Genomic DNA, 57,671 nt, shown 5'->3' on the forward strand with positions numbered 1-57,671 from the left:
ATTTGTCTTTCAATTCATCGTACGTGCCGAGTGGCTCGAAAAAGTCCGGGATATCTGCGATCGGAACACTGGTCGGGATCATCAGTACATCACCGTAATCCTTGGTGCTCATACGGATCTTCACTTGTCCTTCGTAGTCGGCCAGTGCCTGGAAATTTACTTTCACATCGGGGTATTCCTTGTTGAACTCTGCTGCGTAGTCTTTGAATACGGTATCAACAATATCTGTACGTTGTGTCAGAACAGTTATTTCACCTTTGATATCTGCCGGATCTGTACTGATCTCCTCCCCTGCCTGCGAAGATCCACCTCCGGATGAACATGCAGCAAGTAGCGAAGTGATGAGCAGCATCGTCAGCAGCATCATCCAACCTTTGTTTTTTCTCAATTGTTTCGACCCCTCTCTTAAGTTAATTAAGTTATCGTTAAGGTTACAAAATGAATTCTATTATGGCAACGCTTACCTGTCAATTGAATTATTTATAACTTAACAATAAAAATTGCGATGCATTTCGTTGACATCTGTTTTTCAGAGCACTAATATTGATTAATAAAGTTATCGTTAACTTAACTATATATATTGATTAAACATTTACACGAAACGTAGAGGACAGAAAGAACCTGAAGAAGCGGAGCGTTCGCCTAAAAGCTTTCTGAAAGAAAGCTACATCGGAAGCATACGCTATCACCGGAATTTCACCTTTGAAAAAGGGAATCAAAAAAATCTGGGGATAACAGCGATCGGAAGGTTATTCTGTCATCGGAGTGGCCAGTGTAAATATTCTTTAGTTCAATTTATATATTAAGATTTATGTAACACGTTGAAGGAGCGCTCACTTATGAATACAAAAACAATCGAACTTCAATCTGAGATTAAAGCGCATTGGGAGACGCAGATTTTACCCTTCTGGTCCAACCTAAAAGATACAACCGACGGTGGATTCTACGGCTGGGTTGGCAATGATCTTCAAGTGAATCAACAGGCGCCCAAAGGCGGGATCGCCACAGCACGGCAACTTTGGTCTTTTGCAGCAGCCTATCGGGTAACCGGAAACGAAAGATGGCGCAATCACGCGGAGCACGCCTATCGTTTTCTCGCTGACCATGTGATGGATACCGAATATGGCGGTATGTACTGGATGGTAGATTACACAGGGGAAGCGCTGGACACGAGCAAACATGTGTATACGCAATCATTCGGCGTGTATTCACTCAGTGAGTACTATCGTGCAACTGGGGATACTTCTGCATTGGAACTTGCGAAAACGCTTTTTGCTCTAATCGAGGACAAAGGTCTAGATGCCGAACTACCTGCGTACAAGGAACAATTTGATCGCACATGGAAGGAACAGCCCAATGAAATGCTGAGCGAAAATGGGGTTATGGCGGATTACACAATGAATACGCATATCCATGTGCTGGAGGCCTACACCACGCTCTATCGCGTGTGGCCGGATCAACAAGTGAAGGCGGCGCTGGAACGCCTACTCGGGATTCTGTATGAACGGGTGTATGACCAAGACACCAAGTTTCTCGGGGTATTTTTCAACAAACATTGGGAATCCATCATTGACCTGCGCTCGTTCGGACATGACATTGAAGCCAGCTGGCTGATCGACGAAGCACTGAAAGTTCTGGGGATGGAACAACATCTGGAGTATGCAGCGATGGTAACGGATATCGCCTATAACATCTCCAATGTAGCCGTGAATGCGGATGGTTCCCTGTTAAATGAACAAGAAGGTGAACATATCGATGAGAAGCGAATTTGGTGGGTTCAAGCCGAGGCGATGGTCGGTTTCTATAACGCGTATCAGCGTACAGGTGATCCAATGTTTCTGGAGAGATTGGAGCGCTTGTGGACCTATACAAAAGAAAACATCATTGATCAGCGCGCTGGTGGGGAATGGTACTGGTCGGTTGACGGCAACGGTACACCGGATCAGAGCGAAATTGCCGGACCGTGGAAATGCCCGTATCACAATAGCAGATTCTGTATTGAACTAATCGAGAGGATGGGATCAGAATGATACACCCGAAATACAAGGAGTTACTGGAGAAACAGGAACAGCTGCTTACTCGCCCTAATGAGATCAATTCTTCCTTTTACAACGGCATATATGATCGGTACCAATATCCAGTAATCACTCGCCATCATGTACCGCTGCATTGGAGATTCGATCTGGATGAGACGACAAACCCGCATTTCATGGAACGCCTGGGCATTAACGCTACACTGAACCCAGGAGCCATCTATTTCAATGGCAAATACGTCATGGTCATCCGTACGGAAGGATTGGATCGCAAATCAATCTTTGCGCTCGCCGAGAGCGACAATGGAATTGACGGGTTCCGTTTCACGGGTAAACCATTGGTCTGGGATGATATCGATGCGGATGAAACCAATCAGTATGATATGCGCCTCGTTCAACATGAAGATGGCTGGATCTATGGCATCTATTGCTCGGAACGCAAAGACCCTGAGGCTCCTGCATTTGATACATCCAGCGCAGTTGCACAGGCAGGACTGGTTCGGACACGAGATCTCACAAGCTGGGAACGGTTGCCCAACATCACAACGAATTCCCCTCAACAACGCAATGTCGTATTGCACCCGGAATTCGTGGATGGAAAATATGCCTTCTACACCCGTCCACAGGATGGATTCATCTCAACAGGCAGTGGCGGCGGAATCGCCTTTGGTCTGTGTGAGGATATCTTGAACCCTGTCATTCATGAAGAGACAATTATCGACGAACGGCAATATCATACGGTATATGAGGTCAAAAACGGTCAAGGCCCTGCTCCGCTCAAGACGGATCGTGGCTGGATTCACATTGCTCATGGAGTTCGGAACACCGCAGCAGGCCTGCGTTACGTGTTATACACCTTCGCTACGGATCTGAATGATCCGGCGCGTATTATTGCCAAGCCGGGCGGCCACTTCATTGCTCCTTATGACGATGAGCGGGCAGGCGATGTGTCCAATGTTATTTTCTGCAACGGTGCTGTGGTCAATGAGCAGGAAGAAGTCTTTATCTATTACGCATCCAGTGATACCCGCTGTCATGTGGCAACAACGACGCTGGAAAAACTAGTCGATTATACGTTTAATACACCGGCTGATCCATATCGTTCCCTGGATTGTGCCAGCCAGCGGGGTCAGCTGATTGAACAGAATGAGAAGCTTTTACAGAAACAATTAACGTAACATCGGTAGAGCGTCCTCTCAGGGAAACCTGCAATGTGCTGAAAATTAGCGAAACAACAGCCAGAATGGCTTTATTCCAAGTGGGTAACGATGTATACTGATATGGATTGTTATTATGTGCGGAGAAAACACTCATCATAATGACAGCACATTGTGCCTATACCGGCTTGAAGGAGGCGACCATACTGAAGAACAATATCACCATGCGGGATATCGCCGACAGGCTCGGGGTCAGCAGTGTGACCGTCTCGAAAGCATTGAATGATAAAGATGGCGTGAGTGGCGAATTAAAGGAAAAAATTAAAGTGCTTGCTGTTGAAATGGGCTATCGGTATAATGCTGCTGCCCGTTCGATGAAGGAAGGCTTAACCCATAATATTGGCGTAATTATCCCGGAGCGTTTTACCGGGCCTACGCAGTCGTTCTATGTACGCGTGTTCCAGCGCATCACCAAACATCTGGAGGAACAGGGCTACTACGGCATTCTGCACATTCTGAATGTGGAGGATGAGGAGGAATTAACACTGCCCAAGCTGTACAGCGATAACAAGGTCGATGGTTTCATCGTGCTCGGACAGATCAGCAAAGAGTATATTGAACTGGTGCGATCGATGGAAGTTCCCAAAATGTTTCTCGACTTCTACGATGAACATTCGGACATCGATTCCGTCGTTACTGATAACTTCTACGCTGCCTATGAGCTGACGAACTATCTGGTTCAGCAGGGCCACCGTAACATTGCTTATGTAGGGAACCTGTATTCCACGAGCAGCATCCAGGATCGATTCCTTGGGTACTACAAATCCTTGCTGGAACATCGCTTGCCGATGAATCCGGATCTGGTTCTGAATGATCGGGATGAACGGGGTACGTTTATTGAGATTGATCTGCCGGAACAGCTGCCAACCGCTTTTGTATGCAACTGTGATCAGGTCGCTCATCTGCTCGTTCAGAAACTGACTTCCATGGATATTCAGGTACCTGGCCAATGCTCTGTTGTTGGTTTTGATAATGATATCTATGCCACGCTCTCCGATCCCAAGCTGACAACCGTCGAAGTGGACGTAGAACAGATGGCGCGTACCGCAGTTCAGTCGATGCTCAAAAAGATCGACAACCCAAACCGCAGCTTCGGCCGTGTTCATGTTAAAGGCAATATCATCTATCGTGAATCGGTAAGTGCTGTGTCTGCCTCATCAGATACTATGGATATCTGAATTAAAAAATGAAATCAACGAACACAGATGACTGGCCTTTATCTTACTGGCCAGTCTTTTCTGATGCATTGGAGCTTAACGACGGCGATGATCTGTTGAATCCATCAAAAATGTAGTCGTTCTCCAAATCGAGAGGATGAGGATCAACTCATACACATTGGTTAAAGTACCGGTTTCCACTGGCAGGGAGATTAACTGCCCTACAAACAACAAGGCAGTTCCAACAAACAGCCAAACCCATTTATGTTTGAAAAGAACGACCAGGCTAACAAATAACAGAACAATCCCCACGATGATCACCATCATCGGCGGACCTCCATGACCTTCTGCCATATATCTCAGTACTCCATACTCTTCTATAACCTTGAGATTTTTAACCTCGGATAAAGTAAAACCTACAATCTGGTAGATAACCAAACCTAAAGTTATCAGCCATGCCACCACACTCGTTATACTTCTATTGGCAAACTTGACACCTGAGCTGCGCAAGATATGGTAGCCAACAAGAATAAGGGTAGGGGTAGCAAAGGCATGTAGCCAAAATCGAAGGCTACTGAGGACCATTAACACTTCCCCATCCCCTATCAAATTACCTACAGCAATCATTCCATTGTCATATGCCAAACTGAACGCTACGAATAGCTGAAAACTGGAATACGCGAGCCATTGCTTCCTCTGGGTTAAATCGACGCCCATCCGAACAACAAGTATCAAATAAACAAGCGTAAGTGCGGAATATATCCATACATCCAAGCTGCTTCACCATCCTTATTGGTCAATTCTAATAAATTATATTTACCGGTAAGTAAAATTACAAGGTGAATTTGTATTAATGGCTGTCTATAGAGCTAAATTATATAAAAAGAGCACTCCCGGCTATCGTAGCTGCAGGAGCACTCTTTTCCTTATTTGAAGAACGTAAAAGCAACAGGTTACTTTGATATCAATAACTTGTCTTCAACCAATTGTCCTTGGACCAGGTCAATTTACCGGAACCCGCGCCATTGGAAGCCGTGAGGCGTGCATTCAACGTAGATGGATCATCCGTGGTATAGCTGTAAGGCAGTGACGAGAAGCCGTTCCAGGAGAACGATTTCACCACGGCCGGGATTGGCGCCAACGGGCTACCAGACGTATCACTGCTGCCACGGAATGAGCTTCCATCCAAAGAATACATGGTATCGGTCACTCTGATTTTGCCGGTATAGGTTGGATCTGCCGGATCGGTCTGATTGTTGCGAACAGGATACAGAACGTCCTTGATGACTGATTTCTCGACCAATACGGCTCCGCTCTCTGTGGAGATTGCCCCATTGCCAATGATATCGAACTTATAACCTTTGGACGCAATCGCTGTTGCCATCGCCGTTGTAATTTTGGCTTTAGCGGCACGTGCCCCTGTCGAATCCATCACGATGTTGTATGCATGTGCGTTGCCTCCACGCAGGCGCGGCATCCGATCCTGAATATCTTTGTACAGATTATGGTGCAGCGTCATGGACAGGTTGGCGTTAGCTGATTCCAAGCTGGTCGAACCGACCAGATGTCCTTTCTTTTGTGGTCCGGAGATAGCGATAATATCGGCTTTGCTAAGACCTACAGCACTGCTGCGCAGGTAGTTGTACATGGGATAGGAAGCCTTGTTTGCTTCCAATTCGTTAATCTGCTGGGTGACCCAGCTGTTCGAGCTGCCGTCATCCCCTTTGAAGAGGGACCAAGAGATGGTCACGCCGCTGGTTCCTTTTTTCGAATCGACGAGTCCGTCATAGGCTTTATTAAATGTGCAGTGATCAATCCACACGTTGCTGTTCTCCTCCAGGGTGATGTAATCCCAATCGTTCTTGTCGTAATCACCTTTGGTGGATTCATCCCATTCCCATAACTCATCAAATTCCAGGTTGCGGATGATGACATTTGAGCTTCGTTTCACGCTGATCGCAGCGTGTTTGATCTTGGAACCATTGGCGGAGAAAATCGTGAGTCCATTGAAACCGTCAATCGTGAGCTTGCTGACACCGGTCTGTTTTAATACGGGATGTGTCAGCGCATCATTATGCTTGGCAAAAGGAGAAGTCTGCGCTGCGCTCGGAATTTCATTCCATCCCAGATTCAGATCGTTCATGATCTCAACAACTTTGACACCGGAGTTCTTTTTCAGCGCCAATGCCAGATCGGTCGCATTATACACTTTCTTATACGTGGCTGTGTTTGATTCGCTAATGATGCCGCCGCCCGCATTCCCTTGGGAGAAGCCTGTTAGATTGTAGTCTGCGTTACCTGCTGCCTGCACACTTGCCGGGCCGGACAATAAAGTTAACCCTAACGTTAGAGCCAGAGCTGTGCTGCATAAGCTTCGAAATTTGCTTTTCATCGATTCCATTCCTCCCAATATATGATGATGACATTCGTCCATCGCTGCCATGCCAGGTACGAAGGACATGTTCTCAATGTAAATGTTGAAAGCGATTACAACAATAATCCGTATCTCACATGTGGTTAGGAAAGGCTCGTATGGTAAGGGTTTGTACTGTAAGCAACCTTGAATCGTACAGAGTTAACTTGGAGAGTGAGGTTTCAGGGATACATCGTGGTAACAAGAACTTTCCAGATGGGATGAAATTAAAAAAGCAGGACTGCATCTGCCGCAGACCTGCTCGATTTTACTTTTTAATGGAACGTGTCCAGAAGCCGCCATGGAACTGTTTGGGCTCCACAGTAATGACAAATGCTTTCGGGTCCAGACTGAGAATCGTCTGATAGAGCAGTTTCTGGTTTTTTCGTTTCGCCAGAATCTCCATCACAAGCCGATCCCCGTCACGTCCACTACCCACCCACGCAGTAACACCGTACCCTTTATCCCGCAGGGCATTCGCGACGCTTCCATCCAGCTGATTACAGATTACTTTAACGGTGATATAACCGAGCGCAATCTTTTCTTCAATCCACGCTCCGAGCAGCACACCCAATCCGTAACCTACCGCATATACAATCAGGGCCTCCGGTTGTTTAAGATAGTTTAACACCAGATTCAGACCGAGCACATAGATCACAATCTCACCCATGCTGATCAGTGCAGCGATGTATTTCTGTCCTTTGAGTGTCAGAATCATCCGGAGTGTATAAGCGGATACGTAGACAATCTGGATCAAAAAGATAAATACCAATATTTTAAACAATCACAATCCCTCTTTCCTGGCCTTCACAACGGAATTGGCCCTTTGCTGCATATACTCGACGATTTCGTTTCATCTATGCTTCCTGTATGTTTGCTCTATCTCCATCATTGGACGTTATACCCTCATTCTAAACGGTTGGATGTAAATCCGTAGGCATTTTCTGCTCTCTGGCATGCCGGAACTGCAATTATAGAACCGTTTGTACCGATTATCAACCCGGCGGAGGTCCCAGGGGCGAAAATGGGAGTCTTTGAATATGCTGTATCATCATAAAGCCAAGCACGCTGACACAGGATATCAGGTCAAAACCAGGATGGATGGGTCAAAACAAAAAGGGGGTACCGTCATGCAGCTATGGCAGGAGATGGAGCGGGAAGGCATGGAGGAACTCATTTTTTGCCATGATGCAGATAGTGGATTGAGGGCGGTCATTGCCATTCATAACACGGTCCTTGGACCTGCGCTCGGCGGATGCCGCTACTGGACTTATGCATCCGAGGAAGAAGCTGTTCGGGATGCTGTGAAGCTTGCCAAAGGCATGACGTACAAAAATGCAATCTCTGGACTACCGTATGGTGGCGGGAAAGTGGTCATATGGGATGTACCTTTTGCCAAGAATACAAAACCGGATGAGGATGGTTGCGGATCTCAAAGTGTTGAGCAGGTCGCTGGAGATCTAGGGGTAGAGCAGCAAAAGGGCGCTGCCGCTGAACGGAAAGTCGTCGCCGATGAGGGTGCTGATCGTATAGATAAGAGCCTGGATACGGACGTATCCAAGCGGGCGCAGCGCTTTCGTGCACTGGGTCGTTGTCTGGAGCGGCTGAACGGGCGATACGTGACTGGTCTTGATCTGGGTACCACGGCGACAGACATGGACCAGATCCGACTGGAGACCGCACATGTGACGGACACCACCGGTTCGCTGGGGGCGCAGGATGACTTCACTGCCGAGATGACCGCCTACGGCGTACACATCGGCATTGTGACCTCGCTGCGCCAGCAAGGTATTGCATCTTTGCAGGGCATTCCCGTTGCCGTCCAGGGACTGGGCAAAGTCGGGTATGCCCTGTGCCGTTACCTGCATGCAGCCGGGGCACGGCTCATTGTGGCAGACGTTGTACCGGAGCGTGTACAACGTGCCCTTGTGCAGTTCAGCGGCGCCATCTCGGCCGATCCGGCCCATATCCACGCCGCTGACTGCAAGGTCTTCGCCCCCTGTGCCCTAGGGGGCGTACTGACCCCGGCAACGGTGGAGGAGCTGCGCTGCTCCATCGTTGCCGGGGCGGCCAACAACCAGCTGAGTGAACGACAGCTGGTTGCAGGCCGCATGCAGGCGCGCGGCATCCTGTACGCGCCTGATTATGTGCTCAACGCAGGCGGAATCATCTCCACCGCCTACGAGCTGGAAGGCGCCGGGCCTGACCTGATCCGCCAAAAGGTGGCGGGGATTGCAGGCACGCTGAGCAAGGTATACGCAGAAGCTACGCAATCTGCGATCTCCACAGCCGATGCAGCCGATCGGCTGGCGGAATCCATCCTCCGCTCAGGCCATAAGAAATAGGGCATCCAACCCTGCTACCTATGTATATTCACACCGCCCACACATTCTTCGTCACTCTAATGTTCAAAGCTATAGCATATCTGGAACTCATTATAGCTTCACTGGATTTCGACATTTAGACGTACTGAAAGAGAGCCTCCACTGCTTTACTCCATTCTAACGAATCTGTTACACCCTATTTGCCCCTTTTAGCGCGAACCTAATATCTAACGAATCTTAGGCACGTTATTGTGCCTAGTTTGGTTCTTTTTCAAGCTAAATAGCTACTTTTCCGAAGGATAGCGTTCCTGAGGTTCGTTAGAATTTATATTTCAGATTTTCACCCTGAATAGGTTGTCTCAGGTTCGTTAGCGCTGCGGCGAAGGTTTCCTTGGGGTAGTATCTATGGGGTAAGGATCACCTATCAAAAGAGCTAACCCCGACATCCGTGTCCAGGTTAGCTCTTTTACCCTCTCTTATCGTTTAGCGCTCTTACTCTCTCTTACTCTCTCTTACTCTACTACTCCTTAAACTGCAACCGACCTCTTCTTCGCTGTCTTCTTCTCTCGAAACAGTAGCGTCCACAGCAACACATTCGCCACGATCAATAGCGCACCATAGATCCACACGCCCCCCGACACTGATCGGAAAAAGACATGGACTCCCCATAACATAGCGAGCACAGGGAGGGCGGCGAATACATACCAACCATCACTTTGCTGTGCCATACTGAAGGATTGGGAGAAAGGCGGCTTACGCAGCAACAACTTGCCTGCCAGTGGGACAAGCGCCGTAGCCGTCAACAAAATTATTGTAATATCCGGCAGTATCCGTGATCCAAATGTCCAGGTGAACAAAACGGCATTTGCCAGAAATATAGGCAGGAACATGTTGCATAAGAATGCCTTTAGAGCTCCTTTATATAACGCGCTATCATTCGCCATCGGTGCAGCGCGAAAAGTCCAGAATGCCTTATATTGTCCTGAAAATTTCAGCATGACTACAACCGTTACAACCAGCATCAGCACGATGTAAAAGGTGTATACAAACGAACTTTGTCTAAACTCCGCCCAACTAGAAGATTGCAATTCAGTAAACCAAAATACATAAGGTAAAACAAATGATAAACCAAGCGATGGATACACCTTCAGCTTGAATTCCCGTTCATTACGCATCATGCTGGCTGACAGACGGAAGCAAGCCTGCTCCTCTCTCGAACGACTGACCACCTTGGAGATCAACCGATCCCATCTTCCACGTCTGCGTCCGGAGGACTGACCCGAATGTGCCATTTTTTCCAAATACAATTCAAAGGAAGGCATAAGCTTCACATATACGATCATACTCACCACAGGAACCAAGACTGCAAGTGCTGTGAACGTATAGATCCACACATTCCCGCCCCCTGCAAATAACCATTCATATGCAGCCGCATACCATAACGGAGGCAACAGCAACTGCCACCAAGCCGGGGTAAATACCATACCAAAATCAATAATGCTGAACGAACGAATGACCAGCTGATAACCGATCGCAATCCCCACGGAAAGCAGAATTTGCACCATATTGATCATATCCTTCAGCTTCTCACCATCCAGAAACTTCATCATGAACAGATAGATCAGAGACGTTGTCACCAGAATCAGCATATTGATCAGAATCAGTTCCACAAGGAAGATCAGAAAGAATCCGATCCCATGCGTTACCAACGCAGCAATTAGCGGTATACCGGTTAATGAACCTGTCAGTAATAGCAGGTATACGCCCGCATGGATGGCTCGGGCCATCCCCACCGTTCGCCCATTAACAGGCTTCGTCATAATGATATTACGATCACGAATGTCCAGCAGCACGGAGGAAAAATCTGAGATCATAGACGTCATGATCATAAACATTAAGATGCCAAACACAAGGCCCATCTGAAGCATGAAATGCCCCGTATCCCAGACGATGAAGGGAACCATCATCAGTCCCATTAATCCATACAACCACAGGGATCGAAGAAACTGATTACCTTCCTTGCGCTCCTTTTTCCCTGAATTGTTGGATAAAATGGTAGGTACTCTGCGTTGATCCATCTGGAACTTCACTCGCAAGATCAGGCGCAGTACATCATAATCCGCCCCTGTTTTGGCGATAAGCGGACGAAAGCGATCCAGAATCTTGAGCGTGCGGAAGTCAGAGGATTCCTCCATATCAGTACACCTCCTGCACAATCGATACAAATCGCTCAGCAATGGCTTTATGTTCATTGAAGCCTGTCAATTGATTGAATACTTCCTCCAGCGTGCCTTCCATGGATTGCTGTTGGAGCTGCTTGAACGTACCGTCTGCCACTACGCGTCCTTCAGCAATCAGTACAATTCGACTGCTGATCTTCTCCACCACATCCATGATGTGTGACGAATAGAAGATGGTTGTGCCTTTGGCTGACAATTGTGACAAAATCTCTTTGACCACCATCACACTATTGGCATCCAATCCGCTGAGTGGTTCATCCAGGAACAACAGATCCGGGTCATGCAGCAGCGCAGAGATCAACAGCACTTTCTGACGCATACCTTTGGAAAAAGAGGCAATGCGGGAATGATATGATTTTTCCATTCCAAAACAATCCATCAATAGCTTGGCTTTGTAATCCGCATCCTCATAGGACATACCGTATAACTCTCCCGTAAAAGTCAGATACTCCGCAGGCGTTAATTGTTCGTACAATTCCGCCACCTCCGGAACATAGCCGATTCTGCGTTTATACTCTACATCGCCATCCGCAATATCTTTACCAAAGATTCGCACCGTGCCTACATACCCTTCAACCAGCCCGAGTAAAATCTTAACCGTCGTACTTTTGCCAGCCCCGTTTGGACCAATATATCCAATCATCTCACCGCGATTTACTTCCAGATCGATGCCGTTCAGCACATAACGTCCGTTGTATCTCATACGCAAGCTTTCAATTGATAGCACTTGTTGTTCACTCACTTCGTTATCCAGCTCCTGTCTCTATCTTTTTCTACAATTCTACTAGTTTACCACAGATTGGGATGGTAATGATCGGAAATAGGTCACGATATGAGCCATCAACTGGATATCCCTTTCGAGTAAGAGCATCACGTAACAAGCGCGAACACATCACAAAGCCCCTGTCCCACCTTATGGTAAGAGACAAGGGCTTCCACTTTATGTTGAATCTTATTTTCTAATATCTAAAAGTCTTACTGCACCTTAACAATCTGAAAATGTTGATTCGTGCCGCCATTATCCGTCCACTGGATGGCCGCAGCCCCATCTGCCAGGGATTGACTGGAGATATCCAATACTTTGCCTGTACTGCGGTTCTTCAGTTTATAATAACCACCACCTACATGGACGAGCTGCCATTGCTGACTGGCCCAGCCACCATCATTCCACTGTTCAATGACAGCCCCATCGGTCGTGGCACCATTCTCCACACCAATTAGCTTGCCACTGGAACGGTTGATGATTTTGACATAACCGCCACCCGCATCGGTAATCTGCCACTGTTGACTTGTCATCCCCCCATCTGCTCGCTGCTCCAGGTCCGCACCGTTGGCGGAAGAACCCCCAATGACATTTAGCAATTTGTTACTCTTACGACTAATCAGCTGATATGAAGCATTCGGGTCCCAGACATCCGGTGTACTCACTCCGGTCACAGTCCCTGTTGCTGTATCAATCGTAATACTGCTGGCCCAGTTCATCGCCAGACTGGTTGCACTCGGGAATGAAAGTGGCAGCCAGACATACTTGGAATCCTGCACCGGTCCGCTCCATGCACCAGCCCAGCGATCACCCATGTAGAGATAGGATGTGGTCTGTGAACCTTCTACTGGAACAACATAGGTGGATTGAGAACCATACGTTGTGCTGTCTCCAAAATTGCTAAGCCCGCTCCATGTGCCTGTAATGCTGGAGGCTGTCGCATATTTGGCCTGATTTGGATTCCAGCCGGTCGCACCCGAGGTGATCAGGAAGTAGACGCCGTCTTTTTTGAATAGAGCTGGTGCTTCACGATATTGTCCAGGCCACAGTGTTGTGACAAGGGATTCCACACCCAGGAAATCCGGGGTCAGCTTATATATATTCAGATCAGCATTCACTCGGGTCGCAGAGATCAGATAAGCGGTTCCGTTATCGTTGTATACCGTCATGTCTCTGGAATCATACCCAAGTGGACGATAACTGCCCACATATGTGTAATTGCCATCCACCGTATTCGAAGTAGCTACCGCCACTCGGGCCTCGCCATAATCCAGACCATTCTCCTTGTGCATCCACAGCACATATTTGCCGGTAGCACTGTTGTAGATGACCTTTGGGCGTTCAATGTTAGAGATATTTAGCTCGGCTGCCGAGCTGCTGGTCAGCACATCATTACGATACTCCCAGTTCTTCAGATCCGATGAACGATACACGGACACTGCCTTGAACGTTCCATTCGTATTACGATTCTCTCCAAACCAGTAATAATACCCATTTGCCTTAATCATCCCGCCCCCATGAGCATGAACGACATTGCCATTGGTATCCTTGAACTGTATCCCGTTCGTTACACTAAGTGGAGCAGCTGAAGCATTCGGTCCGGGTGCAAGCAGCATACCTATTGATTGCAGCGCCAAAACCAAAGCAAGCAGATAACTTAAGCGGCGGGTAAAGCGACGTGAATGTGTATTCTTTTTCAACCATCCATCGTTCATAGCCATATCGTAATGCACCTCCATGTTTTTTGTGAAGCGCTTACATAAAATAAAATCGATATGTCTTATCTGCCTCCGATCGATGATGCATTTCAGCATTAGAATTCCTGGCAATACTGGCTGGGCGTTCACCTCCCTGATTCCGATTGTATCCGCCACGTTCCTGCTCGAATAGTGAACAATCCGGCGGAAGATGTACAATTTCATACTCCGCTCTCTCTCCATCAACAACAAAAAGACGCTTCCCCCGAAGCGTCCTCTGCTATACCTGCCTTGCCCCTCCATGATGTAACGATCTCTAGCTGTGTGCGGCTGTTCATAGGCAGGTTTTTATATGATGTTTTATCGGCGTATACTCACCCTTATTGCTTAATCTTGGTCGTCAAAATCCTGGTCAAACGATAACACTTTACCTGTGTTGGCATCGATATCTACATCTGCTTCACCTTGAGCAGTTCTCAGTTCGATCTCATACACATAGCGACCATCATCATGATCCAGCTCGACTTTGGTTACTTTACCACCCGTAACTTGTTTCAACGCAATGTTTGAAGCCTGGGATGCCGTCAATTTGACCTGCTTGGAAGTAGAGTTATTAGATGTGTTGCCTGTTACAGTACCTTTATAATCGTCGTCATCATCGTAGTCTTCATCATTCACGACCGCAAGGATTTTGCCTGTATAAGCATCCAGACGAACGACAACATCATTGGTTCCTTTTCTGTCGATCTCAACTTCATAGAACGTTTGGCCGTTTCTACGCTCCAGATCCACGTCATCCACTTTACCATCGGCTGCTTTTAACGCCAACGCTTTCGCTTGGGATGCATTCAGCATTTTACCTGTGCTGTTCTGATTCTGTGTTGCAGATTGTGTTGTTGACGTTGGTGTAGTTTGCACCGATTGTCCGTTCACATTCCCGCTAGCCGCTACGGCTGATCCACCAAGTAATACTGCTGCTGACAAGCTACCAATCCAAAGTTTATGTTTGTTCATCATCATCATTCATCTCCTCGTTGTTGTTTCGTTCTCGTCTACATTTATAGAATAACCTGCAGGAATGAGAGATCAGCGAGAGTTAGATTAGAATTTGATGAGAAAATGAAGAGAATGCTCATTTAATGAGTGTTCATTATGTATGTAATCTAAAAGAAATGAAAAAGATGACCCCAACATTAGGAATCATCTATCCAACAAGGTGTAACTCTATATTCAATGGATTCCTGTACAAATGTTAATCATCGTCCTCATCCCAAGTCACCGAACGAATTGCTCCTGAGATGGCATTCACTTGCACAATAGCCTCCCGGCCATCCTCCAAATCAATTTCAACCAGATAATATGGATTCCCGCTGTTAGTTCCACGCAGTTCGATGTCGTCCACTTCCCCCGGAACCTCCGCAAGTGCCTTCTGTTTGGCTTGTTTCTCGCTCAGAAACTGAGGTTTGGGATCATCCTTGGTTGGTTCAGTTGTCGGGGCTGCTATTGTTTTGGAAGCTATCGTCTCTCCCGTGTATGGATCAATCGTGAGTTCTTCACGACTGTTATCCTTTGCCTTCACTACCGCGGTGTATACCGGACTGCCTTGCTGCTCCACAAGTTCAAGCGAGACCAATTGGTTATCTGTCTGTTGTTTTAACAACGCCGTCTTGATCTGCTCGCGGCTCCATAACGTCTTCTCTTCCGCTTGCGGGTTCGACTCCAGCCGTTTAATGGAATTCACAGCAGCTGTAACGGCATCCACTTGCACATCATATAGGCCGGTCTCCGAACGGAGCTGCATGATATACGTCCCGTCCTTCAACGTCGAATTTACAATCTCTCCTGGATATTGATCAAGCACCGATTGTGCTGCCGCATCTGCCGTAAGTACCGCACCAGTCGATTGCCAAGGCTTCCACCACACCACAACTGCCACAATCAGCACAACGAGAAGCCCTGCACCCCACCAGAGTGACCTTCGCGATTTCGCCCATCCAATGTTCCCTTGTTCATGCCGTTTCATCTCCGGTGGTCGCTGCTCATGTTCTGTCATCACGTTTCCCCCTATGCACTCTCTTATCATCCCCAGTTGATCTGATGCTTATCAGTATATAAGAGAAGAATGAGAATTTCATGAGAGCGGCCCGTTCTGAACCGATAAAGGCAAAATAATCGAAGCCTCGGTGCCTTCACCCTCGGTGCTGGTCAGTTCGATCCGTGCTCCAACTGCCCCTGCAAGCTCTTTGGCAAGTGACAATCCCAGACCTGAACCACTTGCACCTAAGCTGCGTGTTCTGGCCGGATCAACCCGGTAGAATCGGTCAAATACCTTCTCCAGCTCGTCCTCCCGCATACCAATCCCGGTATCCACGATTCGAATACGGCACTCTTGTCCCTTGGCTTCAAGCCTGACTTCAATTGCATCCTCACTATACTTCCGGGCATTATCCAGCAAAATAAACAAAAGCTGCTTCAGCTTACTCTCATCGCTGATCGCCCAGATTGGACCTGGATCTTCACACCGGACTTCACGGTGATAGGCTTCGCGAAATGCACGTGTCGAGTCTGTAGCCAGTCTCGTGATATCCACACGCGCCAACTGCACATTCCACTGCTCTGGCTGCTTCGCAAGCAGTAACAGTTGCTCGGTCATCTCTCGCATGCGAACCGATTCGGACAGAATCGCTTCTACCGCTTCATCAAATACCTCGGGCCGCTCTTTTCCTCGTCGCTGTAGCAGACTGGCATAACTCTCAATAATAGTCAGTGGTGTTTTGAGCTCATGAGATGCATCGGATACAAATCGCTCCTGTCGCTCAAAGTTGGATTCGAGTAAATCCATCATCCGGTTAAACGTCTGTCCCATCGTTTTCAGTTCATCCTTCGATCCTTCCTCCAGTGGAAGACGCTTAAATTGGCCGCTGGACTGGATATCAGTCATCGTGCGTGTCATCTGCTGAATCGGTCTGGTCATTCGATTCGCCAGAATCCGGCTGGAGATAATGGCTGGAATGAGAGCAATAATCGTGACCGCCACAAGCACAGTTCGCAGTACAGACAGACGATTCTCCGTCTCTGCAATGCTCTCGGTGACTTGTACATTCACCACCTCGCCATCAGGCCAGATGACCGGGACTGATACCCACACATAACCAATCTGTTCAACTTGGGTATACTCCGATTTCTTCTCACTTTCGTACTTATAAGGCAGCTTGCTCAGCTGCTCGGAAGCTGCTGTTGTTGTCACCGGGGAACTGGTGCCGTCTTCATTAACAATCCGGAGCATGCCGTTCACAGGCGCGTAGGCCCGTAACAAGTCATCCGGCGGAATGGAGCCGGCAGACTGACGCACTCCTTTGACAATAGACTCCGCTTCCGCTTCCACCCGATTAACCTCGTTATCAATCGACATCCGTTCAAACACGATGTAGACCGACAGGTTCACCGCGATTAACAGCACAGCAAATAATACAGACGAATATCCGTAGATTTTACTGCGCAGGCTCATAACTGTTCCTTCAGGACGTATCCTACGCCCCGTACGGTATGTATTAAGGGCGGTGTGAATCCGTTATCCACCTTTTTGCGCACATAACGGATGTACACATCCACCACATTGGTATCTCCATAATAATCGTATCCCCACACGGCCTGCACAATCTGATCACGACTGAGCACCTGACGTTGATTTTGAAGCAGGTACACGAGCAGGTCGAACTCACGTGGAGTAAGCTCAATGGCTACACCATCTCGGGATACCTCTCGCGTTCCTTCATTTAGTTTCAACCCGGCAGCCGTCAACCAGCCCGCCTCAACTTCATCCTGATGCCCAGAAGAGTCATTCCCTGTATCAACAGGTGTAGAAGAAGCGGAAGAAACAACAGACGCCACTGCACTAAGCCGCAATGCAGCCCGAACTCTCGCAAGTAGCTCTTCAATCTGGAACGGTTTGGTGATGTAGTCATTGGCTCCAAGATCCAGGCCGGATACTTTGTCTTCTACAGAATCTTTGGCAGTGAGCATAATGATCGGGACCGTAGCATCTTTGGCCCGAACTCGCCGCAACACTTCAATTCCACTCAGACCAGGCAACATCACATCCAGCAGAATCAGATCCCACTGTCCTTCAGCATACTTCTCCAGTCCTTCTGTTCCACTACCAGCCTTGCCCACCTGATATCCCTCATACTGTAGTTCCAGTTCCAGCAGACGTGCTATTTTGGGCTCATCCTCTATGACCAGCACGGCTTCGTTCATGCAGCGCTCCCCCTCATCCCCATCATTTCATTCTCCCGTTATCTTACAATAACATCTACAATTTGCCCAAGGCATCTTCAACGGGATGCTCCCCGGCAACCAGATCAAAGGCCATCCGGTACGTCTTCTCTTCCTGCAAAGAAGCCACGATTACACGGGCTACATCTTCACGTGGGATGCTCCCCGGCTCCAGATCGGTTCCAACTGCAATCTTGCCTGTGCCTGGTTCATTCTTGAGACCGCCTGGACGTATAATCGTGTAATTGAGATCACTTGCAAACAATGCACGATCCGCATAATGTTTCGCCACGTAATAAGGCTTGATGGACTCTGACCATTTCTCCCGTTGATCTGCGCCATACGCACTGACCAGAATATATCTGGAGATTCCTTGCTGCTCTGCGGCTTCCATCGTTTTCACCGCACCGTCAAGATCAATAAGCAGTGTTTTGTCCTGACCGGTAGATCCGCCAGAACCCGCCGTAAACACAATGGCATTATGATCCTTCATTGCCTCAGCCAAGTCCTCCACACTACCCTCCAGGTCACCAATTACCACATCTGCACCGAGTTCCTTCAGTGCATCCGCCTGCTCCGGTTTGCGGATCATAGCCGTTACTTTATGTTTGCCTTCCTGTGCCAGCTGCTCCACCACAAACTTTCCGATTTGTCCATTTGCTCCTATAACTAAAACGTTCATACGTCATTCTCCTCTCAGTTGAACGGATGGCTTGTTGTTGCCCCCCGTTCCTTTTATTTAAAGATGCTCATCCTATAATTTAAACGAAAGCCGGCGCTTCTAAGCGCCGGCTTCATGTCCATGCCTGTTCAGTACCTCTAAGAAATGTGAAGTCTTCCGTTGTCCCATTAATATGCCATATCCCCTAGGTACTTTATACGCGACCTCACATTTGACCACTTCTGCCGCACCTTTTTTCATTCTGAATATCTGTTATCCTTTGTAATCGTGACAACCAAAAAGGACGCCCAAAAGGGCGCCCTTGAATGGCATTAAGATTAGTAAGCCAGTGCGAACAAACCGTGAATATGAGCCAGGTAACGGATGTTACTTGCTTCTTTCATCATGGTTGCAGGCAGACCTTTCAGACGAGTCTGGTTGCCACCGATCATGCCGACAGCATCTTTACGACCCAGACTTCCCAGCGTACCGGAGAATACTGGTGTGAAGGATTCCATTGCGCCACCTTTGAACATAACGCCCAAGTTGTGACCAATAGTCTCACCCATTTGCCAAGCCAATTGTGCTGTTGGAGGGTAAGGGCGAGCGCCTTCGCTAGGGAAGACTACTGCGCTGTCACCAGCAACAAACACGTCTTTGTGAGAAGTAGATTGCAGAACTTCCGTAACTTTCGCACGGCCACGATCCACTTCAATTCCGCTGTTAGCAACAACAGCGTTGCCTTGTACGCCACCTGTCCATACGAGTGTGTTCGTAGGGATGGAGCTGCCGTCTTTCAGCAGAACTTCGTTTTCTTTCATCTCGGTAATCGCTACGCCAACGATGAAGTTAACGCCACGTTTCTCAAGACTTGATTTAGCACGTTCAACCAGCTCTGGCGGGAATCCTGCCAGGATGGAAGGACCTGCTTCAACTGTGTACAGGGATACTTCTTTGAAGTCGATGCCTTTTTCTTGACATACAGCAGGAAGCAGGTCAGCGAATTCGCCAACAAGCTCAATACCTGTCAAGCCGCCACCACCAATAACAAACGTAGCGTCTGCTTTGTTGCCGGACTGTTTGTAAGCATCAAGACGTGCTTCAACGTGTGCACGAATACGGTTTGCATCGCTAACCGATTTGAGCGTGAAGCTGTACTCTTGCAATCCCGGAATTCCGAAGAATGCCGTTTCGCTGCCCAAGGCAACAACAAGTGCATCGTAAGAGTATGTGGAGCCGCTGGTCATCAGAACTTTCTTCTCGTCCGGCTTGATTGTATCCACCGTATCGATTTTCAAGTTCACGTTTTTGCCACGCAGCAATTTTTCAAGTGGAAGAGCAACTGCTTGTTCAGCAATGCTTCCCGCTGCAAGACGGTGCAGTTCCGTGATAATTTGGTGTGTAGGGTAACGGTTCACGACAGTAATTGTCGCTTCTTCCGGAGACAAGTATTGACGCGCAGTCAATGCAGTCAACAGACCGCCGTATCCTCCACCCAAGATCAAAATTTGCTTCGACATATCCATCCTCCGTTCTTCTAAGTCTTAACGTTTCGGTTGTTGACGCTCGTTCAAGATGCTCAAGAAAGATTGAGCAAAACGAAGCGATTGTTGTACGTTTGGATCTTTAAGCATTTTCAGCATAGCGAACAAGCCAACTGAAGTTTGCTCTGTTTGCGCACGGTCATTGGCTTCGATGGCAGCAGAAGCTACACCTTTAGCTTTGTCTACAACAGGCTTAGCGAACTCGCCCATTGCGCTCATTGTGTCGCTGATCAGAACTTTGTCTGTTGCTACACTTTGTGCAAAGTCATAAGCTTTTGTCATAGCAGTAACCATTTCAGCCAATTTAGGCAGGTTCTCCACCAGAACGGTTAAAGACTCCTGTACCTCAGGCTTCATCAGTTGATCCAGAACGTCCAAGGACTGGCGCTCGGAAACGTTGGCACCTTCTGTAACTGGCACCTCTTGTTGAGTAGGCGATTGTGACATAAGAGAAAGTCCTCCTTTACTTTGGGATAGAAGTCCGCGACTTTCATGATGCCTGTCAAGCAGAGCCGAACCACAAAATACATCGAATACATTTAAATGTACCAAATTTCACACAATAGGATGAGCGTAGCTCATGGCTACTCCCATATCATGCATTGTATCTTGGATCTATTGCGGACAACATGTGTTGACGCACAAAACGACAAGCAGGCCGAAACCGAACTCTATACCCTTATATTACACCTCTTACACATGAACATGAAAAAGAAATTTTTTACACTTGTGAAGATATTGTGAACATTGTAACAAAATCGATTTTTTTGTCAACCCATGAAGGCAAGCTAACGCCGCCGATCCTCCTGTCCAAGATCCGTATTCCTACCACATGTGGTATTAAGACAAGATCACATATGACCAGATGTGCGATATGTACACAAGGAAGGATTCGTTTATCCAAATGTTCAGGAATTGTTTTCCAATATCACAATTTTCATGCAACGAAATTGGTCACTGTCGTTATTATGCAGCGTTGGGCTCGGCCTTATTCCATCATTGAGACATCTTTTCTATTTCAAGTATGAACCTCTTGCGTCACGAATGCAAAACTTGGAACAAAGCCATTGCGTTTAGAATGCGGACATCCCGGTTAATAAGGACTACACCAGAAACGAAGGAGATGTTCGATATGAGTAATTCAACTGGCGATAAAATCAAAGCAGGCGTAAACAAGGCCAAAGGCGAAGTGAAGGATCAGATCGGTAATGCAACCAATAACAGATCCCTTCAGGCTGAGGGTAAAAAAGACAAAGCCAAAGGTGCTGTACAGGATAAAATTGCCGACATTAAAAAAGATCATCACTAGATCCTTTTAATGTGAGGTCCAACAGCACGAAGATTTCGTGCAATAGATTATTTTAAAATAGCCTGACCGTCCGTGTTCGGATGAAATCCGAAAATGAGACGGAGGCGCAAAAAAGCCAAGGAAGGTGTTACTCAATACACCCTTCCCTGGCTTTTTTTGTGCATTTTATACTGCTGGAACTGCGTATCTTGCCATATCGATAATGAAACTGCGCGTTTCCCTTGTTGTATGGTATTCACGGCTGAACTGTCTGACCCATTCGGGATGTTCCTGATACCAACGGAAGGTTTTTTCCAATCCCTTTTCCAACGTGGTTTGTGGTAACCAACCCAATTCCGCTCGCAATCTGCCTGAATGTACGACCAGACTCGACCCTCTGGACTGGGTTGGTTCTTGCTCCCGGATCTCTACAGCAGCTACGGATCGATCCATTGGTTTCAATATCTCCCCTATTTCCTGCATGGTTGTTCCAAGCCCTGTCGATATGTTGTAGACCTGTCCGTCTTTGCCTTTCAGCATGATCTGTTCAATGGCCCGGAGGGCATCATCTACATACAAGAAATCACGCACTGCCGATCCCTGGATATCCAGAGGCAGTCCGTCCAACATCCGACCAAAATTTCGGGGAATAATACGGTCTGGCAACTGCCATGGACCATAGAGGTTGGTCAAACGAAAGAGTTTGACTGGAAGCTGGTAACATTGAGCATAGGAGTGAGCCAGCATTTCACACGCGACTTTGGACGCGGAATAAGGAGAGACGGGTGCATACGGATCTGATTCATGATAGACTCTGCCCCAATCGCCGCCATACACTTCAACGGATGAAGCCAGCAAGACTGGAATGTGATGTTCTGTAGCATATTGCAGGATAGACTGTGTGCTGAGTGTATTATTGCGAAAAACTTCCCCTGGCTGATGATACGAATAATCCACGTGTGGCATGGCCGCCAGATGGATTATGTAATCTGTTCCTGGAGGTAGATGAATCCGGTCCGATGCAAGGTCACAACAGATGAACGGCATCTCGTGCAGAGGAGAGATATGAACCAGCCTCTGACAATAATCATCCCGATCCAGAAGGGTAATTCGATGCCCCTTTTGCGCCAAATACTGTGAAAGATTAAATCCCACAAATCCAGAAGCCCCTGTAATCACAATGTTCACACACGATTCCCCCTTGCGATTTATACAACGAGTGCAATGAAGAGAGTATATGTACTGAGTATAACCTTAAAATGATACATTTTGTATCATTTTACAATTGTTTTTTGTTCGTCCTTGAGGTTATCGGGTAATTTATAGTGAGGTGATGTGAGATGAATGAACGGAAAAAGGACATAGAGACGTTATTCCTTCAGGATGACGGTGTAATTCCCAATCATCCGACCCTGCCTGTTCTTTTGTATAAGAATGTATGGGCTGAAGAGGCCCTTCACGCAGAATCGTTGCTGAACCGTAATGGATGGGGAAATAGCTGGTTGAATGGTGTGTTCAATTATCATCATTATCATAGTAATGCTCATGAGGCTCTTGCTGTGGTGAGTGGATTCGTGAAACTGATTTTAGGCGGAGAAAATGGTCAGAAAGTTTACCTTCAAACAGGCGACGTTGTCGTGCTTCCCGCTGGAACAGGGCATAAACGTCTGGAGTCCAGCACTGATTTTCGTATTGCCGGTGCTTATCCGGGCGGCATGAGTTACAACACACACACAGGTGAGGAAGACGATCGTGCCAAGGCTCTTCAGGAAATTCGAAAGGTTCCGATCCCGGTTACCGATCCGGTCTATGGACAGCACGGACCGCTACTAGAAATCTGGAATGGGAAGAAATCATAATACAAATGAAGATCATAAAGACGAGTGTTATTGGACAATGCACAAGCGAAGCTGGTTCAGTACTTAACGAGAAAAAATAGACTGTTCCCCGGACAAGTAGGAGTTACTCACCGATGGAACAGTCTATTTAAGTATTAAGTCTGAACAGCTGGTATCGGGAACTCTTCGTGATCATCTTACTATATGGGCAAGGAACTGCTCAAATCTTCCGTCTTATTTCAAACTTCGCGATCTCGTCGCTTGTTTTTCTATCCGTGCGTTTCAGCCTTAGTCCCTTTCAGCGCTCGGCAAGCCGAATACTGTAATACCTCATTGCAAGTGGCTTTCCATCCATTTCAAGTTGGCCTTGCAGCACCAGTTGTCGTAGACGGTACTCCACGAACGCATCACTTATATGCTGGCTACTTGTACCAATCACTTCACCCACAATACGAGCTGCTCGGATATACTTGCCTGGCTCCCAGTTCGGTGTCAGTTCCCTCACCTTCTGCATAATGTACTCGTCCAACGCATCTTCAGTTAAGCTCCGAATCACGCCATTCTCCATCATACGTAATAGCCCAGGCTGTACCGAAAGTTCCAGCCAATCCTGTTCCAGTTGGCGGCGTTCTCCCTTGGACAGCGGCTCTTGCTCAGAGCAGACGTGCCACATCGCCAGAAGCTTTTCCGAAAGAATCTCGCCTGTGTGGAGCACATCGTATTGAACGTCAGGTCTATCAAATAATTGCTTATATAAGCCACTCGTTTCGATAAGATATATGGGACTCTCGGTGTTCCGCAATAGATACATGGCATAGAGTAGTCCCGTCTTCTCCCGTGCATTATTCGCATACCAGATAATGATCGACGTCTTGGAATCAAAGGACTGTATTGTGGCGTTGAGCTCAAATAATGATTCCAGTTCATGCATGCCATATGCCTCACGGTCATTGAGACACATTCGTTCGATCAGCCAGAGATGCCTGCGTTGCAAGTCTGCACGCCGGGTCAGATCACCTAACGGCCCTACCGCATAATTATCATCTATAGAAAAAAAACTCCGTTTTTCCTGATCAGGTAATGTACTCATTCCCATTTTCAGACTACTCAGAGGTGATTCTCCAAACGTAATATGAATTTCATTTGGCTTGTCGACCTCGGAGAGAGCTTGTTGTTCCAGACGCCCCAGATCAAAAGGGATATCCATATTCCGAAACAGTGACTGTACCGCTTCAGCAAAATCCACCTTTTCGCCTTGCTCTTCCTGCCGCTTGACCACGTGTGCTGATTTCATATAGAGCACACGCAGTACTGAACGAAGTTCATCTTCACTCATACGATTTATTGTTCGGCTGAATGCATAGATATTATCATTCATGCTGGGTCCTCCTTCGAGCTAACGAGATTACTGAAATCCTATATCTGCGTACTGATCATTTTTTATGAGGAAATCGATTTTCCACCGGGTTGATTCAGATCATGCAGATCTTCACCATCTGACGATGAACGGGTAAAATGTCGCTCCAGTTTGCGGCTTGCCCACAGGGATACCGCAATGAACAGCAATACACCTACCCAGCGTATTGGGTGCTCCAGAAATTGTTCCACATTGGAACCGATATACGTAACAGAGAAGATCATGATCGCTTTACCACAGCCCACCGCAAGCAGGAAAGATAATAATCGCATTCGCGCGATACCTGCCGCCACGTTGATAATGACAAACGGACCTACCGGGAAGATACTCAGCAAAAAAACATAACTGAATGCATTCCTTCGAATCCATACCATGCTGCGTTGCACACGAGGTTTGCGTGCCCATCGCTCTACAAAAGCGGATTTCCCAATCTCCCGTACGATCAGGAATGTAACGGTACAACCGAGCACCATGCCGATCCATGAATATATAAATCCTGCCCACAGACCGTATACCGCACCGTTTACGCCCACAATCAACAGCGTTGGAAGCGGTGGTACAAATGATTTCATAAACGTAAGCAAAATTCCCGGTAACGGGCCCAGGGAGCGAAACTTCTCCAGCCAGAAACGAATATTTTCTTCCGTAATATATGACATAATGTCCAATGCTGCCGGGGTCATCTGCATCCATCCAATCTATACAGTCTAAGTTCTCAGGTTTGATGTTCACTATACATCATTCATATGGATGATGAAGCTTCTTTAGCAACTCCCTCCCAGTATAACGTACATCTTCGATGAACACTGTTGTCAATTTGAAGAAATTATTGCACAGCAAACTCACTTCCCACCCAAATCAAAATTAAATCAAAAAAGCACACCTCGACCTCTGTGGTCTTGGTGTGCTCTTCATATCGAAACCCCAATCCATCTTCGGGGGCATTTATCCTTCTTCCAGCTGCGCTTCCTGCATGGCCAGTTCAATCAATTCTGCCTGATGTGCAGCATTCCATTCGGGAATACCGGAATGCATGAACTCTTCGGCATCCATCGCTGCTTTGGACTGGTTGCACAGATTACAGGCGCAGACACAGTTGAGCGGGGTGGTATGTCCACCTTTGGCACGCGGTAGCAGATGGTCAATCGTATCTCCATACGATCCACAGAAGTAACAGGTGTAGTGATCCCGAGTCAGAATATACCGCTTGAAATCCTTGTTGCTGAACAATCGGCGAATCGTGTACCGATTGACCACCACAGCGGCTTTTTCCTTCACTAGCGTGACCGCAAGCTCCATGTCCACTTCCTGATGCCAGCGTCTGCCCTTGTCCGTCTTCCCCCTCATCCGTACCATGCCTTGACGGTTGGTCCGGAGCGAAGCCGGATCTTCCGGGTCGATAGCTACCGGGGCCGACGGGGTCTGGCGGCGGGGACGGCCATCCGTGCCAGCCCCGTGACTACGGCTGGCGTGCGCGGGTCGCTGCCCGGATGCACCGCGGGCAGTGTCTTCGCCGTTCGCCTTGGGCGCACGCTCTTTGCGCGCCTGGCGCGGCTTGGACCCTGGCGAGCCCGGCTGGCGCACGGGCGCAGGAGGCCCTGCCTCCGCAGCAGCCCCCGGCGCTTGCCCGGGCTCGCGCCCGGTGGCGGCAGGCTGTGCCTCCGCCGCCGCAGGTGCAGCGACCGTGGTGGCAGCGCCACGGTCGCTCAGGGCCGGCGCATGGGCCTCAGCAGCTACGCTGCGGGCCTGCCCTGCGCCGGGCGCGAGCGCGGCAGCACGCTTGCGGCGCCGCTTGCGCTTGCGTTTGGCTGCGGTCGGTTGATCCGCAGCCATGGGCTCTGCTGCCGGGCCTTGCGGCTCAGCCGGCAGCAGAGCCTGGTGGGCCGCCGCAGCTTGCTCGGCGGCCTGCCCTGCAGCGGCTGCTCGCGCGCCAGCCCGCTGTGCACTGCCCTTCTCATTCGCAGCAGCATGACCCTGCGAATGCCCTTCCACACGCCAGTGCTCACCTGGCTGTGGCTTATCTCCTACCTCACCCGCCAAACCATCATGCTCCAGACTCGTCTCTCTCAGCTCATTGCCCGTTATGCTCTCTGAACGCTTGCTCTTCCTCCGTCTTCTTCTCTTCTTCCGAATACCCGAAGAAGAGGGTGAGGAAGTCACCAAGTCAGCATGTTCATCGTCATTCGAAGATGACGAGTCTACTGACGGTTGAGACAACAGACTTCTGTCAGACTCAGACACCGTAGCTGATCCCTGCTCCATACCATGGGAGGTAAGACCTGCCTCATTTCTCGCAGATGCAGAGGGTCTGGCAGTAACAGCACGTGTCTCCAAGCCATCCCGTTGATGCTCGATCCGTTCATTCGTTCGTCCGCTCACGCTTGAACCTGACTCGTGGTCAGCCTGTCCACCAAGCTGGCGACAGCTGCGGCAAGCTCCACGCCTGGCTCCGGGACCTGCCCGCTTTCCGGTTCTGCGCCGGAATTCGGACATCGGCCGCTGTTGTCCGCAATACATACACGTTTTGCTCAGTCGCGCTTCTTGTTCCGTCTTTCCTTGCCGGAAAGGGGCTGGACCCGTCTCCATGTTGTCACCTCGGTTCCGTATGAATCCGGTTTCTTTCTATTGTATCACATCTGCTCGTGAACACCCTCATGGCCATAGGCCTGATAATCTTTCGAGTTGTACTCCTGTGTCTGTTCACTGCATTCGTGAAGAATGTGTTCCACATATTCCAATATATCCTGCATCGGTCTCCCGCATTTTTCGCATGTTGTCATTATATTCACCTTAATCCTGTTATCCATAATGTATTATCGTTCCGCCTTATGATTACCCCGCATACATGAAAAAGAAACACTCGTTCCCCACATCCAGCATATCTGTATAGACGAAAAAACCGCTTCCTGCTCTCCCCTAAGGTCGACCAAGAAACGGTTTATTATTCCTGTGTTGGAAATACATCTTATCAAACGTCCAGTTGGCCCGAGTTCTGTTGTGGGACCAGTCGTGGTTTGGGTTTTGGCAGATTGCCAAAGATGACCCATGCATATGGAACAAACCTTGCCGTCAATCCAACGACGATCCACGAAGCGATTAGAGCTACACCGAATCCTCCGGCATACCATAGATGCACTAACCACGATACTCCTGTTTGAGGTGGATAATTCCGATACACCACCAGGAAGAATGGATGAATCAGATAGATGCCAAAGGACAATGCCCCAAGCCGATTCAGCGGCTTGACGATGAGTGAAGGCCCTTTGCGATAGAGCAGATAGGCAATCTGGATAAGCACCAGCGCACAAGCAAAGGTATGCACATTCCAGAAGAATTCATACCACAGTGTGTTATACGTTGCGATCTTCAGACGCAGCAGGTAATAGATATACACATGGCCAAGTCCGGCAATGATCCATACCGCCCAGAGCAGAATCCATGAAGCTACGCGTCCTTTGGTTGCATTGGCCCGACTGATAACAAACCATTGCTTGATTTTAGGGAAATATACCCCGATAAAAGCACCCAGCATGAAATAGGAGAAGTATGAGAACGCCCAGCTTCCCTTGTTGGGTACCTGGAATCCATATTTATTACTTACGATGAATGCCCATTGAATCAATAGTCCAATCGGAACAGACCATTTCACCACAGAAGGATACTTCTTAAGCAACCATAACACCAATGGGAATAACAGATAAAATTGCATGTTAATAAACACAAAGTACAGATGTGTATAGGCCTTACCTGTAAACAATTTCGTGATAAAACTTACTGCCGATTCATTAAACGGACGGCCCTGATAATGCGTGAAATGCAGCAACACAAAATACATTAATGAAAACAGGAAATACGGGAGCAAAATATACACAAATCTTTTCTTGTAGAAGTTACTCACGAGTTTCTTGTCCAGCGGACGGGAATAATAGTTATAGAACAATACGAAACTGCTCATAAAAATAAAGGTTGGCGTACCATATTTCATAAAGATATTAATAAAGTTGTACAGCCAGTAGTAGCCTGAACCCGTCATGTCCACCGTCGCGTAGGACGTAGAATGCACGCTGAGTACGCCGATAATTGCCAGGGCACGCACCAGATTCAGTTCTGGAATTCGCTCTCTTTTCAGTGTTTCACTCATGTTTACGTTTCTCCTTAATGTGTTCGTCAATATGTCAGATATGACTTAATACAATAAAGCTCTCTATCTATTAAAAGCCATATTGCTTAAGATGGGTAGTCCAATTTCTTAATAATTCCTAAATTTTCAACACATTTCACACTATTTTCATGTCTATATATGTAAAAAAGACCGCGAGTACGCGGTCTGTGGAACATCCTGCTCTCAACCAAATGAATATTGGATCAACCGGATGAGAATGGTAAATCTGGGTTTGGGCATCATCCCACCCCTGACTGAGTCTACTTCCCACGACTCGCCATAATCTGTTTATACACGTCAATAGCTGCCTGTCTCGATGCCTTCAGATCAACAATGGCATCCTTGCGTGGCTGATGGATGTCCTTGCTATGCAGATCCTTCAATTCAGGCAACCACTTGCGAATATAATCACCTTGCGGATCATACTTCTCGGATTGTGTTACCGGATTGTTCACGCGAAAATACGGAGCCGCATTCTCCCCAAGCGAGGCACACCATAACCAGTTACCACGGTTTTGAATGTTATCATAGTCACGCAGCTTACGCCTGAAATAAGCTTCGCCCAGGGTGAATGGGCATTGCAGGTTTTTGGTGAGAAACATCGCCGTGAGAATCCGCAGCCGGTTTGGCATATGTCCGGTTTCATTCAGTTCCGTCATCGCTGCATCAATAATCGGAATGCCTGTCTCCGCCTTGCACCACCGTTCAAAGTAATCATCATGGAGAGCCGAGAGATCGTACACCTTTTCATATGTAAAATAGTGACTCTCATAGACCGCCCGATACAGATAGAAGTCGCGGAAGCACAACTGCCTGATCCATTCCCCCGCTTCTGCCGTGCGACTCGCCGCATCATACATTTTACGAATGGATACAGCTCCCACAGCTACGTAAGAACTGAGATGACTCGGCTCGTACGCCTCATATTCATCCCGATGATCCCCATATTCAGCAATTCGATCCGACAAAAATTGATCCAACAGCAGATGCGGGTCCTCGTCATTCGAACCAATGCCCTCCAGCAACTCCGGAGGTACCTGCATTGCATCCGGCCATTCAATCTGACGATCACTCACCTTCAACTCTGCAACCGTTGTTGCCGAAGGAGGGTTGGGATGTTCATTCATGAATTCCACCCACCGCCGATGGAAAGCCGCAAATACCTTATATGGCTCCGACTTGCCTGTAAAATTGGCAAATCCATTCAGATCCATCAGCAGATGATCCGTCAGTTGTGTGAACGTAACCTCGTGCGCCTCACTGACTTTGCGCATAGCCCTATCCCGCTCGATTGCATATGGCGTCATGTCCCGATGGACCACAATCTCGTTAATCTCACCTTTGAATTCGTTCAGGATGAATTCAACCACTTCAGCCGGTTTGCCGTAAGCAACATGCAGTTTTCGTTTGGCTTCAAGATACTGTCTGCCTAATTCCGCTGCGTGCTGCCTGAAATTCACACCGCTGTGTTCCTTCTCTCGGCCTTGCCGCAGGAGGAATGAATCATAGATGAGAACATGCACACTCTCTTCTTGGTGTTCCCGCAAATAATCGAATGCGGCCAGATCATCCGTACGCAAATCTTTGCGGTGTATGAATAGCTTCATGCTCACCCTCCTGTCTGAACTTACATTACATACGTTTATTTGTCCGTCAGGTTCTTATATAACCTGCTTGTTTCGGGCTCGGGCTGATACCCCAGATCCTCATTTAATGTCAATGTAAATGAATGATACAAACGAAGTATGCCTTGCTGATCATCCATGGATGCATACACTTCCATCATGAGTCGGCAGATCTCTTCCGAATACGGTTCCCGTTCCTGTAATATCGTTAATTGCTCAATCGCTTCCTTGCCACGACCATGCTCCATGTCCCATCTCGCGATATCCATAACCAGCGCTGTATACTTGCGTCTGAGTTCCCTTGCTTTGGCCTGTGCCCAATGATAATCATGCTCTTCCAGATAATCGCCACGATAAAGCGGAATCATATGCCTCAAATCGTCGACATTGTCGGATGTGATGACGTGGTAAACCATGGATTTTTCAAATTGATCCACATCACTTACCAGATTGCCTGATAACAGACGATAACGGTTCATATTGTACTCCAGCTTGCCTGTCATGTTCCATTCCTTAAGCAGCTTTCGAATCTGGTACACGGAAGTATGTAGATGGGTTAATCCCTTTTCCTGGGAAACATCACCCCATAGCTTATCCAGCAGAATCTCCTTGCTTACCCATTCTTCCCTGTGATGAAACAAAAAAGCAAACAATTCCTGTGATTTGGTTGTGCGCCACTTATGTTTCTTGGCACCCTGATCCAAACTTCTGTAGATATCCAGATGTTTGAACGTTAGCAACCCCGGAACTTCAGTATCCAACTCCACAGGTACAGGTTCCGATCCCTGTACCTCGGCGGTGGCTGCAACTTGAGAATTATGCGACATTATGCCCGCGATTCGATCAACGGTTTTGGCCAATCGGGTCGAGCTGACTGGTTTCAGTACATAATCCAGTGCATGCAGCTCAAATGCTTCCACTGCATGGTCCGCATAAGCCGTAACAAAGATAATACGAATACTCTGATCCAATTGCTGTATATATTCAGCCGCTTCCAGGCCATTCATCTCGGGCATTCCAATGTCCAAAAATACAACATCTACACGTTCGTTTGCCAGAAAATGAAGACCATCGCGAGCTGTTGAAAAACATTGCACGGGTGTAATTCGTCCGTCCGTTCGTAGTAGTCGCTCCAGATGAAGCTGCGCTGGCTTCTCATCATCGATCACAATGGCTCTCACCGTTCTTTTAGCCTCCTGCCATGAAAGATTCAATAGGAATACCGATTTTATCGGCATCCGCTGTCTGTTAACCATAATTGCTTCACTTGGCACACTAATTGGAATAATCCACCTTTTGCACGGGGATACGGAATCGGATCTGCGTGCCTTTATTCACATGGCTATGAATCTCGAGTCCCTGACCATAGAGAGACATCAGGCGACGGTTTATATTTTGCAGCCCCACACCTCCCGGACCTTCGGTACGCCCAGACTTGACCTGAGCCATACGCTCAGGAGGGATACCTACACCATCATCTTGGACCTGTACGACTACATGCTCGCTCTCTTGGAAAATCCTAAGATGAACTGTCCCGCCGGCTGCCCGCTCCATCACGCCGTGGCGAATGGCGTTCTCCACAAGAGGCTGAATACTGAGAGGTGGCAGATACAGATGTACGTCCGATTCCACCTCATACTCAACCACCAGTCTTTCCTCAAATCTCGCCTGTTCCAGATGCACATAAGACTCCACCAATTCCAGCTCTTTGGTCAAAGGAACAAGCTGCTCCCTGTTCTGGAAGTCAAAACTTCCGCGCAGGTAATGACTCAATTCAATCAGCAGATCGGTTGCTTTGTCCGGATTCACTGCACAGGTTGCGATAATAACATTGAGTGCATTATATAGAAAGTGTGGCTTGATCTGGGCCTGCAAAAAGGCCATTTCGGTCCGAATAGCCTCCTGCACAGAACTCCGCATCTCAATTAACGTCCGAACTCTGGCGCGCAATTCACCGGCATCCACCGGTTTGCTCAGGAAGTCATTGGCTCCCGCTTGGAATCCGTGTTTGATATCCTCAGGCAACCCACGGGCGGTCAGCATCAGAATCGGCAACTCCGACAAGGAACTGTGCTCGCGCAGTTTGCGACATAACTCAAGTCCGGACATCTTAGGCATCATCCAGTCCGTAATAACAAGATCAATGGACGGGAACTCCTCACGGAGTTTCAATGCAGTGGACCCGCTGTCCGCTGCAATCACACGATACCGCTCCGTCGACAATAGGTTAAGCAATACCTGTCGATTCACGGGGTCATCGTCTACAATCAGAATCGTATGCTCCGCTTCCGTAAGATCATCCTGCTCATCTGACTCTCTTGTCACAAGCTCCTTCGCCCCTGCCCCCTGTGCAGCAACATATCGGGCGGCAGCTGGTTTCGAATGAGTTTGCAAAAGTGGCATCTTCATAACAGGCAGGGTGAAATGAAAGGTCGAACCTTGCCCCGGCTCCGATTCAACCCAGATCTCACCACCGCCAAGCTCAACGAGTTTTCGCGTAATACTCAGACCCAGTCCGGTTCCATTATTCAATCGCTCAATCGTGCCGTTACTCTGCTCATACGCCTGGAAGATATCCTCCTGTTTGTCCAAGGCAATGCCTACCCCTGTATCAGCGACCGATACCTTCACCCAGTCCCCTTCAACGCTGGCGTACAATCGAATCTCACCCTGCTCAGTGTACTTATAGGCGTTACCCAGCAAGTTATACAGAACTTGCCTTAGGCGATCTTCGTCTGCCTCAACAAGTGGCAAAGACTGGGGCCATTGTTGAATCAATATAACCGGCTTGTCCTCAAACGTGAAACCCGAGACTTCAACCACAGTACGAGCAACGGATTCCAGATCGACAGCTACCCGTTTTAACTCGATCTCACTATTTTTTAATTTGGCAAAATCCAAAATATCGTTAACCAGCAGTGAAAGGCGCTTCCCGGTTGAAGTAATCATGGAGAGATTTTTCGCTTGCTTGGGCGTGACTGCTCCAGCCGCCCCTTCCAGCATGGATTGCGCAATATTAATGATGCCATGCAGGGGAGTTCGTAGCTCATGAGACGTATTCGCCATGAACTCGTCCTTCAGGCTGTCGATGGCCAGCAAACGCTCCGACAGAGCTTCCACGTCTCGGAATGATTGTGCAAAGCGGATTGCGGTCACAATCATCTGGGCAAATACAAATAATAAAAGTTCAATCAGCGCAAAGAACGCTGTGTCTAGGGTAGTGAACGCACCAAGCGTATATAACACAACAACCATGAGTATGCTCATCATACTCACCAGTGCAAAGTGGCTGTCATTCGGCCGTCCTTTCAACCAATAGAAAATGGCTCGCAGCGTATATAACATGACAACAAGTGAGATCAGTAACATGGGAAGCTCAAGAGACGAGAAAAGCGTTGGAGGAAGCGTAAGACCCACAATAGTCTGGGTAACGATTAGCACTACAGCCAGACGAACAAACCACTGATGAACTGCTCCTGGTACACGGGCATCCATATACCGAAGCAAAAAATAATAGGCAAAGGCTGAACTAAGGAGCTGAATCCGAAGTATCTCATTATTGGTCAGGAACGGTACAAACGTACCCAGTAACTTCTCCCCATGTGTCAGAGCGTACACCGCACCAGAAAGGCTGAATAATCCGAGAAAACGAAGCTCCTTCTCCGTACGTCGTAATCTGAACAGAAGTAGAAAAAAGGCGGCTGGCAAGATAAAACCGAATAAGGCCATCAGATCCCTGAGCCAATCTTGTTGCTGACTTTTCAGAATACTATGCTCGTCTCCAAACAAAATGGGCGCTACTATGCCCCCGGACGAGTAACTATAATTTGATACTTGAATGATAATGTCAGCCGTATTGCCCTCAATGGACGTGAATCCTGTAAAGGGCAGATTTAATTGTATATCTGTTGCCCTAGTCTTTCCTGGCAGGCCTTTGCCACCAATCTCTTTCCCATCGATAAATACCCGGTGGGCCATGCGTATATTCTGTGTGCGTATACCATAATCATTTTTCATCGTCCGGGGTGTAAGCTGAACTTGCAAATGATAGGTTCCATACCCATGGGCCTGCCCCAAAGATTTGTTCCATCGGGCAGGAACTTGAGTGCCCGACGAAGCCGGCAAAGGCTTGCGACCGGATACACTTGCTTCAATATCTGCCGGGCTCAGCAACTGCCCAGGGTAGAAATCCCAGACACCCTTTAGAGACGCTGCACCCTTGCGATCAAAGTTCCATTGGGTCAGGTCAATTTTCCCCTCTGAAGCTTGAGGGTTAATCCGCTCGCTAATTAACGTCTGGGCGATCCAACCCAGCGGAACAATGACAATGCATATGAAACTTATGGTCAGCATAATCCAGTGTTTTCTCATCTATGTATTCCTTCCATTCACAATGGCGAGAGACGTCTAATTTTGTCGATTTATCACTATAATTCATGTTACACGTTTCTGGTGCTCACGGAAATAGTTTCCGTATCAAAATCGGTCAAATTCGTTATAATTTGACCGATTTCTATCTTTTCCACCAGCTCTTGGTACACCAAGGAACCCCAGGCCGAATTTCACCGGAAAGAACGGGCGAAATGACCTGGGGTTGATTGAATGAAGATTTATTTAACAACTTGGGCAAGCTTCTGAACGATTCCGGCCCATCCCTGTTCCATACGTTCGCGTACGATAGCGTGGGCCTGTCCAAACTCGGTCAGTTTATCCGCATCCCAACCGCTGTGAATCAGTGTGAAATCCGTACCTTCGGGCTGTTCATTCAGTTGGAACGTCAACGTCCAGTCCTTCCCCCAGCGGAATGACAGCTTGTGCAGCGGAAGAACTTCCGTCACCTGACACGGTGATTGACCGAAGGGGCCTGCTTCCAATATAAACTCGTGACCTTCCACGGGTTCCAGATTGCTTGGCATGAACCAGGTTTTCAGTCCCTGCTCGGTCGAGACCATCTCCCACACTTTCTCTACAGGTGCATGGAGCATAATTTCCTGCCGAATATCTGGCAGTGCACTTGATGAACTTGATGATGAATCCATTCGAATCACCTCCTTATACATATCATTTCGTATAACTACCGAATAGAAGTTGACCTCCGCTTTATCCACACCCTATAATTGGAACATATTACATAAAAGGTGCGTGATTCCTATGATAGTCTGCTCTGAAAAATCCAATTCCAACCGTTGCCGGAAGGGATAATCCTGCTCATTCCCCTTCCACGTTTTTATTTTAATACATTTACATGTGGGGGATACCTATACCATGTCATTCAGTTATTACGGTCCATTATGCACCGCCGTTTATGATCTCACGAAACCTGTGGGACACTCCTTGGGAGGAGACATTGAATTCTATCGCCATTATCTTCAGCGCTGCAATGGACGTATCCTTGAAGCCATGTCAGGATCAGGCCGAGTGCTCATTCCTTTGCTTGAAGCAGGCTTGAAGGTGGATGGAATTGATTATTCAATGGATATGATCAACTCTTGCCGTTCTCGTTGTATGGAGCGGGCATTACCCATGCCTGAGCTGTTCGTTGCCGATCTGGAGAAGCTTGACCTTCTATATCGATACGAGGCAATTATCATTCCCGGAGGTTCTCTGCTCCTCATCCAAGACAGACAGGCGTCGATTAACGCATTACGTAATCTATTTCAGCATTTAGAACCTGGCGGCAGGCTCGTGTTTGATCTGTTTCTGCCCGATGTGACACAACCCTCTTCTGTAGAAACATCAACCGTTTCATTACCCGATGGTGATACGATCACGGTAGAAGTGAAAACCATTGAAGTGAACCTTCTACAACAGTACAAAGTGAGTCTGATCCGTTACGAACAATGGCATCAGGGTGCTCTTGTTGCTACGGAGCTGCAACAACTTACCTTGCGTTGGTACGGCATAGAAGAGTTACGCCTAATTCTCGAACACATTGGTTTCTCTGACATTAAAGTGTACGCCGACTTTAACCCGGATCAACCACCTACACAGTCGAATCAAAAATTCGTCTATGAAGCGACTCGAAGAGCGTAGTAATCCGTAATTGAATGGATATGCTGATGCTTCTCACTATAAAAAAATTAGGCCACAGCAAATGTTATCCCCTGCTGTGGCCTATTTTACTATATAAAATTTGCAATAACATTTACATGAGAACGCAGAGGGCAGAAATAGCCTGAAGAAGCGGAGCTACAAGCTTTCTGCAAGAAAGCTACATCGAAAGCATACACTTCGCCTTTATCCTCAGATCGGAAGGTTATTCTGTCATCGGAGTGGCAAGTGTAAATGTTAGTGCAAGTTAGTATCCACGAGAATATTGCTCCGCAATGGCAGCTTGATCCTTACTGACACCCAGTTCCAGAGCCGCATGGTTCGCCCAGTACGGGTCACGCAGCATGCCTCTGCCAACGGCAACCAGATCCGCATCACCGTTTCCGATCACCGCTTGAGCCAACGCTGCATCCTCCAGCATACCCACTGCGATTACAGGAACGTTCAGTTCTTCACGGAAACGACGGGCAAATGGTACCTGATACCCCGGATAGTTCCCCGGTTTCCGCTGTCCGGAAGGACCTTCGCCACCTGAACTGATATGGAACATGTCCACGCCTGCATCTTGGTAGGCACGAGCGATATTGATGGTGTGGTCGATATCGTATCCACCATCCGCGTATTCTACAGCCGAAATCCGCAAAATCAGCGGCATATCTGCTGGCATTTCTTTTTTCACTGCACGAATGACTTCAACGCCAAAACGGGACAGATCCTGCCCATATACATCCTCACGATGGTTCATCAGCGGGGAATGGAACTGGTGGATCAGGTATCCATGTGCACCGTGCAGCTCAATGGTATCTACTCCAGCCTGCACTGCGCGGCGAACACCGTCTGCGAACTTCTGTACCATGGCTTCTACCTCTTCCGTGCTTAATGCACGAGGCTCCTTGTACTTTTCTCCCGGGAATGTAACTACCGATGGGGCAACCGGCTGCGGTGCATCCTCTGCTTTTCGTCCCGCATGTGCGATCTGAATAGCTACTTTGGAGCCGTAGGCATGAATTCCATCTACAAGTTTGGTGAAGGCAGGCACATGCTCATCTGACCATATCCCCAAGTCATTATCGGTAATACGTCCATCCGGATCTACATCGGTCATCTCGATTACAATTAGTCCTGTTCCTCCAACCGCACGGCTCACATAGTGAACCTGATGCCAATCGTTCGGAATGCCATCCTTCGCAGTGACAGAATATTGGCACATCGGTGCCATGACGACACGGTTATTTAATTGTAGGCTCTTGAATTGATAGGGCGAAAATAATTGTTCAGTCATTAATGTTACATCTCCTGTTCCATGATCATGATATATATGAACTCTTACTTATTTGTCTAAGTCCGAAAACAGTTTTCCGTTCTTGCCGTAATTGTCCTTCTCCAAATCCTCAATGAAGATAAAGACTTTGCTCGGATCAACATCCAGTGTCTCACAAGCCACCTGAGTCATACGTTCAATCAACTGACGTTTCTGTTCGACCGACTTGCCTTCCAGTACCTTAACCGTGATAAATGGCATGTCTTGAACACATCCTTTCTTCATCATTTATTATGAACCTCAGTTATAGAAATACAAGTACGTACATTTTTGTGACCTAGTACCCTTTTTGATACCTAGAAATCCTCATATTTCGGATCTGCCCCATTCTGGAAATGACTGCAAAACATGATATGATAACCGTAGAGAACCACAATAATTACTATACCCAATTTACATAAGTTGTGACTAACGGTACACGATAACGGAGAGGGCAGAAATAACCTGTAGAAGCGGAGCTAAAAGCTTTCTGCAAGAAAGCTGCATCGAAAGCATACGCTATCCTCAGATTTTCACCTTTGTAAAAGTGGATCAAAAAAATCTGGGGATAACAGCGATCAGAAGGTTATTCTGGCCTCGTAGTGGATCAGTGTAAAACAAGTAGTTCAACTTATATACTACTCAAGCTAGGGAGAGGTTATATATGAAAGATATATTAATTCAAAGACTGAGTACTTATGTTCAGATGGATACCCAATCCGATGAAAATAGCGAGACATGCCCTTCCACACCCGGCCAACTGGCCTTGGGCAAACTGCTCGTTGAAGAATGTACATCCATTGGTCTGCAAGATGTAACGATGGATGAGAACGGTTATGTCATGGCTACACTGCCATCCAATACCGATAAGGATGTTCCCGTAATTGGTTTCCTGGCTCACCTCGATACAGCGACCGACTTTACTGGCAAAAATGTAAAACCACAGGTTATCGATAACTATGACGGTGCTGATATTGTGTTGAACTCGGAACTGGATGTAGTACTGTCCAACAAGGATTTCCCAGAACTGCACGAGTATAAGGGCCACACGCTGATCACAACCGACGGTACAACATTGCTTGGTGCAGACAATAAGGCAGGCATTGCTGAGATCATGACGGCGATGGCCTATCTGATTGAGCACCCGGAAGTGAAACACGGTAAGATTCGGGTTGCTTTTACCCCGGATGAAGAGATTGGCCGTGGACCGCACAAGTTTGACGTAGCTGCTTTTGGAGCCAAATATGCTTACACAGTTGATGGCGGACCGCTTGGCGAGCTGGAATACGAGAGCTTTAACGCAGCCGCCGCCAAAATTACCGTACGAGGCACCAATGTGCATCCCGGAACAGCGAAGGATAAGATGGTGAACTCCCTGAAAATTGCGATGGAATTGAATCGACGCCTGCCTGTGGAGGAAGCTCCTGAATTCACGGACGGTTATGATGGCTTCTACCATCTGTTGTCTCTGGAGGGTGATGTTGAGCTGACAAAGATGAGTTACATCATCCGTGATTTCGACCGGGAGAAGTTTGAAGAGCGCAAAACAAATCTGCTCCATATCGCAAACGAACTGAAGACCAAGTATGGAGAGAAAAGCATCACGGTTGAATTGAATGACCAGTACTATAACATGCGCGAGAAAATTGAACCCGTACGCCAGATCGTCGATATTGCCCATGAAGCCATGACCCGACTGGACATCGAACCTGTTATTCGTCCCATCCGGGGAGGAACAGATGGTTCCCAACTATCCTATATGGGCATGCCAACACCAAATATCTTCACTGGTGGTGAGAACTACCACGGCAAATTCGAATATGTATCGGTAGACAATATGGTGAAGGCCACCCGTGTTATTGTAGAGATCGCTCAATTGTTCGAACAACGCGGAGATATCTAATCCACTTGAAGTGCAGAGCAAAAAGAGCACCCCTTGGTATATTCGGGAGGGTGCTCTTTGTTGTGCCGTATTGTATTTTATTGTGTCGCGTCATGTCGCTTAGATATGCAGGCTTGGGCTTTATTTTAAAATACCATCACTCATATATATTGCCTCCTGCGATGACGCGCAACTGTTCCAGATCACAGATCACTAGCTTTCGCTGCACTTTGCGAATAATATCTCGATTACACAGATCTTGAACAACTCTATTAAGATGTCTATAGCTGGTGCCCAGCATATCGGCCAGTTCGGTGAGCTTGGAGGTCTGGATCTCTTCCGAAGAAGACTCGTCCTGGCCCATTGTGGACAACAGATAGCTGGCAAATCGGCTCTCGACCGGATATAACATATTCAGACTCGACAGGTTGGAAAAGGTATACAATTTGTGCGTAACTTGACTCAGCATAAAGTGGAGAAACTTAGGGTTCTCTGCATACGTATTCTGGAGAGCGCGATAGCCGATACCCAGCAGCAGGCTTTTGCTCACAGACTCTACCGTATTCATAGCCTCCTTGCCATTCACCAGTTCCAAATCTCCCACAAGCGCAAGGGGTGTACTGAAACGAAGCAACAGAGACTTGCCGTTAGGCAGGGTGGTATAGATCTTGAGCTTGCCCTGCACGAGAAAATACAACCGCTCGGGTCGTTCACCTTTGGTACATATCATCTCGCCCTTCGCAGCCTCAAGTAGTCGCAACTCAGCGAGCGCAGGCTCGTCCAGCACCTGATCCAACCCGTTCTCACGGGCGAGTTGCCGCACAAGTCCAAAGTCCATAATTTCTTTCATTCCGACTTCCCTCCGTTGCCCTATATAATGTACACAAAAGGACACATGTCCTATATTTGATATACATCCGTACAAATATCTTGATATAAAAATAGTTACAACTAACACTTATATCCAATAAATCATTTTAGATGGGAAATATTTTAAAATTTAATCATAAAATGTTCATTCTTTCATGCAAAATGCCGTTCACGAAAAGTCATTTCCGTCCGATGAAAGATAGAGCATTCCATAGATCGTTAAAAATAATACATTCAAATATTGAAAGGATGGTCCTCTTCCATGAACGTTGTAGATGCCCTGCTTAAAGTAATGCCTTATATCAGCCTGATCCTCAGAGAACCAGCTAGTTTAACTCTTTACGATCACGAAAAAGTATTAGATGTCATTATGACAGATAAATTTGATCTTGGTTTTGAAAAAGGAATGTCACTCTTGGAATCGTATCAAAACTTTGCCATCTTAAAAAATGGAAGAGAAGCGACCCTTGCTACTCTCTCCAAGGAAGTTTATGGTATCGAACTGGATATTCTGAACATTCCGATCTTTGATGATCACCAGAAAGTTGTTGCTGTTTTCTGTGTATCTTACGACCAATCTAACCAGAACCAACTTGAAGACATTATACAAGAAAATCAAACCATCAATGGTAACCTCGTTGATATGGTGCAACATGTCGCCGCTCATGCCGAAGAATTGCAAGCAACCAGTGAGCAGATCTTGCAGAATACCAGACTTGCTGTTCAGAACTCTTCCCAAATCAACAAAGTAGCCGGGTTCATTCGTGAAATCTCAGAGCAAACCAACTTGCTTGGCCTGAATGCCGCTATTGAAGCCGCTCGTGTTGGTGAAGCTGGTGCCGGCTTCGGTGTGGTTGCTTCCGAAGTACGCAAACTCTCTGTGGATGCCAAACAAGCTACAAGTGACATCGATACCAGTCTGAGAGATGTACAACAGGTCATCAAACAGATGGAAGTTGAAGTCTCCCAGATTGCAGCCTCTTCACAGGAACAAGCTACGCTTGTATCCTCCTTTACGGATGTAATTGAGCAGCTTAATGAAACAGGGGAACGAATGAAAACTCTATCCGAACAACTGATCAGCTATTCCGTTAAAAATTAATCAAAATATATCTTTGATGAACTTTGGCTAGTGCAAAGATACATTTTATATGCAACAAACAGGACTCGGGTTGCCCATGATGGATAATCCAAGTCCTGTTGTTTGTTGTGCCCATTTTATTTTTATATAACCAACTACGTTCAGATAAAACCTTAATTGGTTACATGTATTGATTTATCTCCAATCACTTCTTCTTCCGACTGCCAGCATTCCACTTCACCCGGAATATGAATCCGGTCCCGGGTAAAGACGGGATCACGACCTTCAGCCTTTTGTTTCTTGTAGTCCTTCAACGCTTCGAAAGTCACCTTGGACAGCATCAAAATTGCAATCAGGTTCACCACCACCATGAGCCCCATGAACAGGTCCGCCAAATCCCATACCAGCTGCACTTTGGCTACCGCACCAAACACCACCATCGCGATAACGCAAATACGGTATACCCACAGCCAAACTTTGTTGGATTTGATAAACTCAATGTTGGTTTCTCCATAGTAATAATTTCCGATTAGTGTACTGAAGGCAAACAGGAACACCATAACCGCCAGGAATCCCGATGCCCATGAACCAATATGTACACTTAATGCAGCCTGAGTTAATTCAATGCCTCCCAGATTGGAACCTTTGTATACCCCGGATAGCAAAATAATCATGGCTGTGCTTGTACATATCACTAACGTATCTGTCAGCACGCCAAACGCCTGAATAAGTCCCTGTTTCACCGGATGTGTTGTATCCGCCGTTGCAGCAGCATTCGGGGCGCTACCCATGCCCGCCTCATTGGAGAACAATCCGCGTTTCACACCGTTCATCAGCGCAGCGCCTAAAGTTCCGCCAGCCACCTGTTCGATGCCAAAGGCATTTTTGACAATCAACGCAATCATGGCCGGAAGCTGGGTAATGTTCGCCAGCACCACAAAAGCCGCTACCCCAATGTACAATACGGCCAGTACAACAACGATGTATTCCGATGCTTTTGCAATCCGTTTGACGCCGCCCATAATAATTCCTGCAAATATCACTGCCATAATGATACCCACCGTTAACCGATCCGTGCCAAATGAGTTCTCAAATGCAACAGTAATCGTGTTAGACTGCACCGCATTAAAAACCAAACCAAATGAAAGCGTAATGAGAATGGCAAATAAAATCCCCATCCAGCGTTTGCCCAATCCACGTTCCATATAATATGCAGGACCGCCGCGGAATCCGCCCTTATCCTTCACTTTATAGATCTGAGCCAGCGTACTCTCCACAAAACTGGAGGCTGATCCGATAATTGCAATGATCCACATCCAGAATATAGCCCCAGGTCCCCCCAGTGCGATCGCCAGTGCAATACCAGTAATATTCCCTGTACCTACACGGGCCGCCATACTAATACAGAACGCCTGAAAAGGTGAAATTTTGCCTGGTTCCTTGCTTTTTGGCTCTCGAAGCACCTTTACCATATCTCCAATCATGCGGAATTGCATGAATCGGGTCTTGGTGGTGAAGTATATACCACATACTACCAATAATATAATTAACACTTTGGACCATAGAAAATCATTGAAAATGACGACAATATCTTGTATTGTTTGCTCCATCGGTATGCCCCTTTATATGGTGTATTTCAAGCACAGAGATGGTTACGCGAAAAGTTTGTACCATTCTGCACAACACTAGCCCCAGACTTCGGGATGTTACTTATACTACAAGGGCATCTACGAAAATCGACAAATACCTACATGCAATCTATACATTTATTTTAAAAACGGGCTTTGATCGCCCTATCATTGTCATTTAACCTGACATGTCAGGTTCTATGCAAGAAGGAAAGGAACGATTACACTGGAACGAGAGTTCATCGCGGCGTTAACCGCCTTTACCATAGATTTATCAATCACACCATTCGCAGAGAAAGGGAATGACTGACATGCGTTATTTTATCGTGGATGATGATCCTGGCGTTCGTTCCATGTTGATGGATATTATTGAGGATGAAGGCCTGGGCGATATTGCCGGGGAAGCTGAGGACGGAGCACATATTCACGCGGAACTATTGGAACTGCATAAGGTGGATGTACTGCTGATTGATCTGCTGATGCCCCAACGAGACGGGATTCAGACTGTGCGAGCGCTTGAAGGAAGGTTCGAGGGCAGGATCGTCATGATCTCTCAGATCGAGTCGAAAAATATGATCGGTGAAGCCTATTCACTAGGCATTGAATATTATATTACGAAGCCGATTAACCGGTTGGAGATTCTATCTGTTCTGCGGTTGGTGAGCGAAAGGCTTCGGATGCAGCAATCCATCGCAGATATTCAGCGGACATTGCAGGGATTGTCCGGTTTAAATTCTACCGAACGTGCTGAAGCTCCGGTTCCGGACAAAACAATCACGACTGCAGGACATTTCCTGCTGTCCGAGATGGGCATGATCGGCGAAGCGGGCAGCAGGGATCTGCTGGACATGCTGGAATATCTGGAGCAGGTAGAGACAGATGAACATAAGCTGTCCCCCTATACGTTCCCATCCCTCAAAGACATCTTCCAGAATGTAGCGATACGTAAACTGGGAGAAGACGCCTCTCTCGCAGAGGTGAACAAGGAGATCAAGGCATCGGAACAACGTGTTCGCCGTGCCATCTTCCAGACTCTGAGCCATGTGGTTTCTCTGGGATTAACCGATTATACACATCCCAAGTTCGAGAACTATGCATCCAAATTTTTCGATTTTACCGAAATTCGCAAGAAAATGCTGGAGCTGCAAAACAACGTGGAGCCTTCCTTGTCCCAGACACGCATTAATACGAAAAAATTCGTACAGGTCCTTTATTTGGAAGCCAAACGATTACTGCATTAAACAGATGCATGATGGATACGATGCAAAAACAAACGGGCATGAATATTACACCGGTAGGATACCGCCTCTTCAACTGAGGCTGTCCATACCGGCTATATTCATGCCCGTCTGTACGATCAAGCGTTACAATCTATGTGATTTGTTCCGTGTATAAAATTAAAATCGCTTTGGGTTTAGGCCCGTGAATGGTTTCGGCTAATTCGGTTATACTCATTAATCAATTCGTCCAATGCCATAGACTGCCGAATCACATCGGGATGCCCAAGACCACCCTTGTTATGCTCTACCAGCATATGAAGGTTATGTCTGGCCTTCTCTATTTTATTTTTCAAATCCAAACTCATAACCATGACCCCTGATACCTCCTTATTCTGTGAACCATTTTAGTTTTTCCTGTCAATCTATAGTTGGATTAACATATGGCATAGGAGACAAGGATGTTTTGTATTCTTCTCCAAATTTTGATAAAGATTATTTTATCACACTAGAGCTTATCCGAAAATGGCTGATATGACGCAATTTTAGTGGTAACACCGAGGGTTGGATTCTAACGTCTGGCCTCATCATTCACGGCCAGAACGGATTGTGTCGTAAATGTGTATATTGAAAAAACAAAAAGTCTATTGGTTTAAAAGGTAATAAAATCCCTTTCCATAATGGGGTCATTCAGGTACAATAGGGCGATGTGTGTGTCCGGACCCGGCGGATGCAAATGATGTAATGTAGAGGACGGCCAACGACGGCCATTGATCCTGATTTGATATTATTGGAGGCTTATCATCACCATGCAGACCGATTCACAGACTAAAGTCAAAATTGTTAACGCCGATCCCAGCGCAATGGGATTATTTGGGTTGGCTATCGTAACCCTGGTCGCTTCTTCCCAAAAGCTTGGCATTACAGAAGGACTTAGCTACGCTATTCCTTGGGCGATCTTCCTGGGTGCTTTTGCCCAGTTATTCGCATGTATTCAAGATTCCAAACGCAACAATACCTTTGGCACAACAGCTTTTGGCGCGTACGCATTCTTCTGGTTTGCCATGGCTGCCAACTGGATGATCAAAATGGGCGTATTTGGCTCCACTCTCGCTGAACAGGCCGATGGCAAGCAACTCGGATTTGCTTTTGCCGGATACCTCGTATTCACCCTGTTCATGACGATTGGTGCTATTGAAGCGAATAAAGTATTGCTTATCATCTTCATTCTGATTGACTTCCTGTTCCTTGGCTTGACCTTTGACGCTTTCGGCGTAGCTCCTCACATTTTCCACACCATTGCAGCATACGCTGAACTGGCGATCGGAATTGTGTCCCTGTATGGTACAGGTGCTTCGGTACTGAACGCTCACTTCGGTTATGCGTTCTTGCCGATCGGCAAACCGTCCGGCATTTTCAAACCCAAGGCTTAATATACAGCAGTAAACCGCCAGCGCGCCGGTCCGCGCTGAACTGCACCCCAATTGTTAGACACAACTACCAATTGGAGGTGCAGTTTTTTTTATGACCAAATTTAGCACAAATGTAAAAGTACAGCTGTTATGCGTTATGAAAAGGGTTAGGCGCCCTTCAACCAAAGAAAAAGGGGCGCTCATCCATGAAAAAAGGAACTAAAGCACAGAAGGATAAAACGCTAGTAGAAGGATCTGTAGAGGCTTTACAAGCAGAGGTAGAGCGTTTGAAAATGGAGAATCCTGATTTAAAAAGTTGAATGCCTCGGTTCGAAGCAAGGAAAAATCACCAAACAAGACAAAGCTCAAGTAGTCTATGAACTAAGGAACGAATTTTCGGTAAAAGCACTTCTACAGCTAGCAGATATCCCTCGTAGCGCGTATTATTACGTGGTAAAAGCGTTTGGTACGCTAGACAAGGATTAGAGCTAAAAGACATGATACAAGCGATTTATAAGGAGCATGAGGGATGCTATGGTTATCGTCGTATTCGTGACGAGTTAATCAATCATGGACACCATGTGAATCATAAAAAGGTACAGCGTTTGATGAAAGTATTGGGATTAAAGTGTTTGGTACGTATGAAGAAATATCGTTCGTATAAAGGGACGATTGGCAAGATTGCATCGAACCTATTAGAACGCAATTCCCACGCTGAAAGGCCAAACGAGAAGTAGGTTTACGGACATTACAGAGTTTAAATTGTTCGGAGAAAAACTATATTTATCTCCCATACTTGATCTGTATAACGGAGAAATCATTACATATACGATTGGTTCAAGACCAATCTACTCCCTTGTTTCAACGATGTTAGATCGAGCATTTTGCAGTTTAACAAATAAAGATAAACTCCTTATTCATTTGGATCAAGGCTGGCACTACCAGATGAGATCGTATCGTCATGCCCTTGAAGAACGTGGCATCTCGCAAAGTATGTCCCGTAAAGGTAACTGTTACGATAACGCCGTCATGGAGAACTTCTTTGGCAACATGAAGTCCGAGTTTTTGTATTTAAAGGAATTTGAAAATATCTCACATTTTAAACATGAACTATCCAAATACATCGATTATTACAACAACAAACGCATTAAGACAAAACTAAAAGACATGAGTCCGGTACGGTACCGGATTCATGCAGCAGGATTGGCTCCTTTTTCTTCTTTGGAACTCATATAATGCTCCTATATCCAGCTTCCCCAACGATCCTCAATTACCCACATTTAGTCTTTAATTTACAAATTTTACAATATGTCCACCTTTATTGATCCCAAACTATTGACAAACTAATGAAATGTCAAACCTTCTTCCACCCACAGACGATTCCCTCTTACTACGTTTATTTGATTGCATCAAAAAATCCTCTCCGATTTCCAGTGTTAAGTTCATATTAATATGAACTCTTTTTTCACTATCTACCTTGAGAGGATAACACCACGTTGTTGTCTCACTAGTCTTCCAGAACAATCACAGGAAAGTCATATACATAGGAGAAGATTGTAAAGATTATTAGGCAAAGTAAAATAAGTCTCCAGCTTAATCTATTAATACGATATGGTATTAAATAAAAATATAGAAGTATAATTGCCCAAACAAGCAACACGCCAAATGTTTGGGTGAATATTGAAGGTCCAAACAAATTTCCCGAAATTAAAATGAGTGCAAAACTACCAATTTGAAACCCAACTAACAAAAATAAAACGGTTATTATAGCGAAAAGAGTATGCTTATTCATAATATTCCTCCTTTTTACAAAAATTCATTGTTTAAACTGTATAGTAATGATATTATAATCTTGTTTCTATTACAATATCTGGAGGATTATCTATTATGAAAAAAGTTTCACTAGCCCTTCTTTCTAGCTTTACAGCTTATTCAATTTTTGCTTCTGCTGTTGGAGCATCATCAATCTCCGATGCTAATATTAGTGCCGAAATGCTAGAAAGTAGAGTGGAGCAATTAGCTCAAACAGATTTTAATAACTATGTTACAATTAATGAATTTGAAAGCGAATTGTCTTCATTTCTAAACAATGTTGTTCTGGTGAAAGAGTACCAGTACTTTACTCCTGAAGAAGTAGAGAAATGGGAAATTCTATCTTCCAACTTTCAAGCCATTCAATCTTCAATTGCACCTGCTCAAACTGCTTCGACTGCATCTCTTAATGCAGCAGTAAATAATACATACCCAAATTTACAGAGAGATATTGAGGGAGCAATTGTGACTAGCAAGTATGGTGCAGTAGTCCTTGCTGGAGTATATGTTGCAACTGACCGAGCTAACGAGGAACAACAAGTATACAAAAACAGATATGGCTTTACAACTACACAGGAAAATGAAGTTGACGCCTTTAGACACTTCTCATGGAACTATCATTTAACGGATACAATTACGATTACTAGAGGTGCTGCTACCTTTATAGCTGATAATCATGAATTCTCTGCTTTTGGTGTTAGATATGCAGAAAACAATTTTCCTACTGCTACTGCAGCTACAAAACTCGCACAGGGGATCTACTATACAAATAAAGTAAAAGGCGAAACCAATACAGCAAGTAAATTCAAATCTTTATTTGTTAACTCAAATTTTATGGATTTCAATAACAATGAAGCTGGCCGGGCTTATGAAAGCAAGGGATATAAAGACAATTACGAAGCGTTTGCAGCAGCAAAATCAAATGGACATGTAACTACTAGTCCAAGCCAGTGGACGTCTAGTAAATTATCAAGTAGAGCATATGATATTTACTCTGGAGCATTCAAATACTAGAAATAAAAATCGTGAAACTTGCCTGTAATTGATCAAATAGTTTTCATCACTTATCCATTCCTAAATTTATTCACCCTCTTTGTCATAATTAGTTTAAAGACTCTCGAATAATTCCGACCGTTTCCCAACACTCTAATGGGAAACGGTCTTTTAGTTTAAATGAAGTGTAGTTTAAACGTATCAGTATATTAAAAATACTACTTCATCACAACCGTTACTCCCCCCACATAAGCTTTTCAAGCTACTTGGTTGATTATACCGTTTAAGAAAATCTGAACATTTTGAGCTTTAGTTCGAGCACTCTAACTTTTATTAGGCTTACGGGTTTCCAGACCCTCTACAAACACTTTATTACATGCTTCTATATCCATAAGATCACTTGTACCACTCCGTGCTTTCTGCATACAGAATTATATTCGATGTCACCTCGCTCAATTTCTTCAAGGATAGCCACTTTACCCGAAACAGTATATGATTATCTAACAGTAAACCACCCTCTCAAAACCAGGCTTTAATTATTCCCCTCTTTACCGTTAGAGGAGTAACCTAGGGATAACAGATCAAAAATAGACCCTACAACACATGAAATAAAATGTCACAGCAGCCATACTGTAAGGAGGAAAAAAGCATGAGAGAGATACCGAAACCAACGGAGATGGATCAGGTGGAGAAAAAATATGTACGCGAAACACGTTGTTTCAAGACGGCACGGGTGTTCCCAACCGATGTCAACAATCATAATACGTTATTCGGCGGCAAGCTGATGTCCTACATCGATGATATTGCATCCATTGCCGCTTCCAAGCTATGCCGGGTCAATACTGTAACGGCTTCAACCGACTCTGTCGATTTCCTGTACCCGATTAATCCAACGGATTCGGTTACACTTGAATCGTTCGCGTCCTGGACAGGACGAAGTTCCATGGAGATTTTTGTGAAAGTGATTCGAGAGGATCTGAAGACCGGAGAGAAGAAAATTGCGGCGACTGCATTTCTGACCTTTGTGGCCTTGGACGAAAATAATCGCAAACTGATCGTACCCCGCATTATCCCGGAGACGGAAGAAGAGAAGAAACTATACGAGACCGCTCCGGATCGGGCGGCCATGCGGAAACAACGGCGGGAAGAGAGCAAGAAATTCGCTGACTTCCTGACCGTTACTTATCCTTGGGAATAAAAACACGCTAAACAATAACAAGATGGAACACCAGCATTACATTATCTGGTCGATGCCGGATAGATGGACACCGCTCTGCTATCCGGCAGTTCACCACCCATGGAGACACACCACTGCTGATAGATGCGATACGCTGCACCACTCTCCAGTAATCCCTGACACGTGTATATGCCCTCTTCGATGGAATTGACACGCCCCGCCGCATACAAGCGGAAACCTCCATTTAACAAGACCTGATTCACAAAAGCAATATGACCCTCACCGCTTAACACGCTTTCCGCCACTTCAAGCTGCTTCGCAGCCGTCCAGACCAGCTCCGGCACGGGCATATCCAGTTCATAGGCTGCAGGATCAACCAGTTCCAGCTTCATATCACCGTCTTCCACGGCGTATACGCGGGTTGGCCGATCAATATACAGATCCTCAGAACCTTCCATCCCCTGTACAACATAAGCACGCCGATAGTTAAACCGGGTGAGCAACTTCGCAATCCGATCCAGAAAGGTATTATGAAACACACCAAACACCAAATACGGTGAATGGTTATAATCAATCAGTTTCTCTGCTGTGTTAAACACCGTTCGAAAACCCAACTCTTCCCGTAACGGACGAAGCTTACGAAGAGGTTCGCACCAATCCTCGGAGGATACGTACATGACACCCGAACGCAATGCAGCGCTCCGTGCATCTTCCCGATCCATTTTACGTGTATCAATTCCTGCTTCCTTTAACAGAACCGACAGCGTAACTCCCCATTTGGGTGGTAAAGGATCACTCCCGTGCAAAGTCACCGGCAACCCGGCCGCCGCGAGTACAAATGCAACCGGAAACGTGGCCATGAACGACTTCGTCCGTCCATCATAAGGACCGGCACAGTCCAAACCGTCCTGAAATACGGAGAAACGTTCCGCACTGTTACGACATGCATGAACAAAAGCTTCCAGTTCCTCGACGTTTTCCATTTTCATACGTTCAGCCATTAGAAACGCAGCCGTCTGGGCAGGGGAAACCTCCTGTTTCAGGATTTTCTCTGCTACAGTCAGTGCCTCTGTATAATTCAGATCACGCGAGCCTCGTTTCCCACGTCCGACCTCTCGGAGTATCTGAGACATATCCATGGAGAATCCTCCTTCCAACTAAGACTGGAGCAGTTGATGGGCCTTCACAATCGCTGTGGCTACATCGACCATCCGTTTGCGTTCATCCATCGCTTTCTTGCGTAACAGGTCATAGGCTTCGGCCTCCGAGATCTGCTTCAGATCACTAAGGATAGCCTTCGCCATATCAATCCACTTCCGATCCTCCAGCCTGGATTGCAACTGCTTCCGTTCCTGCTCCCACTGTTTGCGTTCCATGTAGCGTCGGGCTGCAAAGTGAAGAGTCCAGTGAATCTCGGGCCCAGTCATGGACGGTGTAAGTATTCCATCAAATGAAGTTTCGACCTCGCAGGATTCTGCGGAGGAAGAGGCTGTATCTGGCGCGCACCACCAAAGCAGCGGTGAATCCGACTTCCCCTTTCCCAGGCAGTTCACCCAGTACTCCACATCAGCCAGCGACAGATGCAAAATGGACGCTTCGGCCACACGAGCTAGCTTCACCGCTTCCGCTTCACTGCCCGCAACCTGTACATGGTACCCGTTTGCTCCCAGCAGCCTCTCCGGTGTCAGAGGGATTGCATCGGATGAGGCAGCTATCGTTGGTTGAACACGGATGACCAATAAAGATCGCATGATGGATCAATCCCTCCCTATTGCGTATAATCAGAGTCCATATCATTTAAGACGTTAATACACGAAAGCGATAAACATGTTATATTACCTAACAAAAAATAAGTGGTGACGATTATGCGTCTTATTTTTAACATTAGAATGATCTTTTCATGCCTCATCATGTTGCAATTAAAAAGGGTGAAACACTATACATGGCACCTTTTCTACAGTATTTATCGTATCCAGCGTGCTAACGTTATCTAGAAGCCTTTAAACTAAGAAGATATACTCGTAAAACTTCGTCGTCCATTCGATATTCCAATAAACTCATGTAAACATAATTAACTTTAAATTTCAAATACTTTTTTATGTTAACTATATTGACATGGTTAGATCGATCTTTTATAGTTAAGCCATAACAACTCCATATTTGAATCGATCACAGTTACAACGGCGTAGCTGGTTGAAACGGCAATGAAGCCTGTTTTGCAATCTCGGAGCAAGGGATGCGTATGTATATGCGCAGTCCTCCGAGGCATAACAGGCTTTTTCGATTTTAGAGACAAGGTTTTGAGGCAGTTTGCAGAATGGACCTAAGGGGGCTAATCATAATGAGTACAACGAAAAAACTGGTGCTGGTCGGCAATGGCATGGCGGGAATCCGCACAATCGAACATATCCTTAAGCTTGCTCCACACGCTTATGAAATCACAGTCTTCGGCGCAGAGCCGCATCCCAACTACAACCGGATCATGCTATCCTCTGTACTGGCAGGCGGAACATCCATCGAAGATATCGTAATCAACGAGTGGAGCTGGTACGAAGATAACGGCATTCGGGTGCACCCGGGTGACCCGGTCGTTCAGATCGATACCAAGCGCAAGGAAGTTGTATCTCAAAATGGTGTACGCGCAGCCTATGATGAGCTGATTATGGCAACCGGTTCACAAGCGTTCATCCTCCCGCTTCCCGGCGCTAACAAGGAAGGCGTAATCGGATTCCGAGATATTAAAGACTGTGAGACCATGATGGCAGCATCACAAAAGTATCGCAAAGCTGCCGTCATTGGAGGTGGATTGCTAGGACTTGAAGCAGCGCGGGGGCTGCTCAATCTGGGCATGGACGTCACGGTCATCCATATTAACGGTCATCTGATGGACCGGAACCTAGATTTGCCGGCAGGTCTGATGCTCCAGCGTGAGCTTGAAGAACAGGGCATGAAGTTCCTTTTGAACAAACATACCGAAGAAATCACAGGCAAACATCGAGTGAAGGCCATTCGTTTTACTGATCAAACGGTGCTTGAAGCGGATCTGGTTGTCATGGCTGTCGGGATTCGCCCTCAGATTGAACTGGCTCGCAATACCGGCCTCGATGTGAATCGTGGAGTCATTGTAGATGATTATATGCATACCAGCATCCCTGGTATATCTGCCGTCGGCGAATGTGCAGAACACCGCGGTATTGCCTACGGACTGGTTGCTCCATTATATGAACAAGGTATGGTACTTGCGAAACGTCTGGCTGGCGCGGCAACCGAAGGATACGAAGGTTCAGTCACTTCTACCAAGCTGAAAGTATCCGGTGTGGACGTATTCTCTGCCGGACAATTCAAAGACGCTGCGGACACTCGCAGCATTCGCATTCAGGATGACGTTGATGGTGTGTACAAAAAGATGGTGATCAAGGATGGGCAGCTCATTGGAGCTGTATTGTTCGGGGATACCACGGATGGCGCATCGCTGTTTTCCCTCATTAAAAGTGGTGAGAAAATCAGTGGTCGGGAGAAAGAAATTTTGCTCGGTGTACCTTCCGGTGGTTCAGGCTCGGGTCCATCTGTCGCAGAACGAATGGCGAGTATGCCGGATGACGAGATCGTCTGTGGTTGTAACGGTGTTACCAAATCTTCCATCGGGGACGCCGTTCTGAATAAAGGCTGTAATACACTCGGTGCAATCAAATCCTGTACCAAAGCCTCCGCTTCTTGCGGTGGGTGCAAACCTATTATCGAAAACCTGCTCACGTATTATGCCGGCGATAATGTAGGTGAACAGACCAAAGAAGGCATCTGTGGCTGTACATCCTATGATCGGGATGAGATTGTTGCTCAGATCAAGGAGATGGGACTCAAAAGCGTTAAGGAAGTCATGAACGTTCTCGGGTGGAATGAACCGGAAGGTTGCTCCAAGTGCCGTCCTTCCCTCAACTATTATCTCGGTATGATCTGGCCGGCTGAATACACAGATGAGCGTGTATCCAAATTCACCAACGAACGTTATCACGCCAATATCCAGAAAGACGGTACCTACTCCGTTATTCCACGGATCTATGGTGGTGTCACTTCCCCGGCGGAATTGATCAAGATTGCAACTGTCGCAGAGAAATACGATGTGCCGTTGGTGAAATTCACGGGTGGGCAACGACTCGATCTGCTCGGTGTACAGAAAGAGAACCTGCCGAAGATCTGGGAGGAACTCGATATGCCTTCCGGTTTTGGTTATGGCAAGGCGCTTCGTACGGTGAAGACTTGTGTAGGTAATACGTTCTGCCGATTCGGCACACAGGATTCCATTGAGATGGGTATTCGTCTGGAGAAAAAACTCGACAAGATGGTGGCTCCGGCCAAAGTGAAACTCGCTGTCTCCGGATGTCCGCGGAACTGTGCTGAAGCAACCATCAAGGATCTGGGTGTTGTCGCCATTGATGGCGCTTGGGAGATTCATGTTGGCGGTAACGCGGGAGTCAAGGTTCGTGCAGCCGAGTTGCTCTGTACGGTGAAGACCGATGCGGAAGTGGAAGAGTGGACTTACTCTTACCTGCAATATTATAGAGAGAACGCAAAATGGAATGAGAGAACAGCGGCTTGGATTGAACGGGTTGGTCTGGATCATGTGAAGGAAGCATTGGCGGATCGGGATGTACGTCTCACTCTGGTTGAACGTCTGGAAGTTACACTGGGTCACACGGTTGATCCTTGGAAAGAAATCATTCAAGACGAGAAATTGCGTAAAAACTTCACCCCACTGTCCGGTGCCGAGCCGGTAACCCACTAGAAGAGGAGGAACAGCGATGAACAAATTCCGAATTGGACACCTTGCAGATATTGATGAAAAGGGAGCACGGACCTTCCTGATACAGGATACGGAAATTGCAGTGTTCAAACTGAGCGACGGAAGTCTGCATGCCGTCGAGAATCGCTGCCCTCACAAGGGCGGCAAGCTGTCGGAAGGCATGGTATGCGGGACGGCCGTTCATTGTCCTTTACATGATTGGAAGATTGATCTGCGTAGCGGCAAGGTACACGAGCCGGATGAAGGCTGCTTGAATACCTACAAAACAGAAGTGGACGGCAACAGCGGAGAAATCTTCATCACAATTGCAGGTTAAAGGCTAGAGATACCCTGACATCAAGGAGGCGTGCGCTATGGATTTTGTTAAACCTGCAGAAGTGCTGCAATCGATGGTCGAAGCTGGTGAGAACAAATCCAGAATGAATCGGGTACAGATGCTGATCCGCGGTTTTCTGGCGGGGGCTATTCTTGCCTTTGCAACCACACTGGCATATACCGCTGTATCTCAAACTTCCGTTGGTTTGGCAGGTGCACTGATATTCCCGGCGGGATTTGTCATCATTATTCTGCTGGGTCTCGAATTGGTGACAGGAAACTTTGCGATGCTTCCACTCGCAGTGTTGAAACGCAGAATTACATGGATGGATATGCTTCGAAATTATTTTTGGGTGATCACAGGACATCTGCTCGGATGTGCATTCTATGCTCTCTTATACGGCCTGACCATTACCAGGATGGGTACGGATATGAGCAACCCTCTAATTCAAACGCTGATCCAGAACAGTGAAACCAAAACATTGGGGTATCAGCACTTGGGTGGGGATGGCATTGTACTGGTCATCATCAAAGCCATTCTATGTAACTGGATGGTCACACTCGGGGCAGTGATGGCAATGACGTCCACTTCTACACTGGGCAAAATCGTAGCGATGTGGCTGCCCATTACCATATTTTTCGCTCAGGGATTTGAGCATGCTGTGGTAAATATGTTTGTCATCCCGGCAGGCATGATGCTCGGTGCACAGGTCACTATGGCTGACTGGTGGCTATGGAATCAGATCCCGGTGTTGTTGGGTAACCTCATTGGCGGAGCTGTATTTACAGGCCTCGGTCTATATGCTGCACACCACTGGGGGAATCCGGTGAAACTATCGACGAAACTGGCAACCATTCAGGGTGGTCGTTCAGGATTGGCAAGTTCTGATGCTGCACCGAAATTGGGGACACGATCATGAGCCGGGGCCTGGTTAGTATTGTTGGCGCTGGTCCTGGAGATCCGGAACTGATTACGGTAAAAGCCCTGAAACGTATTCAGTCCGCAGATGTCATTATGTATGATCGGCTTGTGAATGATCAATTGCTCGCTGAAGCTCGTGAAGGAGCACTCCGCATCTACTGCGGCAAGGCTCCAGGCCTTCATTCCATGAGTCAGGAGATGATTGGACGGATGCTGGCTGCCCATGCAGCGGAAGGCAAACAAGTCGTAAGACTCAAGGGTGGCGATCCGTTCATCTTTGGCCGTGGTGGTGAAGAAGCGCTTGTGCTGGCGGAAGCAGGGATTGCATTTGAGATCATTCCTGGCATCACTTCAGCTGTAGGTACATCCGCTTCATCCCTTATTCCGTTAACCCATCGCGGGGTTGCTTCATCCTTCGCATGTGTCACGGGAACCGGCAGTGATGGAAGTGTATCTTCGGTCCGCTGGGATCTACTTGCCCATAGTGTGGATACACTGGTCATCTACATGGGTATTAGCCAACTGCCCCAGATTCAACATGAATTGCTTCACCATGGCAAAAGTGGACACACCCCTGCGGCTTTAATCGAACGAGGAACCACTTCGGAGGAACGGATTATTACCGGCACACTTGCCGAACTCCATTCCCTCGCCCTGTTACATCAAGTGAATAATCCGGCATTGATTATGGTCGGAGAGTCCGTTCTGATCCGCGAACAGCTGCTTCAGATGCAACAGGCCGCGAACGCCTCCATGACAGGATAATCGAATTGGATTTCTTCATCTATATCAATTGAACTAAACATTTACACAAAACGGAGAGGACAGAAACGACCTGAAGAAGCGGAGCGTTCGCCTTTATCCCCGGATTTACCCTTTATAAAGGAATCAAAAAAATCTGGGGATAACAGCGATCGGAAGGTTGTTCTGTCATCGGAGTGTGCAGTGTAAATATTCTTTAGTTCAAGTGATATAGAACAAAACTCTCATTCGACCTTTAATCCAACAGCATACGCTCGTGAATAGTCCGACCCTTCTGCCCTGGTTCAATCAGCAGACGGGTCGGTTTGATGTTAATCAGCGCCGTAAGCTGCTCTCCCATATAATGCGCAGAATACTTGAATCCAATCTCTGCCCAATGCATGATTACACCTACCGTTGCAGATACCAGATAACTTAACATGATGTCGTAATTAATCGTCCACTCACTATCCTCGGTCACCAATACAAAATCTTCGGTTAGATACGTTCTAAACATATTGCACAGCCGGGAGCTCATATCTGAATGCATCGTTATTAATGCACGAAAGATATCCTGATGGGCTTCAATATATTCGAATACAGGCATCGTGGATGGCAGCAATACAGTCATGTCCACTTCTTTGAGCTGTGCGTATGGTTCTGCATAAGCTCGCCCCACTCCCTGCATAAAATCATCCAGAATGAACTGCAACAACTCCGGTTTGCCGGGAAAATGTAAATAGAAGGTTCCCCGGTTGTAATCCGCCCGTTCCGTAATATCCCGGATTGTGAGGGCATCCGCTCCCTTCTCTAAT

At 46.9% G+C, this 57,671-nt stretch carries 48 protein-coding genes and 1 pseudogene (2 of these 49 cut by a window edge); 18 read left to right on the top strand and 31 right to left on the bottom strand.

Going from position 1 to position 57,671, the window contains the following annotated elements:
- Positions 1-388 carry the 5' portion of an ABC transporter substrate-binding protein gene (locus tag C161_RS17045; protein ID WP_036671616.1) on the bottom strand. The gene continues 926 nt to the left of window position 1, outside the view, so only the first 388 of its 1,314 coding nucleotides appear in the window; its start codon is at positions 386-388; its stop codon lies off the left edge, out of view.
- Between the two features lie 451 nt (positions 389-839).
- Here C161_RS17045 and C161_RS17050 point away from each other — a divergent pair, with 451 nt between their 5' ends.
- From C161_RS17050 to C161_RS17060, 3 genes are all read left to right on the top strand, one after another.
- Positions 840-2,030: an AGE family epimerase/isomerase gene (locus tag C161_RS17050; RefSeq protein ID WP_036671617.1), complete on the top strand. Its 1,191-nt coding sequence runs from the start codon at positions 840-842 to the stop codon at positions 2,028-2,030.
- The gene (locus tag C161_RS17055) at positions 2,027-3,211 is read left to right on the top strand and encodes a glycoside hydrolase family 130 protein (RefSeq protein ID WP_036671619.1); all 1,185 of its coding nucleotides are present in this window, start codon (positions 2,027-2,029) and stop codon (positions 3,209-3,211) included. Before C161_RS17050 ends, C161_RS17055 begins: the two co-directional genes overlap by 4 nt.
- 140 nt (positions 3,212-3,351) lie before the next feature.
- A complete protein-coding gene (locus C161_RS17060) occupies positions 3,352-4,428 on the top strand; it encodes a substrate-binding domain-containing protein (RefSeq protein WP_036606594.1) in 1,077 nt (358 codons plus the stop codon).
- 75 nt (positions 4,429-4,503) lie between these two features.
- Here C161_RS17060 and C161_RS17065 read toward each other — a convergent pair whose 3' ends face one another.
- The 3 genes from C161_RS17065 to C161_RS17075 all read right to left on the bottom strand — a co-directional run bounded on the left by C161_RS17065 (position 4,504) and on the right by C161_RS17075 (position 7,604).
- Positions 4,504-5,181, bottom strand: a complete 678-nt coding sequence (locus C161_RS17065; RefSeq protein WP_051449785.1) for a hypothetical protein — start codon at positions 5,179-5,181, stop codon at positions 4,504-4,506.
- Positions 5,182-5,371: 190 nt separating this feature from the next.
- The gene (locus C161_RS17070) at positions 5,372-6,799 is read right to left on the bottom strand and encodes a pectate lyase family protein (RefSeq protein ID WP_036671620.1); all 1,428 of its coding nucleotides are present in this window, start codon (positions 6,797-6,799) and stop codon (positions 5,372-5,374) included.
- A gap of 289 nt (positions 6,800-7,088) precedes the next feature.
- Positions 7,089-7,604, bottom strand: a complete 516-nt coding sequence (locus C161_RS17075; protein ID WP_036671622.1) for a DUF2179 domain-containing protein — start codon at positions 7,602-7,604, stop codon at positions 7,089-7,091.
- A 346-nt stretch (positions 7,605-7,950) separates the two neighbouring features.
- On the opposite strand from C161_RS17075, the gene C161_RS33425 reads away from it, so the two are divergent.
- Complete coding sequence (locus tag C161_RS33425; protein ID WP_036671698.1) at positions 7,951-9,165, top strand: Glu/Leu/Phe/Val dehydrogenase dimerization domain-containing protein; 1,215 nt, start codon at positions 7,951-7,953, stop codon at positions 9,163-9,165.
- A gap of 506 nt (positions 9,166-9,671) precedes the next feature.
- On the opposite strand, the gene C161_RS17085 is transcribed toward C161_RS33425, so the two are convergent.
- The 10 genes from C161_RS17085 to C161_RS17130 form a co-directional block, all read right to left on the bottom strand.
- The gene (locus C161_RS17085) at positions 9,672-11,339 is read right to left on the bottom strand and encodes a hypothetical protein (protein WP_036671623.1); all 1,668 of its coding nucleotides are present in this window, start codon (positions 11,337-11,339) and stop codon (positions 9,672-9,674) included.
- A gap of 1 nt (position 11,340) precedes the next feature.
- Complete coding sequence (locus C161_RS17090) at positions 11,341-12,126, bottom strand: ABC transporter ATP-binding protein (RefSeq protein ID WP_036606587.1); 786 nt, start codon at positions 12,124-12,126, stop codon at positions 11,341-11,343.
- 233 nt (positions 12,127-12,359) lie between these two features.
- Positions 12,360-13,868: an RICIN domain-containing protein gene (locus C161_RS17095; RefSeq protein WP_340018735.1), complete on the bottom strand. Its 1,509-nt coding sequence runs from the start codon at positions 13,866-13,868 to the stop codon at positions 12,360-12,362.
- 363 nt (positions 13,869-14,231) lie between these two features.
- Entirely contained in the window at positions 14,232-14,861 is a 630-nt protein-coding gene (locus C161_RS17100; RefSeq protein WP_036671701.1) for a PepSY domain-containing protein, read from the bottom strand.
- Positions 14,862-15,096: 235 nt separating this feature from the next.
- Positions 15,097-15,897, bottom strand: coding sequence for a PepSY domain-containing protein (locus C161_RS17105; protein WP_036671624.1), 801 nt, complete (start codon positions 15,895-15,897; stop codon positions 15,097-15,099).
- A gap of 78 nt (positions 15,898-15,975) precedes the next feature.
- Positions 15,976-17,352 (bottom strand): sensor histidine kinase, encoded by a 1,377-nt coding sequence (locus C161_RS17110; RefSeq protein WP_036671625.1) that lies wholly within the window; start codon positions 17,350-17,352, stop codon positions 15,976-15,978.
- Positions 17,349-18,101 carry a response regulator transcription factor gene (locus C161_RS17115; RefSeq protein ID WP_036671627.1) on the bottom strand — a complete coding sequence of 251 codons (753 nt, stop codon included), beginning with the start codon at positions 18,099-18,101 and terminating at the stop codon, positions 17,349-17,351. Before C161_RS17115 ends, C161_RS17110 begins: the two co-directional genes overlap by 4 nt.
- Before the next feature lie 55 nt (positions 18,102-18,156).
- Positions 18,157-18,801: an SDR family oxidoreductase gene (locus C161_RS17120; RefSeq protein ID WP_036671628.1), complete on the bottom strand. Its 645-nt coding sequence runs from the start codon at positions 18,799-18,801 to the stop codon at positions 18,157-18,159.
- 317 nt (positions 18,802-19,118) lie between these two features.
- Entirely contained in the window at positions 19,119-20,300 is a 1,182-nt protein-coding gene (locus C161_RS17125; protein ID WP_036606574.1) for an NAD(P)/FAD-dependent oxidoreductase, read from the bottom strand.
- Between the two features lie 24 nt (positions 20,301-20,324).
- Positions 20,325-20,771 (bottom strand): DUF1641 domain-containing protein, encoded by a 447-nt coding sequence (locus C161_RS17130; protein WP_017691658.1) that lies wholly within the window; start codon positions 20,769-20,771, stop codon positions 20,325-20,327.
- Positions 20,772-21,456: 685 nt separating this feature from the next.
- Between C161_RS17130 and C161_RS32000 the strand changes: the two genes are divergently transcribed.
- Complete coding sequence (locus C161_RS32000) at positions 21,457-21,633, top strand: CsbD family protein (protein ID WP_074092719.1); 177 nt, start codon at positions 21,457-21,459, stop codon at positions 21,631-21,633.
- A gap of 165 nt (positions 21,634-21,798) precedes the next feature.
- On the opposite strand, the gene C161_RS17135 is transcribed toward C161_RS32000, so the two are convergent.
- The gene (locus tag C161_RS17135) at positions 21,799-22,800 is read right to left on the bottom strand and encodes an NAD-dependent epimerase/dehydratase family protein (RefSeq protein ID WP_200868488.1); all 1,002 of its coding nucleotides are present in this window, start codon (positions 22,798-22,800) and stop codon (positions 21,799-21,801) included.
- A 152-nt stretch (positions 22,801-22,952) separates the two neighbouring features.
- On the opposite strand from C161_RS17135, the gene C161_RS17140 reads away from it, so the two are divergent.
- Positions 22,953-23,471, top strand: coding sequence for a cupin domain-containing protein (locus tag C161_RS17140; RefSeq protein WP_036606572.1), 519 nt, complete (start codon positions 22,953-22,955; stop codon positions 23,469-23,471).
- A 277-nt stretch (positions 23,472-23,748) separates the two neighbouring features.
- Here the strand turns inward: C161_RS17140 and C161_RS31585 are convergent, their stop codons facing one another.
- The 8 genes from C161_RS31585 to C161_RS17180 all read right to left on the bottom strand — a co-directional run bounded on the left by C161_RS31585 (position 23,749) and on the right by C161_RS17180 (position 35,693).
- Positions 23,749-24,828 carry a DUF1835 domain-containing protein gene (locus tag C161_RS31585; RefSeq protein ID WP_051449788.1) on the bottom strand — a complete coding sequence of 360 codons (1,080 nt, stop codon included), beginning with the start codon at positions 24,826-24,828 and terminating at the stop codon, positions 23,749-23,751.
- A 62-nt stretch (positions 24,829-24,890) separates the two neighbouring features.
- The gene (locus C161_RS17150; protein WP_081745839.1) at positions 24,891-25,550 is read right to left on the bottom strand and encodes a TVP38/TMEM64 family protein; all 660 of its coding nucleotides are present in this window, start codon (positions 25,548-25,550) and stop codon (positions 24,891-24,893) included.
- A 262-nt stretch (positions 25,551-25,812) separates the two neighbouring features.
- Complete coding sequence (locus C161_RS33495) at positions 25,813-27,453, bottom strand: HNH endonuclease (protein WP_442789432.1); 1,641 nt, start codon at positions 27,451-27,453, stop codon at positions 25,813-25,815.
- Positions 27,454-27,835: 382 nt separating this feature from the next.
- On the bottom strand, positions 27,836-29,008 hold the full coding sequence (locus C161_RS17160; protein WP_036612117.1) for an acyltransferase: 1,173 nt from the start codon (positions 29,006-29,008) through the stop codon (positions 27,836-27,838).
- A 281-nt stretch (positions 29,009-29,289) separates the two neighbouring features.
- Entirely contained in the window at positions 29,290-30,636 is a 1,347-nt protein-coding gene (locus C161_RS17165) for a cryptochrome/photolyase family protein (protein ID WP_036612119.1), read from the bottom strand.
- Positions 30,637-30,671: 35 nt separating this feature from the next.
- Positions 30,672-31,835: a response regulator gene (locus C161_RS17170; protein ID WP_036671630.1), complete on the bottom strand. Its 1,164-nt coding sequence runs from the start codon at positions 31,833-31,835 to the stop codon at positions 30,672-30,674.
- 94 nt (positions 31,836-31,929) lie between these two features.
- Positions 31,930-35,025, bottom strand: a complete 3,096-nt coding sequence (locus C161_RS17175; protein WP_036671632.1) for an ATP-binding protein — start codon at positions 35,023-35,025, stop codon at positions 31,930-31,932.
- 239 nt (positions 35,026-35,264) lie between these two features.
- Positions 35,265-35,693, bottom strand: a complete 429-nt coding sequence (locus tag C161_RS17180) for an SRPBCC family protein (RefSeq protein WP_036671633.1) — start codon at positions 35,691-35,693, stop codon at positions 35,265-35,267.
- A 226-nt stretch (positions 35,694-35,919) separates the two neighbouring features.
- On the opposite strand from C161_RS17180, the gene C161_RS17185 reads away from it, so the two are divergent.
- On the top strand, positions 35,920-36,687 hold the full coding sequence (locus tag C161_RS17185) for a class I SAM-dependent methyltransferase (protein WP_036671634.1): 768 nt from the start codon (positions 35,920-35,922) through the stop codon (positions 36,685-36,687).
- Positions 36,688-36,952: 265 nt separating this feature from the next.
- On the opposite strand, the gene C161_RS17190 is transcribed toward C161_RS17185, so the two are convergent.
- Positions 36,953-37,987 carry an NADH:flavin oxidoreductase/NADH oxidase gene (locus C161_RS17190; RefSeq protein WP_017691643.1) on the bottom strand — a complete coding sequence of 345 codons (1,035 nt, stop codon included), beginning with the start codon at positions 37,985-37,987 and terminating at the stop codon, positions 36,953-36,955.
- A gap of 48 nt (positions 37,988-38,035) precedes the next feature.
- A complete protein-coding gene (locus C161_RS17195; RefSeq protein WP_017691642.1) occupies positions 38,036-38,227 on the bottom strand; it encodes a tautomerase family protein in 192 nt (63 codons plus the stop codon).
- A gap of 442 nt (positions 38,228-38,669) precedes the next feature.
- Between C161_RS17195 and pepT the strand changes: the two genes are divergently transcribed.
- The gene (gene pepT / locus C161_RS17200) at positions 38,670-39,908 is read left to right on the top strand and encodes a peptidase T (protein ID WP_036671635.1); all 1,239 of its coding nucleotides are present in this window, start codon (positions 38,670-38,672) and stop codon (positions 39,906-39,908) included.
- A 136-nt stretch (positions 39,909-40,044) separates the two neighbouring features.
- Here the strand turns inward: pepT and C161_RS17205 are convergent, their stop codons facing one another.
- Positions 40,045-40,737 carry a Crp/Fnr family transcriptional regulator gene (locus C161_RS17205; protein WP_036671636.1) on the bottom strand — a complete coding sequence of 231 codons (693 nt, stop codon included), beginning with the start codon at positions 40,735-40,737 and terminating at the stop codon, positions 40,045-40,047.
- 663 nt (positions 40,738-41,400) lie between these two features.
- Here C161_RS17205 and C161_RS33500 point away from each other — a divergent pair.
- Complete coding sequence (locus tag C161_RS33500) at positions 41,401-41,859, top strand: methyl-accepting chemotaxis protein (protein ID WP_235193847.1); 459 nt, start codon at positions 41,401-41,403, stop codon at positions 41,857-41,859.
- 152 nt (positions 41,860-42,011) lie between these two features.
- On the opposite strand, the gene C161_RS17215 is transcribed toward C161_RS33500, so the two are convergent.
- Positions 42,012-43,448 (bottom strand): alanine/glycine:cation symporter family protein, encoded by a 1,437-nt coding sequence (locus C161_RS17215; protein ID WP_036612140.1) that lies wholly within the window; start codon positions 43,446-43,448, stop codon positions 42,012-42,014.
- 329 nt (positions 43,449-43,777) lie between these two features.
- Between C161_RS17215 and C161_RS17220 the strand changes: the two genes are divergently transcribed.
- Positions 43,778-44,707: a response regulator gene (locus C161_RS17220; protein WP_036671639.1), complete on the top strand. Its 930-nt coding sequence runs from the start codon at positions 43,778-43,780 to the stop codon at positions 44,705-44,707.
- Between the two features lie 173 nt (positions 44,708-44,880).
- Here the strand turns inward: C161_RS17220 and C161_RS17225 are convergent, their stop codons facing one another.
- Positions 44,881-45,057, bottom strand: a complete 177-nt coding sequence (locus C161_RS17225) for an aspartyl-phosphate phosphatase Spo0E family protein (RefSeq protein WP_017691636.1) — start codon at positions 45,055-45,057, stop codon at positions 44,881-44,883.
- Between the two features lie 435 nt (positions 45,058-45,492).
- On the opposite strand from C161_RS17225, the gene C161_RS17230 reads away from it, so the two are divergent.
- From C161_RS17230 to C161_RS17255, 4 genes and pseudogenes are all read left to right on the top strand, one after another.
- The gene (locus C161_RS17230) at positions 45,493-46,116 is read left to right on the top strand and encodes an acetate uptake transporter (protein WP_036671640.1); all 624 of its coding nucleotides are present in this window, start codon (positions 45,493-45,495) and stop codon (positions 46,114-46,116) included.
- A 143-nt stretch (positions 46,117-46,259) separates the two neighbouring features.
- Positions 46,260-47,331, top strand: a pseudogene (locus tag C161_RS17240) (IS3 family transposase); the annotation flags it as partial.
- Positions 47,332-47,982: 651 nt separating this feature from the next.
- Positions 47,983-48,921 carry a DUF6973 domain-containing protein gene (locus tag C161_RS17250; RefSeq protein ID WP_036671642.1) on the top strand — a complete coding sequence of 313 codons (939 nt, stop codon included), beginning with the start codon at positions 47,983-47,985 and terminating at the stop codon, positions 48,919-48,921.
- A gap of 664 nt (positions 48,922-49,585) precedes the next feature.
- Positions 49,586-50,098 carry an acyl-CoA thioesterase gene (locus tag C161_RS17255; protein ID WP_026081401.1) on the top strand — a complete coding sequence of 171 codons (513 nt, stop codon included), beginning with the start codon at positions 49,586-49,588 and terminating at the stop codon, positions 50,096-50,098.
- Positions 50,099-50,139: 41 nt separating this feature from the next.
- On the opposite strand, the gene C161_RS17260 is transcribed toward C161_RS17255, so the two are convergent.
- The gene (locus tag C161_RS17260; protein WP_036671643.1) at positions 50,140-51,216 is read right to left on the bottom strand and encodes an anthranilate phosphoribosyltransferase; all 1,077 of its coding nucleotides are present in this window, start codon (positions 51,214-51,216) and stop codon (positions 50,140-50,142) included.
- 18 nt (positions 51,217-51,234) lie between these two features.
- Positions 51,235-51,828, bottom strand: coding sequence for an ANTAR domain-containing response regulator (locus tag C161_RS17265; RefSeq protein ID WP_036671644.1), 594 nt, complete (start codon positions 51,826-51,828; stop codon positions 51,235-51,237).
- A 590-nt stretch (positions 51,829-52,418) separates the two neighbouring features.
- Here C161_RS17265 and nirB point away from each other — a divergent pair.
- From nirB to cobA, 4 genes are read left to right on the top strand one after another with little or no spacing between them, the layout of a single operon-like run.
- Entirely contained in the window at positions 52,419-54,860 is a 2,442-nt protein-coding gene (gene nirB, locus C161_RS17270) for a nitrite reductase large subunit NirB (protein WP_036671645.1), read from the top strand.
- 16 nt (positions 54,861-54,876) lie between these two features.
- On the top strand, positions 54,877-55,194 hold the full coding sequence (gene nirD / locus C161_RS17275) for a nitrite reductase small subunit NirD (RefSeq protein WP_036671647.1): 318 nt from the start codon (positions 54,877-54,879) through the stop codon (positions 55,192-55,194).
- 37 nt (positions 55,195-55,231) lie between these two features.
- A complete protein-coding gene (locus C161_RS17280) occupies positions 55,232-56,113 on the top strand; it encodes a formate/nitrite transporter family protein (RefSeq protein ID WP_036671649.1) in 882 nt (293 codons plus the stop codon).
- Complete coding sequence (gene cobA, locus C161_RS17285; RefSeq protein WP_036671651.1) at positions 56,110-56,880, top strand: uroporphyrinogen-III C-methyltransferase; 771 nt, start codon at positions 56,110-56,112, stop codon at positions 56,878-56,880. The genes C161_RS17280 and cobA overlap by 4 nt, the downstream gene beginning before the upstream one ends.
- 232 nt (positions 56,881-57,112) lie before the next feature.
- On the opposite strand, the gene C161_RS17290 is transcribed toward cobA, so the two are convergent.
- Positions 57,113-57,671, bottom strand: the 3' portion of a protein-coding gene (locus C161_RS17290) for a TetR/AcrR family transcriptional regulator (protein WP_036671653.1). It continues 80 nt past the right edge of the window; the window shows 559 of its 639 coding nt (coding positions 81-639); the start codon falls outside the window, past its right edge; it ends in the stop codon at positions 57,113-57,115.

Source organism: Paenibacillus sp. FSL R5-192 (assembly GCF_000517845.1).
In the GTDB taxonomy this organism is placed as follows: domain Bacteria; phylum Bacillota; class Bacilli; order Paenibacillales; family Paenibacillaceae; genus Paenibacillus; species Paenibacillus amylolyticus.

Coding starts and splice junctions, on each gene's coding strand:
- C161_RS17050 (WP_036671617.1), top strand. CDS start 840: ATGAATACAAAAACAATCGAACTTCAATCTGAGATTAAAGCGCATTGG.
- C161_RS17055 (WP_036671619.1), top strand. CDS start 2,027: ATGATACACCCGAAATACAAGGAGTTACTGGAGAAACAGGAACAGCTG.
- C161_RS17060 (WP_036606594.1), top strand. CDS start 3,352: ATGACAGCACATTGTGCCTATACCGGCTTGAAGGAGGCGACCATACTG.
- C161_RS17070 (WP_036671620.1), bottom strand. CDS start 6,799: ATGAAAAGCAAATTTCGAAGCTTATGCAGCACAGCTCTGGCTCTAACG.
- C161_RS33425 (WP_036671698.1), top strand. CDS start 7,951: ATGCAGCTATGGCAGGAGATGGAGCGGGAAGGCATGGAGGAACTCATT.
- C161_RS17085 (WP_036671623.1), bottom strand. CDS start 11,339: ATGGAGGAATCCTCTGACTTCCGCACGCTCAAGATTCTGGATCGCTTT.
- C161_RS17095 (WP_340018735.1), bottom strand. CDS start 13,868: ATGGCTATGAACGATGGATGGTTGAAAAAGAATACACATTCACGTCGC.
- C161_RS17100 (WP_036671701.1), bottom strand. CDS start 14,861: ATGATGAACAAACATAAACTTTGGATTGGTAGCTTGTCAGCAGCAGTA.
- C161_RS17105 (WP_036671624.1), bottom strand. CDS start 15,897: ATGACAGAACATGAGCAGCGACCACCGGAGATGAAACGGCATGAACAA.
- C161_RS17110 (WP_036671625.1), bottom strand. CDS start 17,352: ATGAGCCTGCGCAGTAAAATCTACGGATATTCGTCTGTATTATTTGCT.
- C161_RS17115 (WP_036671627.1), bottom strand. CDS start 18,101: ATGAACGAAGCCGTGCTGGTCATAGAGGATGAGCCCAAAATAGCACGT.
- C161_RS17120 (WP_036671628.1), bottom strand. CDS start 18,801: ATGAACGTTTTAGTTATAGGAGCAAATGGACAAATCGGAAAGTTTGTG.
- C161_RS17125 (WP_036606574.1), bottom strand. CDS start 20,300: ATGTCGAAGCAAATTTTGATCTTGGGTGGAGGATACGGCGGTCTGTTG.
- C161_RS17130 (WP_017691658.1), bottom strand. CDS start 20,771: ATGTCACAATCGCCTACTCAACAAGAGGTGCCAGTTACAGAAGGTGCC.
- C161_RS32000 (WP_074092719.1), top strand. CDS start 21,457: ATGAGTAATTCAACTGGCGATAAAATCAAAGCAGGCGTAAACAAGGCC.
- C161_RS17140 (WP_036606572.1), top strand. CDS start 22,953: ATGAATGAACGGAAAAAGGACATAGAGACGTTATTCCTTCAGGATGAC.
- C161_RS31585 (WP_051449788.1), bottom strand. CDS start 24,828: ATGAATGATAATATCTATGCATTCAGCCGAACAATAAATCGTATGAGT.
- C161_RS17150 (WP_081745839.1), bottom strand. CDS start 25,550: ATGACCCCGGCAGCATTGGACATTATGTCATATATTACGGAAGAAAAT.
- C161_RS33495 (WP_442789432.1), bottom strand. CDS start 27,453: ATGGAGACGGGTCCAGCCCCTTTCCGGCAAGGAAAGACGGAACAAGAA.
- C161_RS17160 (WP_036612117.1), bottom strand. CDS start 29,008: ATGAGTGAAACACTGAAAAGAGAGCGAATTCCAGAACTGAATCTGGTG.
- C161_RS17165 (WP_036612119.1), bottom strand. CDS start 30,636: ATGAAGCTATTCATACACCGCAAAGATTTGCGTACGGATGATCTGGCC.
- C161_RS17175 (WP_036671632.1), bottom strand. CDS start 35,025: ATGAGAAAACACTGGATTATGCTGACCATAAGTTTCATATGCATTGTC.
- C161_RS17180 (WP_036671633.1), bottom strand. CDS start 35,693: ATGGATTCATCATCAAGTTCATCAAGTGCACTGCCAGATATTCGGCAG.
- C161_RS17185 (WP_036671634.1), top strand. CDS start 35,920: ATGTCATTCAGTTATTACGGTCCATTATGCACCGCCGTTTATGATCTC.
- C161_RS17190 (WP_017691643.1), bottom strand. CDS start 37,987: ATGACTGAACAATTATTTTCGCCCTATCAATTCAAGAGCCTACAATTA.
- C161_RS17195 (WP_017691642.1), bottom strand. CDS start 38,227: ATGCCATTTATCACGGTTAAGGTACTGGAAGGCAAGTCGGTCGAACAG.
- pepT (WP_036671635.1), top strand. CDS start 38,670: ATGAAAGATATATTAATTCAAAGACTGAGTACTTATGTTCAGATGGAT.
- C161_RS17205 (WP_036671636.1), bottom strand. CDS start 40,737: ATGAAAGAAATTATGGACTTTGGACTTGTGCGGCAACTCGCCCGTGAG.
- C161_RS33500 (WP_235193847.1), top strand. CDS start 41,401: ATGGTGCAACATGTCGCCGCTCATGCCGAAGAATTGCAAGCAACCAGT.
- C161_RS17215 (WP_036612140.1), bottom strand. CDS start 43,448: ATGGAGCAAACAATACAAGATATTGTCGTCATTTTCAATGATTTTCTA.
- C161_RS17220 (WP_036671639.1), top strand. CDS start 43,778: ATGCGTTATTTTATCGTGGATGATGATCCTGGCGTTCGTTCCATGTTG.
- C161_RS17225 (WP_017691636.1), bottom strand. CDS start 45,057: ATGGTTATGAGTTTGGATTTGAAAAATAAAATAGAGAAGGCCAGACAT.
- C161_RS17230 (WP_036671640.1), top strand. CDS start 45,493: ATGCAGACCGATTCACAGACTAAAGTCAAAATTGTTAACGCCGATCCC.
- C161_RS17250 (WP_036671642.1), top strand. CDS start 47,983: ATGAAAAAAGTTTCACTAGCCCTTCTTTCTAGCTTTACAGCTTATTCA.
- C161_RS17260 (WP_036671643.1), bottom strand. CDS start 51,216: ATGGATATGTCTCAGATACTCCGAGAGGTCGGACGTGGGAAACGAGGC.
- C161_RS17265 (WP_036671644.1), bottom strand. CDS start 51,828: ATGCGATCTTTATTGGTCATCCGTGTTCAACCAACGATAGCTGCCTCA.
- nirB (WP_036671645.1), top strand. CDS start 52,419: ATGAGTACAACGAAAAAACTGGTGCTGGTCGGCAATGGCATGGCGGGA.
- nirD (WP_036671647.1), top strand. CDS start 54,877: ATGAACAAATTCCGAATTGGACACCTTGCAGATATTGATGAAAAGGGA.
- C161_RS17280 (WP_036671649.1), top strand. CDS start 55,232: ATGGATTTTGTTAAACCTGCAGAAGTGCTGCAATCGATGGTCGAAGCT.
- cobA (WP_036671651.1), top strand. CDS start 56,110: ATGAGCCGGGGCCTGGTTAGTATTGTTGGCGCTGGTCCTGGAGATCCG.